This is a genomic window from Salinicola avicenniae, from assembly GCF_023736115.1.
Classification (GTDB): Bacteria; Pseudomonadota; Gammaproteobacteria; order Pseudomonadales; family Halomonadaceae; genus Salinicola; species Salinicola avicenniae.
Map to the genome: position 1 here is coordinate 458,896 of NZ_JAKQZC010000001.1, position 57,080 is coordinate 515,975.

At 64.7% G+C, this 57,080-nt stretch carries 51 protein-coding genes, 2 tRNA genes and 1 pseudogene (2 of these 54 only partly in view); 42 read left to right on the forward strand and 12 right to left on the reverse strand.

Annotation, left to right across the window (positions count from 1 at the left end; genetic code table 11):
* The 3 genes from carA to greA form a co-directional block, all read left to right on the forward strand.
* Window positions 1–763 carry the 3' portion of a glutamine-hydrolyzing carbamoyl-phosphate synthase small subunit gene (gene carA / locus MC381_RS02070; RefSeq protein ID WP_251976059.1) on the forward strand. Its footprint begins 395 nt before the window's first position, so only the last 763 of its 1,158 coding nucleotides appear in the window; its start codon lies off the left edge, out of view; its stop codon occupies window positions 761–763.
* Between the two features lie 112 nt (window positions 764–875).
* Window positions 876–4,109, forward strand: a complete 3,234-nt coding sequence (carB, locus tag MC381_RS02075) for a carbamoyl-phosphate synthase large subunit (protein WP_251976060.1) — start codon at window positions 876–878, stop codon at window positions 4,107–4,109.
* A complete protein-coding gene (gene greA / locus MC381_RS02080; protein WP_251976061.1) occupies window positions 4,102–4,578 on the forward strand; it encodes a transcription elongation factor GreA in 477 nt (158 codons plus the stop codon). Before carB ends, greA begins: the two co-directional genes overlap by 8 nt.
* 205 nt (window positions 4,579–4,783) lie before the next feature.
* On the opposite strand, the gene MC381_RS02085 is transcribed toward greA, so the two are convergent.
* Window positions 4,784–5,110, reverse strand: coding sequence for a YhbY family RNA-binding protein (locus tag MC381_RS02085; protein ID WP_251976062.1), 327 nt, complete (start codon window positions 5,108–5,110; stop codon window positions 4,784–4,786).
* Between the two features lie 252 nt (window positions 5,111–5,362).
* Between MC381_RS02085 and rlmE the strand changes: the two genes are divergently transcribed.
* The 18 genes from rlmE (at window position 5,363) to MC381_RS02175 (ending at window position 23,139) form a co-directional block, all read left to right on the forward strand.
* Window positions 5,363–6,022, forward strand: coding sequence for a 23S rRNA (uridine(2552)-2'-O)-methyltransferase RlmE (gene rlmE, locus MC381_RS02090; protein WP_251976063.1), 660 nt, complete (start codon window positions 5,363–5,365; stop codon window positions 6,020–6,022).
* 90 nt (window positions 6,023–6,112) lie between these two features.
* Window positions 6,113–8,083 (forward strand): ATP-dependent zinc metalloprotease FtsH, encoded by a 1,971-nt coding sequence (gene ftsH, locus MC381_RS02095; RefSeq protein ID WP_251976064.1) that lies wholly within the window; start codon window positions 6,113–6,115, stop codon window positions 8,081–8,083.
* A 204-nt stretch (window positions 8,084–8,287) separates the two neighbouring features.
* Window positions 8,288–9,163: a dihydropteroate synthase gene (gene folP / locus MC381_RS02100; protein WP_251976065.1), complete on the forward strand. Its 876-nt coding sequence runs from the start codon at window positions 8,288–8,290 to the stop codon at window positions 9,161–9,163.
* Entirely contained in the window at window positions 9,156–10,541 is a 1,386-nt protein-coding gene (glmM, locus tag MC381_RS02105) for a phosphoglucosamine mutase (protein ID WP_251976066.1), read from the forward strand. The genes folP and glmM overlap by 8 nt, the downstream gene beginning before the upstream one ends.
* A gap of 103 nt (window positions 10,542–10,644) precedes the next feature.
* Window positions 10,645–11,394, forward strand: coding sequence for a triose-phosphate isomerase (gene tpiA / locus MC381_RS02110; protein WP_251976067.1), 750 nt, complete (start codon window positions 10,645–10,647; stop codon window positions 11,392–11,394).
* 4 nt (window positions 11,395–11,398) lie between these two features.
* Entirely contained in the window at window positions 11,399–11,779 is a 381-nt protein-coding gene (secG, locus tag MC381_RS02115) for a preprotein translocase subunit SecG (protein ID WP_251976068.1), read from the forward strand.
* Window positions 11,780–11,863: 84 nt separating this feature from the next.
* Window positions 11,864–11,950: transfer RNA gene (locus tag MC381_RS02120), tRNA-Leu, on the forward strand.
* A gap of 124 nt (window positions 11,951–12,074) precedes the next feature.
* A tRNA-Met gene (locus MC381_RS02125) sits at window positions 12,075–12,151 on the forward strand.
* A 144-nt stretch (window positions 12,152–12,295) separates the two neighbouring features.
* Complete coding sequence (gene rimP / locus MC381_RS02130) at window positions 12,296–12,757, forward strand: ribosome maturation factor RimP (RefSeq protein ID WP_251976069.1); 462 nt, start codon at window positions 12,296–12,298, stop codon at window positions 12,755–12,757.
* A 56-nt stretch (window positions 12,758–12,813) separates the two neighbouring features.
* The gene (gene nusA / locus MC381_RS02135) at window positions 12,814–14,307 is read left to right on the forward strand and encodes a transcription termination factor NusA (protein ID WP_251976070.1); all 1,494 of its coding nucleotides are present in this window, start codon (window positions 12,814–12,816) and stop codon (window positions 14,305–14,307) included.
* A gap of 27 nt (window positions 14,308–14,334) precedes the next feature.
* Window positions 14,335–16,848, forward strand: a complete 2,514-nt coding sequence (infB, locus tag MC381_RS02140) for a translation initiation factor IF-2 (protein WP_251976071.1) — start codon at window positions 14,335–14,337, stop codon at window positions 16,846–16,848.
* A gap of 167 nt (window positions 16,849–17,015) precedes the next feature.
* Window positions 17,016–17,444 carry a 30S ribosome-binding factor RbfA gene (gene rbfA, locus MC381_RS02145; RefSeq protein WP_251976072.1) on the forward strand — a complete coding sequence of 143 codons (429 nt, stop codon included), beginning with the start codon at window positions 17,016–17,018 and terminating at the stop codon, window positions 17,442–17,444.
* Complete coding sequence (gene truB, locus MC381_RS02150) at window positions 17,444–18,376, forward strand: tRNA pseudouridine(55) synthase TruB (protein WP_251976073.1); 933 nt, start codon at window positions 17,444–17,446, stop codon at window positions 18,374–18,376. The genes rbfA and truB overlap by 1 nt, the downstream gene beginning before the upstream one ends.
* 122 nt (window positions 18,377–18,498) lie before the next feature.
* Window positions 18,499–18,768, forward strand: a complete 270-nt coding sequence (gene rpsO, locus MC381_RS02155; protein WP_251976074.1) for a 30S ribosomal protein S15 — start codon at window positions 18,499–18,501, stop codon at window positions 18,766–18,768.
* A gap of 472 nt (window positions 18,769–19,240) precedes the next feature.
* On the forward strand, window positions 19,241–20,257 hold the full coding sequence (locus MC381_RS02160; RefSeq protein WP_251976075.1) for a LacI family DNA-binding transcriptional regulator: 1,017 nt from the start codon (window positions 19,241–19,243) through the stop codon (window positions 20,255–20,257).
* Between the two features lie 169 nt (window positions 20,258–20,426).
* On the forward strand, window positions 20,427–21,359 hold the full coding sequence (locus MC381_RS02165) for a substrate-binding domain-containing protein (protein WP_251976076.1): 933 nt from the start codon (window positions 20,427–20,429) through the stop codon (window positions 21,357–21,359).
* Window positions 21,356–22,138, forward strand: a complete 783-nt coding sequence (locus MC381_RS02170; protein ID WP_251976077.1) for an ATP-binding cassette domain-containing protein — start codon at window positions 21,356–21,358, stop codon at window positions 22,136–22,138. Before MC381_RS02165 ends, MC381_RS02170 begins: the two co-directional genes overlap by 4 nt.
* Complete coding sequence (locus MC381_RS02175) at window positions 22,135–23,139, forward strand: ABC transporter permease (RefSeq protein WP_251976078.1); 1,005 nt, start codon at window positions 22,135–22,137, stop codon at window positions 23,137–23,139. Before MC381_RS02170 ends, MC381_RS02175 begins: the two co-directional genes overlap by 4 nt.
* Before the next feature lie 72 nt (window positions 23,140–23,211).
* Here MC381_RS02175 and MC381_RS02180 read toward each other — a convergent pair whose 3' ends face one another.
* Complete coding sequence (locus tag MC381_RS02180) at window positions 23,212–24,093, reverse strand: ribokinase (RefSeq protein ID WP_251976079.1); 882 nt, start codon at window positions 24,091–24,093, stop codon at window positions 23,212–23,214.
* 32 nt (window positions 24,094–24,125) lie between these two features.
* Here MC381_RS02180 and MC381_RS02185 point away from each other — a divergent pair, with 32 nt between their 5' ends.
* The 10 genes from MC381_RS02185 to hemG all read left to right on the forward strand — a co-directional run bounded on the left by MC381_RS02185 (window position 24,126) and on the right by hemG (window position 36,726).
* Entirely contained in the window at window positions 24,126–24,968 is an 843-nt protein-coding gene (locus tag MC381_RS02185; RefSeq protein WP_251976080.1) for a BtpA/SgcQ family protein, read from the forward strand.
* Complete coding sequence (locus tag MC381_RS02190) at window positions 24,961–25,629, forward strand: TenA family protein (protein ID WP_251976081.1); 669 nt, start codon at window positions 24,961–24,963, stop codon at window positions 25,627–25,629. Before MC381_RS02185 ends, MC381_RS02190 begins: the two co-directional genes overlap by 8 nt.
* A gap of 279 nt (window positions 25,630–25,908) precedes the next feature.
* Entirely contained in the window at window positions 25,909–27,099 is a 1,191-nt protein-coding gene (locus MC381_RS02195) for an MFS transporter (RefSeq protein WP_251976082.1), read from the forward strand.
* Window positions 27,100–27,227: 128 nt separating this feature from the next.
* Entirely contained in the window at window positions 27,228–28,628 is a 1,401-nt protein-coding gene (locus tag MC381_RS02200) for an ethanolamine ammonia-lyase subunit EutB (protein WP_251976083.1), read from the forward strand.
* Window positions 28,625–29,437, forward strand: coding sequence for an ethanolamine ammonia-lyase subunit EutC (gene eutC, locus MC381_RS02205; RefSeq protein WP_251976084.1), 813 nt, complete (start codon window positions 28,625–28,627; stop codon window positions 29,435–29,437). Before MC381_RS02200 ends, eutC begins: the two co-directional genes overlap by 4 nt.
* 103 nt (window positions 29,438–29,540) lie before the next feature.
* Window positions 29,541–31,067, forward strand: a complete 1,527-nt coding sequence (gene betC, locus MC381_RS02210) for a choline-sulfatase (protein ID WP_251976085.1) — start codon at window positions 29,541–29,543, stop codon at window positions 31,065–31,067.
* A 206-nt stretch (window positions 31,068–31,273) separates the two neighbouring features.
* The gene (locus tag MC381_RS02215) at window positions 31,274–32,863 is read left to right on the forward strand and encodes an ABC-F family ATPase (protein WP_251976086.1); all 1,590 of its coding nucleotides are present in this window, start codon (window positions 31,274–31,276) and stop codon (window positions 32,861–32,863) included.
* 122 nt (window positions 32,864–32,985) lie between these two features.
* On the forward strand, window positions 32,986–33,591 hold the full coding sequence (locus tag MC381_RS02220) for a cysteine hydrolase family protein (protein WP_251976087.1): 606 nt from the start codon (window positions 32,986–32,988) through the stop codon (window positions 33,589–33,591).
* A 186-nt stretch (window positions 33,592–33,777) separates the two neighbouring features.
* Window positions 33,778–35,127, forward strand: coding sequence for an aryl-sulfate sulfotransferase (locus MC381_RS02225; protein WP_251976088.1), 1,350 nt, complete (start codon window positions 33,778–33,780; stop codon window positions 35,125–35,127).
* Between the two features lie 126 nt (window positions 35,128–35,253).
* Window positions 35,254–36,726, forward strand: a complete 1,473-nt coding sequence (gene hemG / locus MC381_RS02230) for a protoporphyrinogen oxidase (protein ID WP_251976089.1) — start codon at window positions 35,254–35,256, stop codon at window positions 36,724–36,726.
* 5 nt (window positions 36,727–36,731) lie between these two features.
* On the opposite strand, the gene MC381_RS02235 is transcribed toward hemG, so the two are convergent.
* Window positions 36,732–37,529 (reverse strand): HAD-IIA family hydrolase, encoded by a 798-nt coding sequence (locus tag MC381_RS02235; RefSeq protein ID WP_251976090.1) that lies wholly within the window; start codon window positions 37,527–37,529, stop codon window positions 36,732–36,734.
* Window positions 37,530–37,656: 127 nt separating this feature from the next.
* Window positions 37,657–38,589 (reverse strand): 2-hydroxyacid dehydrogenase, encoded by a 933-nt coding sequence (locus tag MC381_RS02240; RefSeq protein WP_251976091.1) that lies wholly within the window; start codon window positions 38,587–38,589, stop codon window positions 37,657–37,659.
* Between the two features lie 42 nt (window positions 38,590–38,631).
* On the opposite strand from MC381_RS02240, the gene MC381_RS02245 reads away from it, so the two are divergent.
* Window positions 38,632–39,588 carry a LysR family transcriptional regulator gene (locus MC381_RS02245; protein WP_251976092.1) on the forward strand — a complete coding sequence of 319 codons (957 nt, stop codon included), beginning with the start codon at window positions 38,632–38,634 and terminating at the stop codon, window positions 39,586–39,588.
* Here MC381_RS02245 and MC381_RS02250 read toward each other — a convergent pair.
* From MC381_RS02250 to MC381_RS02280, 7 genes are all read right to left on the reverse strand, one after another.
* On the reverse strand, window positions 39,553–41,190 hold the full coding sequence (locus tag MC381_RS02250) for a gamma-glutamyltransferase (protein ID WP_251976093.1): 1,638 nt from the start codon (window positions 41,188–41,190) through the stop codon (window positions 39,553–39,555). The two genes, MC381_RS02245 and MC381_RS02250, sit on opposite strands and share 36 nt — an antisense overlap.
* A gap of 7 nt (window positions 41,191–41,197) precedes the next feature.
* The gene (locus MC381_RS02255) at window positions 41,198–41,875 is read right to left on the reverse strand and encodes an RraA family protein (RefSeq protein ID WP_251976094.1); all 678 of its coding nucleotides are present in this window, start codon (window positions 41,873–41,875) and stop codon (window positions 41,198–41,200) included.
* 96 nt (window positions 41,876–41,971) lie between these two features.
* Window positions 41,972–43,258, reverse strand: a complete 1,287-nt coding sequence (locus MC381_RS02260) for a TRAP transporter large permease (protein WP_251976095.1) — start codon at window positions 43,256–43,258, stop codon at window positions 41,972–41,974.
* A complete protein-coding gene (locus MC381_RS02265) occupies window positions 43,255–43,812 on the reverse strand; it encodes a TRAP transporter small permease (RefSeq protein WP_251976096.1) in 558 nt (185 codons plus the stop codon). The genes MC381_RS02260 and MC381_RS02265 overlap by 4 nt, the downstream gene beginning before the upstream one ends.
* 8 nt (window positions 43,813–43,820) lie before the next feature.
* A complete protein-coding gene (locus MC381_RS02270; protein ID WP_251976097.1) occupies window positions 43,821–44,822 on the reverse strand; it encodes a TRAP transporter substrate-binding protein in 1,002 nt (333 codons plus the stop codon).
* 209 nt (window positions 44,823–45,031) lie between these two features.
* A complete protein-coding gene (locus MC381_RS02275; RefSeq protein ID WP_251976098.1) occupies window positions 45,032–46,090 on the reverse strand; it encodes a serine hydrolase domain-containing protein in 1,059 nt (352 codons plus the stop codon).
* Window positions 46,091–46,143: 53 nt separating this feature from the next.
* On the reverse strand, window positions 46,144–47,121 hold the full coding sequence (locus MC381_RS02280; RefSeq protein WP_251976099.1) for a TDT family transporter: 978 nt from the start codon (window positions 47,119–47,121) through the stop codon (window positions 46,144–46,146).
* A 136-nt stretch (window positions 47,122–47,257) separates the two neighbouring features.
* On the opposite strand from MC381_RS02280, the gene MC381_RS02285 reads away from it, so the two are divergent.
* A complete protein-coding gene (locus MC381_RS02285) occupies window positions 47,258–48,160 on the forward strand; it encodes a LysR family transcriptional regulator (RefSeq protein ID WP_251976100.1) in 903 nt (300 codons plus the stop codon).
* Between the two features lies 1 nt (window position 48,161).
* Here the strand turns inward: MC381_RS02285 and MC381_RS02290 are convergent, their stop codons facing one another.
* Window positions 48,162–48,638 (reverse strand): DUF2501 domain-containing protein, encoded by a 477-nt coding sequence (locus tag MC381_RS02290; RefSeq protein ID WP_251976101.1) that lies wholly within the window; start codon window positions 48,636–48,638, stop codon window positions 48,162–48,164.
* 272 nt (window positions 48,639–48,910) lie between these two features.
* On the opposite strand from MC381_RS02290, the gene MC381_RS02295 reads away from it, so the two are divergent.
* The 9 genes and pseudogenes from MC381_RS02295 to MC381_RS02335 all read left to right on the forward strand — a co-directional run.
* The gene (locus MC381_RS02295) at window positions 48,911–49,093 is read left to right on the forward strand and encodes a hypothetical protein (RefSeq protein ID WP_251976102.1); all 183 of its coding nucleotides are present in this window, start codon (window positions 48,911–48,913) and stop codon (window positions 49,091–49,093) included.
* A gap of 114 nt (window positions 49,094–49,207) precedes the next feature.
* Window positions 49,208–50,440, forward strand: coding sequence for a 5-demethoxyubiquinol-8 5-hydroxylase UbiM (gene ubiM, locus MC381_RS02300; RefSeq protein WP_251976103.1), 1,233 nt, complete (start codon window positions 49,208–49,210; stop codon window positions 50,438–50,440).
* A 130-nt stretch (window positions 50,441–50,570) separates the two neighbouring features.
* Window positions 50,571–51,476, forward strand: a complete 906-nt coding sequence (gnd, locus tag MC381_RS02305) for a phosphogluconate dehydrogenase (NAD(+)-dependent, decarboxylating) (RefSeq protein ID WP_251976104.1) — start codon at window positions 50,571–50,573, stop codon at window positions 51,474–51,476.
* 350 nt (window positions 51,477–51,826) lie between these two features.
* A complete protein-coding gene (nrdH, locus tag MC381_RS02310) occupies window positions 51,827–52,051 on the forward strand; it encodes a glutaredoxin-like protein NrdH (protein ID WP_189443231.1) in 225 nt (74 codons plus the stop codon).
* 111 nt (window positions 52,052–52,162) lie between these two features.
* A complete protein-coding gene (nrdI, locus tag MC381_RS02315; protein WP_251976105.1) occupies window positions 52,163–52,567 on the forward strand; it encodes a class Ib ribonucleoside-diphosphate reductase assembly flavoprotein NrdI in 405 nt (134 codons plus the stop codon).
* Entirely contained in the window at window positions 52,549–54,720 is a 2,172-nt protein-coding gene (nrdE, locus tag MC381_RS02320; RefSeq protein ID WP_251976106.1) for a class 1b ribonucleoside-diphosphate reductase subunit alpha, read from the forward strand. Before nrdI ends, nrdE begins: the two co-directional genes overlap by 19 nt.
* A 72-nt stretch (window positions 54,721–54,792) precedes the next feature.
* Window positions 54,793–55,785 (forward strand): annotated as a pseudogene (nrdF, locus tag MC381_RS02325) (class 1b ribonucleoside-diphosphate reductase subunit beta); the annotation flags it as partial.
* Window positions 55,786–55,968: 183 nt separating this feature from the next.
* Entirely contained in the window at window positions 55,969–56,718 is a 750-nt protein-coding gene (locus tag MC381_RS02330) for a hypothetical protein (protein ID WP_251976107.1), read from the forward strand.
* Window positions 56,719–56,854: 136 nt separating this feature from the next.
* Window positions 56,855–57,080: the beginning of an NUDIX hydrolase gene (locus MC381_RS02335; RefSeq protein ID WP_251976108.1), read on the forward strand. It continues 395 nt past the right edge of the window; only the first 226 of its 621 coding nucleotides appear in the window; it begins with the start codon at window positions 56,855–56,857; its stop codon lies beyond the right edge, outside the window.

A 57,080-nucleotide genomic window follows, 5' to 3' on the forward strand; every position in this document is an offset into this window, starting at 1 on the left:
GCTGGCCGGCGAGGCGGCGCGCGGTGACGACGCTATCGAGCGTGCGCTGGCGGCGGCGCGCGAGTTCCCCGGGCTTAAGGGCATGGATCTGGCCAAGGTCGTCTCGTGCCAGTCCACCTACGAGTGGGCCGAGGGTGAATGGGCGCTGGGTAGCGGCTATGCCGATGCGGCGCTGGGCGAACGACCCTATCACGTCGTTGCCTACGACTATGGCGTCAAGCACAACATCCTGCGCATGCTGGCGTCGCGCGGCTGTCGCCTCACCGTGGTCCCGGCCGAGACGCCGGCCAGCGAGGTGCTGGCGCTGAACCCGGACGGCGTCTTCCTGGCCAACGGCCCGGGCGATCCGGAGCCTTGCGACTACGCGATCAGCGCGATCGGCGAAATTCTCGAGACCGGCATTCCCGTCTTCGGGATCTGTCTGGGGCATCAGCTGCTGGCGCTGGCCGCCGGCGCGAAGACGATGAAGATGAATCACGGTCACCACGGTGCCAACCACCCGGTGCAGGACCTCGACAGCGGTCACGTGATGATCACCAGCCAGAACCACGGCTTCGCGGTCGACGAGACCAGCCTGCCGGGCAACGTGCGTGCGATCCATCGCTCGCTGTTCGACGGCACGCTGCAGGGCATCGAATTGACCGACCGCCCCGCTTTCAGTTTCCAGGGGCACCCGGAAGCGAGCCCGGGGCCGCAGGACGTGTCGCCGCTGTTCGATCGTTTCGTGTCGATGATGCAGGCTCGCAAGCCGGCGGCGGCCTGAGCCGCCACCCGACGGTCGCGGCCTTGAGGGCTGGCGCCTGTCGCCATGAAGAACCGAACCTTATTCAGGGTGGCGCCCGTCGCCATCCTCACTTCTCGACGAGTGTTAGCGCATGCCAAAACGTACGGATCTCGACAGCATTCTGATCATCGGCGCCGGCCCCATCGTCATCGGGCAGGCGTGCGAATTCGACTACTCCGGGGCCCAGGCCTGCAAGGCACTGCGTGAAGAGGGCTTCCGCGTCATCCTGGTCAACTCCAACCCGGCCACCATCATGACCGATCCGGTCATGGCCGATGCCACCTACATCGAGCCGATTACCTGGCAGGCGGTGGAGAAGATCATCGAGAAGGAGCGCCCCTCGGCAATCCTGCCGACCATGGGCGGTCAGACCGCGCTCAACTGCGCGCTCGACCTCGATAAGCACGGCGTGCTCGAGCAGTACGGCGTGGAGATGATCGGTGCCAACGCCGACGCCATCAACAAGGCCGAAGACCGCGACCTGTTCGACAAGGCGATGAAGAACATCGGCCAGGAGTGCCCCAAGGCGAAGGTCGCCCACACCATGGGCGAGGCCTGGGAGATCCAGGCGTCGCTCGGTTTTCCGGTCATCATTCGCCCCTCCTACACCATGGGTGGCTCCGGCGGTGGCGTGGCCTACAACAAGGAGGAGTTCGAAGAGATCTGCGGTCGCGGCTTCGAGCTCTCCAACAATCACGAACTCCTGATCGACGAGTCGCTGCTCGGCTGGAAGGAGTACGAGATGGAGGTCGTTCGCGACAAGAACGACAACTGCATCATCGTTTGCGCGATCGAGAACTTCGATCCGATGGGCGTTCACACCGGCGACTCGATTACCGTCGCGCCGGCGCAGACGCTGACGGACAAGGAGTACCAGATCATGCGCAACGCCTCGCTGGCGGTGCTGCGCGAGATCGGCGTCGAGACCGGCGGCTCCAACGTCCAGTTCGGCGTCGATCCGGATACCGGGCGCATGGTCGTGATCGAGATGAATCCACGCGTGTCGCGCTCGTCGGCACTCGCCTCCAAGGCGACCGGTTTCCCGATTGCCAAGATCGCCGCCAAGCTGGCCGTCGGCTACACCCTGGACGAGCTGCAGAATGACATCACCGGCGGTGCCACGCCGGCCTCCTTCGAGCCGTCGATCGACTATGTCGTCACCAAGATTCCGCGTTTCACCTTCGAGAAGTTCCCGCAGGCCAACGATCGTCTGACAACGCAGATGAAGTCGGTCGGTGAGGTCATGGCGATCGGCCGCACCTTCCAGGAGTCGATGCAGAAGGCGCTGCGCGGTCTCGAGATCGGCGTCGACGGGCTCGATCCGAAAGTGACCGAGTTCTCCGCCGAGAACATGGCGCTGATCCAGGGCGAGCTGCAGGCTGCCGGGGCGGATCGCATCTTCTACGTGGCGGACGCCATGCGCAGCGGCATGAGCGTCGACGAGGTCTTCGCACTCACCAATATCGACCGCTGGTTCCTGGTGCAGCTCGAGGAGCTGGTGCGCCTCGAGGGTGAGGTTGCCCGTCGTTCGCTCGGTGACTTCAGCGCCGACGAACTCTACCGTCTCAAGCGCAAAGGCTTCTCCGACGCCCGCCTGGCTCGCCTGCTCGGTGTCTCCGAAGGCGAATTTCGCAATCGTCGTCGTGAGTTCGACATCCGTCCGGTCTACAAGCGGGTCGATACCTGCGCCGCCGAGTTCGCCTCCGATACCGCCTACATGTACTCCACCTACGAGGAGGAGTGCGAGGCTGAGGTCAGCGACCGCCAGAAAATCATGGTGCTGGGTGGCGGGCCCAACCGGATCGGTCAGGGCATCGAGTTCGACTACTGCTGTGTCCATGCCGCGCTCGCCATGCGCGAGGACGGCTACGAGACCATCATGGTCAACTGCAACCCGGAAACCGTCTCCACGGATTACGATACCTCGGACCGTCTCTATTTCGAGCCGGTGACGCTCGAGGACGTGCTCGAGATCGCCGACAAGGAGAAGCCGGCCGGCGTTATCGTGCAGTTCGGTGGCCAGACGCCGCTCAAGCTGGCGCGCGCGCTGGAGGCTGCCGGCGTGCCGATCATCGGCACCACGCCGGATGCGATCGACCGTGCCGAGGATCGCGAGCGCTTCCAGAAGATGATCGAGAAGCTCGGTCTCAAGCAGCCGCCCAATGCGACGGCGCGCAGCTTCGAGGAGGCCTTCGCCAAGGCTGAGAAGATCGGCTATCCGCTGGTGGTGCGCCCGAGCTACGTGCTTGGTGGTCGCGCCATGGAGATCGTCTACGACGCCTCCGAGCTCGAGAACTACATGACCCATGCGGTCAAGGTCTCCAACGACTCCCCGGTGCTGCTCGATCACTTCCTCAGCGCGGCTGTCGAGGTCGACATCGATGCCGTCTCCGACGGTCAGCAGGTGGTCATCGGCGGTATCATGCAGCATATCGAGCAGGCCGGCGTGCACTCGGGAGACTCTGCCTGCTCGCTGCCGCCCTACTCGCTGCCGAAGGACGTGCAGGACGAGATGCGTGACCAGGTCAAGCGCATGGCGGTCGAGCTCAACGTGGTCGGGCTGATGAACGTCCAGCTGGCCTGGCAGGATGGCGAAATCTACGTCATCGAAGTCAACCCGCGCGCCTCGCGTACGGTGCCGTTTGTCTCCAAGTGCATCGGCCGCTCGCTGGCTCAGGTGGCGGCACGCTGCATGGCCGGCAAGACGCTCGCCGAGCAGGACTTCACGCGCGAGCTGATTCCGGGCTACTTCAGCGTCAAGGAAGCGGTCTTCCCGTTCAACAAATTCCCGGGGGTCGATCCGATTCTGTCGCCGGAGATGAAGTCCACGGGCGAGGTGATGGGGTCCGGCGAGACCTTCGCCGAGGCGTTCTACAAGGCGCAGCTGGGTGCCGGCGAGGCGATTCCGCGACTCACCGGCGAGCGCAAGGCGTTCCTCTCCGTGCGTGAACCGGACAAGCAGGGTCTTATCGAGGTAGCCCAATCTCTGCTAGCCTTGGGGTTCAGTCTCGTGGCAACTCGCGGCACGGCCAGGTCTCTGGAAGAGGCGGGTCTGTCCGTTGCCGTCGTCAACAAGGTTTACGAAGGCCGTCCGCATATCGTCGATCTGCTCAAGAACGACGAGATCGCCTATATCGTCAATACCACGGAAGGCCGCCAGGCGATCAACGATTCCTCGGTCATTCGGCGTACCGCGCTGGCGCGCAAGGTGCCCTATGCCACGACGCTGGCGGGGGCGCGTGCCGTCTGCATGGCGCTGGAATACGGTAATGAGATCACGGTGCGGCGGCTGCAGGAACAGCACGCAGGAGCAGTTCATGAATAAGGTCCCGATGACCGTCCACGGCGAGCAGGCCTTGCGCGAGGAGCTCAATCATCTCAAGGGCGAGGAGCGTCCGCGGGTGATTGCCGCGATCGCCGAGGCGCGGGAACACGGCGATCTCAAGGAGAACGCCGAATATCACGCCGCGCGCGAACAGCAAGGCTTCATCGAAGGCCGTATCCAGGAGATCGAGGGCAAGCTCTCCAACGCCCAGGTCATCGACGTGACCAAGATGCCGAAGAACGGCAAGGTGATCTTCGGCGTTACCGTCGAGCTGCTCAATCTCGAGACCGATGATGAAGTGCGTTATCGCATCGTTGGCGAGGACGAGGCCGATATCAAGGCAGGCAAGATTTCGGTGACCTCCCCGATTGCCCGCGCGCTGATCGGCAAGAGCGAGGGTGACGTGGTTAATGTGCGCACGCCGGGCGGGGATGTGGAGTACGAAATCTCCGGCGTCGAGCACCTCTGATCAGGCGCGCTTGAAACCGGCCTTGGCGGGCGCTCGACGCCCTTCGGGCTTCACGGCCGAGGCCGGTTTTGTCTGGTTTTCCCCTGACGCGCCAGCGCGTTCGACAAGGCAGTTCGTGATCCAACGACAGACGCCAGTGACAATGTCACTGGCGTCTGTCGTTTCCCGCGTTCGCTTTCTGCGTTACAGGCTGGCTCTCGGCCGCTCAGTGACGGCCGTGGTGGTGCTCGGCGCGGGCGATGTTGGAGAGCTTGGGGTTGGCTTTGGGGTTATGGCGATAGAGCAGTGCCACCTTGCCCAGTGATTGCACCAGCTCGGCGCCGGACAGAGCGACCAGCTCCTCGATCATCGCCTGGCGGTCATCGCGCTCGGGGATGGCGAGCTTGACCTTGATCAGCTCGTGATCGTCCAGCGCGCGTTCGAGTTCCTGCCGGGCGCCGTCGCTCAGGCCGTTCTCGCTGACCGTGACGACGGGCTGCAGGTGGTGGCCGATGCTGCGATAGGCTTTCTTTTGTGCCGCTGAGAGGCTCATGGTAATCTGACCGTTGGACTTCGCGAATAGGGAAGGCGGTGCCGCTACAGGTCTCACCACCGCAATGTCGAAACGCGTTATGGTACGGCTTTCGGCGTTGGCGGGGAAGACGGCATCGCGTGATCTCCCGGACATCGGCCCCTGGATCGGCTCGTGCCGTTCCGCCAAGCTTCTCCCGCATGACCCCCGGCGGCCGATCGCGACCGCATCCACATCGTCCCTTGCCCCGTATCCGACTTCAGGTGATCTTTAGTGGCTCGCCCCAACCGTTCCGACAAGCCCGGCGCCGCGGCGCGACAGAGCAAGAGTAGTGCCGGATGGCTGAAAGAGCATTTCGATGACCGCTACGTGCAGCAGTCGTGGAAAGACGGCTATCGTTCTCGCGCCAGCTACAAGCTGATCGAGCTCGACGCCCGCGACCGGCTGTTTCACCCTGGCATGGCCGTGATCGACCTCGGCGCGGCGCCGGGCGGCTGGAGCCAGATTGCCGCCGACAAGGTCGGTGGCGAGGGCAGGGTCGTGGCCTCCGACCTGCTGGAGATGGATGCGCTGGCCGGGGTGAGCTTCATCCAGGGGGACTTTACCGAGGAGAGCGTGCTCGAGGCGATTCTCGCCGAGCTCGACGGTCGCCCGGTCGACCTGGTGATGTCGGACATGGCGCCGAACATGAGCGGTATGGCCGCGATCGATCAGCCCCAGGCGATGTATCTGGTCGAGCTGGCGCTCGATCTTGCGCGCCAGACCCTGTCGCCGGGTGGTAACTTTCTGGCCAAGGTGTTCCAGGGTGAGGGCTTCGACGACTATCTGCGTGACCTGCGAACCAGCTTTCGCAAGGTCGTCACGCGCAAGCCGGAGGCGTCCCGCGCGCGGTCGCGGGAAGTCTATCTGCTGGCGCAGGGATTTCAGGGCTAGGCTTGCAAGCATGGTCGCTCGCCCCCATCTGATGTAGGGTCGAACCATGGCAAGCACGGGCAGCAGGATTCGTACTATGAGGGTGGTGTCTTGAACGACATGGCGAAGAATCTAATTCTCTGGTTGGTCATCGCGGCAGTCCTGCTGACGGTGTTCAACAATTTCAGTGTGGATAGCTCGCCGCAGACGATGAGCTATTCGCAGTTCGTCGAGCAGGTGCAGAACGATCAGGTGCGCAGCGTCACCATCGACGGCTACACCATCAATGGCGAACGCAGCGACGGCACGCAGTTCCAGACCATTCGCCCGGCCGCTCAGGATCCGAAGCTGATGGATGACCTGCTGTCGCACGAGGTGACCGTGGTCGGCCAGAAGCCCGAGGAGCAGAGCCTCTGGACTCGGCTGCTGATCGCGAGCTTCCCGATTCTGCTGATTCTGGCGATCTTCGTCTTTTTCATGCGCCAGATGCAGGGCGGTGGCGGTGGCAAGGGCGGGCCGATGAGTTTCGGCAAGTCCAAGGCCAAGTTGCTGAGCCAAGACCAGATCAAGTCTACCTTTGCCGACGTGGCCGGTTGCGATGAGGCCAAGGAGGAGGTCGTCGAGCTCGTCGACTTCCTCAAGGACCCGTCCAAGTTCCAGCGCCTCGGCGGGCAGATTCCGCGCGGTGTGCTGATGGTGGGGCCGCCGGGTACCGGTAAGACCCTGCTCGCCAAGGCGATTGCCGGCGAGGCCAAGGTGCCGTTCTTCTCGATCTCCGGTTCCGATTTCGTCGAGATGTTCGTCGGTGTCGGCGCCTCTCGCGTTCGCGACATGTTCGAGCAGGCGAAAAAACAGGCGCCCTGCATCATCTTCATCGACGAGATCGACGCCGTCGGTCGCCATCGTGGCTCCGGCATGGGGGGTGGTCACGACGAGCGCGAGCAGACGCTCAACCAGCTGCTGGTCGAGATGGACGGCTTCGAGGCCAACGACGGCATCATTGTCATCGCCGCGACCAACCGTCCCGACGTGCTCGACCCGGCGCTGCTGCGCCCGGGCCGCTTCGATCGTCAGGTCACCGTGCCGCTGCCGGATATTCGCGGTCGCGAACATATCCTCAACGTGCACCTGCGGAAGGTGCCGATGGGTGACGGCGTCAAGGCCAGCGTGATCGCGCGTGGTACGCCCGGCTTCTCCGGTGCCGACCTGGCCAATCTGGTCAACGAGGCCGCCCTGTTCGCGGCCCGCCGCAACCGGCGCACCGTGGGCATGGAAGAGCTGGAACTGGCCAAGGACAAGATCATGATGGGGGCCGAGCGCCGCTCGATGGTCATGTCCGAGAAGGAGAAGCTCAATACCGCCTATCACGAGTCCGGTCACGCGATCATCGGTCTGCTGATGCCGGAGCATGACCCGGTCTACAAGGTCACCATCATTCCGCGCGGCCGTGCGCTCGGCGTGACGATGTTCCTGCCGCTCGAGGATCGCTACAGCTATTCGCGTCAGCAGATCATCAGCCAGATCTGCTCGCTGTTCGGCGGGCGTATCGCCGAGGAGATGACGCTGGGGCCGAATGGCGTGACCACGGGAGCCTCCAACGACATCAAGCGGGCTACCGAGCTGGCACACAGCATGGTCGCTAAATGGGGCCTCTCCGAGGAGATGGGTCCGCTGATGTACGACGAGGACGAATCGCACCAGTTCCTCGGCGGCCCGGGCCAGGGCGGTGGCAAGCTGACCTCCGGCGAGACCTCGACGCGTCTCGATAAGGAAGTTCGCCGGATCATCGACGAGTGCTACGATACCGCGCGTCGCATTCTCGACGAGAATCGCGACAAGCTCGATCTGATGGCCGAAGCGCTGATGCAGTACGAGACGATCGACGCCGATCAGCTCAAGGACATCATGGAAGGGCGCAAGCCGCGGCCGCCGAAGGACTGGGACGACAACGGCCCGACGCCGGGCAGCGGACAGACGATCGACGGTACTGCCGAGCCCAAGCCGGAAGGCGAGGGTGACGCAGGCGATGAGGCCGGCGGCAGGCGGCCCTCCGATCCGCTGGGCGGCCCGGCCGGTTCCTGACAGTGCCAGTGGTAATCCCTGCGACAGGGCGTCAGAAATGGCGCCCTGTCGCGTTTCCGGCGTCGGTGAGTGTGTGTATCGTCCCGAGATCGCCGACGGCGACGTGGGGCTGCATGCCAGCAGCCGGCGACGCCTCGCCTAACCGGCTAGCGGCGGGCTGTCCCCGTCCGCCGAGCCACGATTCACGGAGCAATGACTGACGCCATGACCGATTCGCCCGCCGTGCTGCGCTGCGGCAAGCACCTGCTGGATCTCTCGCGCCCGCGGGTGATGGGGATTCTTAACGTGACGCCGGATTCTTTCTCCGACGGCGGTCGCCACAACCAGCTCGACGATGCGCGACGCCACGCGGAGCGACTGCTCAAGGAAGGCGCCGCGATCATCGATGTGGGCGGCGAATCGACACGCCCCGGTGCGGAAGCGGTTCCGCTGGACCAGGAGCGCGAGCGTGTGCTGCCGGTGGTGGAGATGCTGGTGCAGGAGTTCGATGCGCTGGTGTCGGTCGATACCAGCACGCCCGAGCTGATCACCGAGGTCGCGGCGGCAGGGGGTGGGCTGATCAACGATGTGCGCTCGCTCGTCCGGCCCGGTGCCATGCAAGCGGCCGCAATGACCGGCCTGCCGGTGTGTCTGATGCATATGCTCGGCGAGCCACAGACGATGCAGGCAGCGCCGCACTACGACCGTTCGGTCGAGATCGAAGTCGCGGATTTTCTGTCCGCGCGCGTGGCCGAGTGCGAGGCCGCTGGCATCCCGCGCTCGCGCCTGCTGCTCGATCCCGGTTTCGGTTTCGCCAAGACGCTCGAGCACAATCTCGAACTGCTCAATCGCATGGCAATGCTGAACACGCTGGGGCTGCCGTTATTGGTCGGTATGTCGCGCAAGAGCATGATCGGCAAGACCTTGGGGCGTGCCGTCGACGAGCGGCTGCCCGGCGGGCTGGCGTTGTCGGTGATGGCGGTGGAGCGAGGCGCTAGAATTGTCAGGGTGCACGATGTGGCTCCCACGGTCGACGCGGTCGATATGGCCTGGGCTGTGCTTCAGGAACGTGCGGTTTCAGAACGAGGCGAACATGAGTAGACGTTATTTCGGTACCGACGGCATTCGCGGGACGGTCGGGCAGTACCCCATTACCGCCGACTTCATGCTCAAGCTCGGCTGGGCGGTCGGGCGTGTGCTCTCGGGCAAGCTGGCGGGGCAAGAGGGGCGTCTCAAGTCGCGTCAGTCGCCGCGCCCCAAGGTGATCATCGGCAAGGACACGCGAATCTCGGGTTACATGTTCGAATCTGCGCTGGAGGCGGGGCTTTCCGCGGCCGGTGCCGACGTGTCGCTGCTCGGGCCAATGCCGACGCCGGGGATTGCCTACCTGACGCGCACCTTTCGCGCCGACGCGGGTATCGTGATTTCAGCGTCGCACAATCCGTACCAGGATAACGGCATCAAGTTTTTCTCGGCGGAAGGTCTGAAACTGGCCGATGCGACCGAGCTCGAAATCGAGGCCGAGCTCGATCGCGAGCTCGAAACCATGCCCCCGGACCAACTCGGTCGTGCCGTGCGCATCAACGACGCTGCGGGTCGCTACATCGAGTTCTGCAAGTCCACGGTGCACAACCGGCTCGAGCTGCATGGACTCAAGCTCGTGCTCGACTGCGCCCACGGGGCGACCTATCACATCGCGCCCAACGTATTCCGCGAGTTGGGGGCGGATGTCAGCGTCATCGGGGCCGAACCGGATGGGCTCAACATCAATCACGAAGTGGGTTCGACGCATACCGAACGCCTGCGCGATGCGGTGCTGGCGAGACAGGCCGATCTGGGGATCGCCTTCGATGGCGATGGCGACCGGGTGCTGATGGTCGACGCCCAGGGCAGTCTGGTGGATGGCGACGAGATCCTTTACGTCATTGCCAGCGACCTGCAGGCGCGCGGCAAGCTCAATGGCGGCGTCGTCGGTACGTTAATGAGTAATTTCGGACTGGCAGCGGCATTCGAAAAGGCCGATATTCCGTTCGAGCGCGCCAAGGTCGGCGATCGCTATGTGACCGAAAAACTGGTGGCCAACGATTGGCTGCTGGGCGGTGAAGCCTCCGGGCACATCGTCTGTCGTCATGTGCAGACCACCGGTGACGGCATCGTTGCCGCGCTGCAGGTGCTGGCCGTGATGGTGCGCGAAGAGGCGTCGCTGGCGCAGCTGCTCGACGGCTTTGAGAAGGCGCCGCAGTCGCTGATCAATGTGCGCTTGCCGACAGGAACCGACGCCGGCACGCTGTTGAAGAGCGATGCCTTGCATCACACCGTAGAGGCGGTCGAGCGAGAACTGGGCGACAGTGGCCGGGTTCTGCTGCGACCGTCCGGCACCGAACCCCTGATCCGGGTAATGGTGGAGGGGCGGCCGCGCTTTGACGTGCAGGCGCTGGCGCAGCGCATCGCCGACAGTGTCGAGACGCTGATCGCCTGAAATACCGGTGTTGCCGGTGTGTCTGCAGTAACGTGGCAGTAATTCCCTTGTTGTCTTGCTGTCAAGGCTTTTATACCATGTCGCACCACCGACGGGAGGTAGCATGCGCAAGCCGCTGATCGCGGGTAACTGGAAGATGAATGGCTCGGCGGAGTTGGTCGAGGCATTCGGTCGGGCATTTGCCGAGGCGTCTTTGCCCGCACCGGTCGAAGTCGTCATCCTGCCTCCCTTTCCCTATCTCGATGCCGCGCGTCAGGCTTTTGCCGACACGCCGGTCACGCTGGGGGCGCAGACGTTGAACCCGTTGCATTCGGGGGCGCGCACCGGCGAGGTCAGCGGTCAGATGCTGCGCGAGTTCGGTGTCGACTACGTGCTCGCCGGCCACTCCGAACGTCGCCAGCTCTATCGGGAGAGCGACGAAGAGGTCTACGACCGGGTCATCGCCGCCTTCAGTGTCGGTATTCGGCCGATACTCTGCGTGGGGGAAACCCTGGAAGAGCGTGATGCCGGGCATACGGAGGATGTGGTGCTGCGTCAGGTGGGTTATGTCATGGCGCGCCTCGATCCAGAGCAGCGGCGTCGCATGACGATCGCCTACGAGCCGGTCTGGGCGATCGGTACTGGGCGTACCGCCACGCCTCAGCAGGCACAGCAGGTGATGGCGGCAATTCGGCGCTATCAGGCCGGGTTCGACCGTGAGCTTGCCGGTGAGCTGCGCCTGCTCTATGGCGGCAGCATGAACGCGAGCAATGCCAAGGAGTTGCTCGCGCAGGAAGATATCGACGGCGGCCTGATCGGCGGTGCCTCGCTCAAGGTCGACGATTTCATAGCGATTTGTCAGTCAGCAGGTTGATTTCATGCAGATAGCAGTCTTGATGGTTCATGTTCTTATCGCCATCGCCGTGGTGGTGCTCGTCCTGCTGCAGCAGGGCAAGGGCGCCGAGGCCGGAGCGGCGTTCGGTGGCGGTTCCTCGCAGACGGTGTTCGGCTCACGCGGCAGCGGCGGTTTCCTCGCCAAGCTGACCGGGGGCCTGGCGGCACTGTTCTTCGTCACGTCGCTGGCCCTGGCTTACTTTGCTGCCAACGCCGGCAGTGCGCCGCAGACCGGGATTCCGGATGCGCAGGTGATCGAACAGCAAAGGAATAGTGCGCCGACGCTTGACGACGGCGAGCAAAGCGGGAATAATGCTGCGCCAGCACTCGAGGAAGGCGGTAGCCAGAATTCGTCAAATCCTTGAGTGGCAAGGAAAACTCGTTGTCGCTCAGCTTGGCTGTTTAGTAGCGAGTTTCGTGTGACGCCCAGGCGTGACACACCCCCGGATGCCGAAGTGGTGGAATTGGTAGACACGCTATCTTGAGGGGGTAGTGACCTTACGGTCGTGCGGGTTCAAGTCCCGCCTTCGGCACCATCGTCAAGCCAAGCGGCCAGCCGCTGACGCGAGACGAAAAGGGTTTCTCGCAGAGAGAACCCGGCGATATGAAGGAGCTCCTTGACCCATCCAGAGGTCGTTCCTATAATCGCCAACCTGATGTTGCGGGGTGGAGCAGTCTGGTAGCTCGTCGGGCTCATAACCCGAAGGTCGTCGGTTCAAATCCGGCCCCCGCTACCAAGTTTCTTGAAAGGCCCCTTCCTGTGAAGGGGCTTTTTGTTAGCAGCCCCGTCTGCTGACGCCAACGTCAGTCAGCCACCTAGCACCTTGCATTTCTCTCAACTCCCGGTCAGGTGCCTGATGCAACTGCTGTAGGAGTCGTCTGTGGTCACCAAAGACGCAGCACTGTATGCGATCATCGAGCCCGTGGTCAGCGCCATGGGCTTCGAGCTGTGGGGCCTCGATTATCTGGCTCAGGGCAAGCACTCCAAGCTGACGGTCTATATCGACAGCGACAACGGCATCTCCGTGGACGATTGCGCCGAAGTCAGCCGCCAGATCAGCGGCGTGATGGATGTCGAGGACCCGATCTCGGGCAACTACCATCTGGAGGTGTCGTCTCCGGGTATGGACCGCCCGCTCTACACGCTCGATCACTTTTCCCGTTATCGCGGACATGTGGTGCAGCTGCGTCTGCGTACCGCCTTTGACGGCCGTCGCAAGTTTCAGGGGCAGTTGGCCGGCGTCGATGGCGACGAAGTGCTGCTGCGCATCGACTCGGAAGAGTACTGCTTTCCCATTGAGAGTATCGACCAGGCTCGCGTCGTTCCGCAGTTCGACGACTGATTTCGATCACCTGCTAATTCGATGATAAAGAACCGGTTTTTCGGCGAGGCATAGGCATGAGCAAAGAAATCCTGCTGGTCGTTGACGCCATCTCCAACGAGAAGAGCGTGCCCCGAGACGTCATTTTCGAAGCGGTCGAGGCGGCGTTGGCCAGTGCATCGCGCAAGCGTTTTGAAGGCGAGGACGTCAGCGTTCGCGTCGAGATCGACCGTCGCACCGGCGAGTACGATACCTTCCGCCGCTGGGTGGTGGTCGAGGACGAGGAGTATCTCAGCGAAGAGCGCGAGATCCCGCTTTCCGAGGCAGAACAGCGCGATCCGCCGCTCGGGCTCGGCGATGTGGTCGAGGAGCAGATCGAGTCGGTGGCGTTCGGTCGTATTGCCGCGCAGACTGCCAAGCAGGTGATCGTGCAGAAAGTGCGCGAAGCCGAGCGCGCGCAGATCGTGCAGCAGTACACCGAGCGCGAGGGTGAGCTGGTCGCCGGTATCGTCAAGAAAACGACACGTGACGGCCTGATCATTGATCTGGGCGAGAACGCCGAAGGCTTCCTGCCGCGTGGCGAGATGATTCCCGGCGAGCGATATCGCATGAACGAGCGCGTCCGTGCGCTGCTGTGGAAGGTCGACGCGGAAGCGCGCGGTTCCCAGCTGATTCTCTCGCGGACCAAGCCCGGCATGCTGGTCGAGCTGTTCAAGATCGAGGTGCCGGAAATCGCCGAGCAGCTGATCGAGATCAAAGGCGCGGCCCGCGATCCTGGCGCCCGCGCCAAGATCGCCGTCAAGACCAACGACAAGCGCATCGACCCGGTCGGTGCCTGTGTGGGCATGCGCGGTTCGCGTGTGCAAGCGGTGTCCAACGAGCTGCGCAATGAGCGCGTGGACATCATTCTATGGGACGACAACCCCGCGCAGCTGGTGATCAACGCCATGGCGCCGGCGGAAGTCGCCTCGATTCTCGTCGATGAAGACGCCCATTCGATGGACGTCGCGGTCGGCGAGGACAATCTTGCCCAGGCCATCGGTCGTAGTGGTCAGAACGTCAGGCTCGCCAGCGAGCTGACGGGTTGGACGCTCAACGTCATGACCGAAGATGAGGCCGAGGGCAAACGCGAGCAGGAAGTCGACAGCCTGGTCGAATATTTCGTCAACCATCTCGAGATCGACGACGAAGTCGCTCGCATCCTCGTGGAGGAAGGCTTCACGACGATCGAGGAGCTGGCCTACGTGCCGCTCGAGGAGATGCTGGAGATTGAAGACTTCGACGAAGAGCTGGTCGAGGAACTGCGAGCACGCGCCAAGGATGAGTTGCTCAACCTGGCGATCGCCTCGGAAGAGGAATTGGACGGCGCTCAGCCCGCCGAAGACCTTCTCACGATGGACGGCATGGACCGCCACCTGGCCTTTGTACTTGCCAGTCGTGGCATCGTCACCATGGAGGACCTCGCAGAACAGTCCATCGAGGATCTGAAGGATATCGACGACGTGGACGAGGAGCGCGCAGCGGCACTGATCATGACTGCCCGTGCGCCTTGGTTTCAGAGCGAAGAGTAACGTGGTCACGGGTTCAGGAGGGTCGTAATGTCAGACATGACCGTAAAAGAGTTTGCAGGGAAGGTGGGGCGCGATGTGTCCCGCCTGCTCGAACAGATGAAGGATGCGGGTCTGCCGCATCAACAAGAGAACGACGCGGTGTCCGAAGAGGACAAGCAGCGTTTGCTGGATCACCTGACCAAGAGTCACGGTGGCGGCCGCGGGCCGCGTAATCGCGTCACGCTGACGCGCAACACGCGCAGCAAGATTCGGTCCGGCGATCGTGGCAAGACGATCGAGGTGCAGGTTCGCAAGAAGCGCACCTACGTCAAGCGCGAGGCGGAGCCGGCCGAGGAGACTCAGGCTGAAGAGACCGGCCCGCGTCAGCTGGTCGGCGACATGGCTGACCAGGCGGCGGAGCAGCAGGCCAGTGCGGAGGCGGCAGCCGAGCAGCAGGCGCAGAGCGCAGGCCAGGCCGTTTCCGACAAGGCAGCAGCGCCGGCGCCCGAGCCGGAAGCCCCCGGTGCCGACATTCCGCAGGAGCCGCAGGTCGAAGACGACGCGCCGACATCCAACAGTCAGCCGTTCGTCGAGCCGCCGCCCAAGGAACCGCGCACTGACAATCGTCGCGCCCATCCGAAGAAGGACAAGGAGCGCGATCAGGGGCGCCGCGGCCGGCGTGACGACAACGACGATCGTTCCGAACGTCGTCGCGGCGGCGGTGCCAAGAAGGCCAAGCGCGCCGAGCGTCGTGGTACTCGCCGCGGTCGCGACAACGAGCATGGCTTCCAGAAGCCGACGCAGCCGATCGTGCGTGAAGTCGCGCTGCCGGAATCGATCAGCGTGGCCGAGCTGGCCGACAAGATGTCGATCAAGGCCAACGCCGTGATCAAGGCCATGTTCAGCATGGGCGCGGCGGTGACCATCAACCAGACCATCGATCAGGATACTGCCGCGATCGTCGTCGAGGAGATGGGCCACAAGCCGAAGCTGGTCAAGGAAGATGCGCTCGAGACCGAAGTGCTCGAAGGCATCTCCTACGAGGGTGACGAAATTGTTCGCTCGCCGGTTGTCACCGTGATGGGTCACGTTGACCACGGCAAGACCTCGCTGCTCGACTTTATCCGTCGCACCAAGGTCGCGACCGGTGAAGCCGGCGGGATCACCCAGCATATCGGTGCCTATCACGTTGAAGGCGAACACGGCGGCGTGACCTTCCTCGATACGCCGGGACACGCGGCCTTTACCGCCATGCGTGCTCGCGGTGCCCAGGCGACCGACGTGGTTATCCTCGTCGTCGCGGCGGATGACGGCGTCATGCCGCAGACGATCGAGGCGGTCGAGCACGCCAAGGCGGCGGAAGTGCCGCTGGTGGTCGCGGTCAACAAGATCGACAAGGAAGGCGCCGATCTCGACCGGATCCGCAACGAGCTGTCTCAGCACGGTGTGATCTCGGAAGAGTGGGGCGGCGATACGCAGTTCGTGCCGGTCTCCGCCAAGACGGGCGAAGGGATCGATCAGCTGCTGGAATCCGTGCTGCTGGTGTCCGAAGTGCTCGAGCTCAAGGCCGTGCCGGAAGCGCCTGCCAAGGGCGTGGTGGTCGAGTCGCGTCTCGACAAGGGTCGTGGCCCGGTGGCAACCGTGCTGGTCCAGAATGGGACGCTGAACCGCGGCGATATCGTGCTGGCAGGTCTGCACTACGGTCGTGTCCGTGCGCTGACCAACGAGCTCGGCAAGCAGGTCGAGTCGGTCGGTCCGTCGATGCCGGTCGAGATCCAGGGTCTCGACGGCACGCCGGAAGCCGGTGAAGACTTCATGGTGCTGGCCGACGAGAAGAAGGCGCGCGAGATCGCCAACTTCCGCCAGGGCAAGTACCGCGAAGTGCGCCTGGCGCGTCAGCAGAAGGCCAAGCTGGAGAACATGTTCAGCCAGATGGGCCAGGACGAGGTGGCCAAGGTCAATATCGTTCTCAAGGCCGACGTGCAGGGCTCGCTGGAAGCGATCCGTGGTGCGCTGGAAGAGCTCTCCACCGACGAAGTCCAGGTGGCCGTGGTCTCCTCGGGTGTCGGCGGTATCACCGGCACCGATGCCAACCTGGCGCTGGCTTCCGAGGCGATTCTGGTCGGCTTCAACGTGCGTGCCGACGCCTCCGCTCGCGAGATCGTCGAGCGTGAAGGGCTGGATCTGCGCTACTACAGCGTCATCTACCAGCTCATCGACGAAGTCAAGCAGGCCATGAGCGGCATGCTGGCACCGGAGTGGAAAGAAGAGATCGTCGGTATCGCCGAAGTGCGCGACGTCTTCAAGGCGCCGAAGATCGGTGCCGTCGCGGGCTGCATGGTCGTCGAGGGCGCCGTGCACCGCAACAAGAAGATCCGTGTGCTGCGCGAGAACGTGGTCATCTACGAAGGCGAGCTCGAGTCGCTGCGTCGCTACAAGGACGATGTCAACGAAGTGCGTAATGGCATGGAGTGCGGCATCGGCGTCAAGAACTACAATGACGTTCAGGTCGGCGACAAGATCGAGGTCTTCGACCAGGTCAAGGTCGAGCGCACCCTGTAAGTCGCAGCACCGCGAACGCGACGTTCGCGGTGCCGTGACGGCAGCCCGGCATCGCCGGGTCATGAATCGCGGCGTCCGACATCCACCCTCGGGTAATGTCGGGCCGCAGCACAGACGGCGGCCCTCGCGTGTTTTCACGCGGGGGCCGGTCCGCAAGGTAGAGAGTCATGCGCGAATTCAAACGCACCGACCGGGTCGCCGATCAGCTGCAGCAGGAGCTGGCGGTGCTGATCCAGCGCGAGATCAAGGATCCACGCCTGGGCATGGTGACGGTCAGCTCGGCGAAGGTCAGTCGCGACCTCGGCTATGCCGACATCTATGTCACCCTGCTGGGCGAGAACGACCCGACACGTATCAAGGAAAACCTGGCGGTGCTCAAGCGCGCGTCGGGTTTTCTCCGGACGCAGGTGGCACGCCGCATCAAGCTGCGCCACGTGCCGGAACTGCGTTTCCACTATGACGAGAGTGTCGTTCGCGGGCATCAGCTGTCGGCCCTGATCGACGAGGCCGTGGCCAGCGACCGTCACGATGCCGACGGCAACCCCGCCGAAGGGCATGAGGGCACCGCCTCCGGGGGAGACGAGGAGTCCCGCTGATGGCGCGGCGTCGCAAGGGCTTGCCCATCGACGGTGTGCTGCTGCTGGACAAGGCAAGCGGCATGTCCAGCAACCATGCCCTGCAGCGGGCACGTCGCCTGTTCCAGGCGCGCAAGGCTGGCCACACCGGCACGCTGGATCCGATGGCGACCGGGCTTTTGCCGGTCTGCTTCGGCGAGGCCACCAAGTTCTCCGCGCATCTGCTCGAGGCCGACAAGGTCTATCGCACCCGGGTCAAGCTGGGGGAAACCACCGATACCGGCGATGCCGAGGGCGAGATCGTCTCGCGCCGAGCGTTACCGGACGGTCTGGACCAAGCGATGGTCGAGGCGGTGCTTGCGCGCTTTCGTGGAGAGATCGAGCAGGTGCCGCCGATGTATTCGGCGCTCAAGCATCAGGGCCGCAAGCTCTACGAGCTGGCCCGCGAGGGCAAGACGATCGAGCGTGCGCCGCGCCGCGTGACAGTGTATGATGTGCGGCCGTTCGACTGGGCCGAGGATGGCTTCTGGCTTGAGGTGCGCTGCAGCAAGGGCACCTATATCCGGACGCTGGCCGAGGATATCGGTGAAGCGCTCGGTGTCGGGGCGCATATCACCGCGCTGGAACGACTAGAGACCGGCCCTTTCGATAGCGAGCAGCGCCTGTCGCTCGAGACGCTCGAAGCGATGAGCGACGCGCAACGGCTTGCGATGCTGCTGCCGGTCGACGTGATGCTCCAGCATCTGCCAACGCTGCAGGTAGCGTCCGATGTGGCAGATCGCCTGCTGCATGGACAGCCTGCCACCGGTCTCGATATCGAGCTGGCACCGGGTGACACGGCAAGACTGTATTGCGGCCGGGCCTTTCTGGGGCTGGTCGAGTCGACTGCGCCGGGGACACTGATCCCCAAGCGTCTGGTCGACACCGCGGCAATGACGGCTGCACCGGCGTAACGGCGTCGGGCAACGTGATCGCTGCGGCGACGTCGGCAATGGCCGGCGTTATCCGGAGAGACTGCAAATATGCGTGGTCTCCGACATTCATGACTCAAGCATATTCCGATTGGAGAGTTTGCATGGCACTGACTGCTGAAAAGAAAGCCGAGATCGTCAAGGAATTCGGCCAGGGCGAGAACGACACCGGTTCCCCGGAAGTTCAGGTTGCGCTGCTGAGCGCCAACATCGATGGCCTGCAGGGCCATTTCAAGGGCCACAAGCAGGATCACCACTCCCGTCGTGGTCTGATCCGCATGGTCAACCAGCGCCGCAAGCTGCTTGACTACCTCAAAGGCAAGGACTTCGATCGCTACCAGGCGCTGATCAAGAAGCTCGGCCTGCGTCGCTAAGACGTGTCGTCAGGCATCGCCTGACGTCCGACACCGGGGCCTCTGCCGCCGGTCTCGCAAAAAGCCCCACTTCGGTGGGGCTTTTTGCGTTGGGTGTCTGGAATGTCTGTTTGGAATGTCTGTCTGTATTGCCAGCTTGCGCTCCCTTGTCTGGCGGAGACGATGTTGCGATGAAGGCCAGGCAGGCGGGGGGGCGCCTCCCAACGGCCGGGCGCCGATGCGCTGTTCTGTTCTTCATGCCCTCCTTCCCTCCTTTCATTTCTCCTCGCCTTGCCGGCGGATCTGCTGGCGTGACAGCCTCCGACGCCAGCCCTCCGACGCCAGCCTACCGAGGCCATTGCTTGGCCGATAGCGGCTGACGCCCGGTAATGGTTTTTTCTTGTCGGGTCTTTACATCGCCTTGCAAGGCTGGATATCGTGGCGAGTAAACGCGTTTACTAAACCGGTTTACGTGCTTGTTTTGGAGTACAGCATGGCCAACCTGCAGGACGTGGCGAAAGCGGCGGGGGTGTCCAAGACCACCGTGTCGCGCTACCTGAACGGTTCCCTGGAGCTGCCGGCCAAGACCGCGGAGGCCATCGATGCCGCCATTCGGCGTCTGGAATACGTGCCCAACCCGCACGCGCGTCGCCTCAGTCTCGGCCGCTCCGACACCATTGCACTGGTCGTGCCCGATATCGCCTCGCCGTTCTTCGCTACCTTCGTGGCGGCCGTGGAGGCGGAAGCCGACAAGCAGGGGCTTTCGCTGGCACTGCACGCGACCCTCAATCGACCCGATCGCGAGATCACCTATCTGGATCGTATTCGGCAGGGGCACGTGGATGGATTGATCTTCGTCACCAACCATGCCGGCAATGCTGCCCTGGCTGCCAAGCTCAACAGCGCCGGTCCCTGCGTGGTGGTCGACGAGGACGTGGCCGAGGCGCGGGTGCCCAAGCTGTTCTGCGACAACGAACAGGGCGGCTATCTGGCGGGGCGTTACCTCGCCGAGGCGGGCCACCGTCATGTGCTGTTCATCGGTGGTATCGACCAGATGATCAGCGGTGCTCGCCGTTTCCGTGGCTTCGAACGTGGCCTGCGCGAGGTCGCCGGCGAAACCGCGAAGATCGAGCGCTCGTGCGGCACCTACACCTTCGAGGCCGGTCGCGAGGCGGGACGTCGCTTCGCGGCCCGAACGCAGGCGCGCCCCACCGCGATCTTCGCCACCTCGGACGAACTGGTGATCGGGCTCTACGAGGCGCTGGGTGAGGCCGGTCTCGTGGTGCCACGGGATGTTTCCGTGATGGGGTTCGACGATGTCGGCCCGTTGCACCTGTTCGCGCCCGCCGTGACCGCGATCCGCCAGCCGGTACGCGAGCTGGGCAAACGGGCACTCGAACTGCTGCTCGATGCGCGCCCGGTCGACCCCGCCAAGCCACCGGCCGAAGCGTTGCTACCGGTCACCCTGGTCGAGCGCCACTCGGTCGGCCCGCCGCCTGTGGTGCCCTGATGCGCGGGCAGACCTACAGCCAGGCCGCGCGTCGCTCGCTGCAGTCTTGTGCCGACGGCTCACTGACAGCGCGCCGCCGCCACGACATAACAATGTTTTGACACAGAAATGTTCTGACACAACTAACGCATTACCCAAACCGCAACAAATCCAATAACGAGGAAACCTCATGTCTTCAACGATCGATCGTCGCAAGCTCGGCGCCCTCCTGATTTCCAGCGCCGTCGGCCTTGCCGCGCTGCCCAGTGTCGCCCAGGCCAAGACCTTCGCGCTGGTGCAGATCAATCAGCAGGCACTGTTCTTCAACGAGATGAACCGGGGTGCCGAGGAGGCCGCCAAGGCCATGGGCGCCGACCTGCAGGTCTTCAACGCCAACAATGTCTCGTCGGATCAGAACAGCGCCATCGAGACCTATATCCAGGAGGGCGTCGACGGCATCGCCGTCGTGGCGATCGACGTCAACGGCATCATGCCGGCGATCGAGCAGGCCGATGCGGCCGGCATTCCGGTGGTCGGCATCGATGCGGTGCTGCCGGAAGGACCGCAGAAAGCGCAGGTCGGTGTCGACAACGCCGAGGCCGGCGCGCAGCTCGCGGCCTACTACAACGACACCGTCGAGGGCGAGACGAAGTTGGGGGTCGTCGCGGCGCTCAACTCGCTGACCCAGAACATGCGTCGCGATGGCTTCGTCGGCGCGCTCGACACGGATCGTGTCGAGGTCATCAACACCGTCGACGGGCAGAACGTGCAGGACCTGGCCCTGAGCGCGGCCGAAAACCTGATGATCGCCAACCCGGATCTGGACGCCATCTACGCGACCGGCGAGCCGGCGCTGATGGGCACCATTGCCGCCGTGGCCAGCCAGGGTAAGCAGGGCGATCTGTCGCTCTACGGCTGGGACCTGACCCAGCAGGCGATCGATGCCATCGATCAGGGCTACGTCAAAGGCATCGTCCAGCAGGATCCATCGGCCATGGGCGCGGCGGCGATCGAAGCGCTCAATACCCTGTCCGACGGGGGCGAGGTCGAAGCGAATATCTCGGTGCCGGTCACCATCGTCACGCAGGAGAACGTCGATGCATTCCGGGGGCTGTTCCAATGAGTGCGGCAGCGGCCTCCTTCTCGGCGGAAAGCGATGTCGGTGCACCGGCGCCGATTCTCAGCCTGCGTGATATCCACAAGACGTTCGGGTCGCACCAGGCCCTGCGCGGTGTCAATCTGGACATCCGGCCGGGCGAGTGTCTCGGCCTGATCGGCGACAACGCGGCCGGCAAGTCGACCCTCTCCAAGGTGATCGCCGGTACCTACGTGCCCGATGACGGCGTGATCGAGATGGAGGGCCGGCGCGCTCACTACGCGAGTCCGCTGGAGGCGCGCGACCTGCACATCGAGATGGTCTATCAGGATCTCGCGCTGTGTAACCACGTCGACGTGGTCGGCAACCTGTTTCTGGGGCGCGAGCTGAAGCGCGGTCCCTTTCTGGACCAGAAGCGGATGCTTGCCGAGGCCGAAAAGATGCTGGCGGCGCTGGAAATTCGTATCCCCCGGCTGACCGCCAAGGTGGCGAACCTCTCCGGTGGCCAGCGGCAGGCCATCGCCATCGCGCGGGCCGCCAGCTTCCAGCCCAAGGTGTTGATCATGGATGAGCCGACCTCGGCGCTGGCGGTGGCCGAGGTAGAAGCGGTGCTCGAACTGATCAACCGGGTCAAAGCCCGGGGTGTTGCCGTGGTACTGATCACCCATCGCATGCAGGACCTGTTTCGGGTCTGCGACCGTATTGCCGTGATGTACGAGGGTACCAAGGTTGCCGAACGTCTGATCGGCGATACCAACCTGCAGGAACTCGTCGACCTGGTCGTCGGCAAGGGAGGCGAGGCATGACTACCTATACCGAACGGCAGCGTGGTTCGCAGCTGGCGGATTTCGTCGCGGAACACGCGCAGGTGCTGTCCATCGCCACCTTCTTCGTGCTCTGTCTGGCGTTCTTCGGATTGATGAACGACAACTTCCTGACCCTCAGCAACCTGCTCAACGTGGTGCGCCAGGCGGCGCCGATCCTGATCGTGGCCGTCGCGATGACGCTGGTCATCGCCACCGCCGGGATCGACCTCTCGGTCGGCTCGATGGTGGCGCTGATCAACGCGACCGCCGCGATCGTGATCGCCGCCGGGGTGAGCTGGCCGCTGGCGATCGTGCTGATGCTGCTGATGGGGGCCTTGATCGGCGGTGTGCAGGGTTGGTTCATCTCCTATCAGGGGATCCCCGCGTTCATCGTCACGCTGGCGGGTCTGTCGATCCTGCGTGGGGCGGCGCTGTTCCTCACCGAGGGGTACTCGATCCCGATCCGCGATGCCGGTGGCTTCTTCTGGCTCGGCCGGGGCGAGGTGCTGGGGCTGCCGGTGCCGGCACTGCTGGCGGTGCTGGTCGCGGTACTGGGCTTCGTAGTGATGCGCAAGACCGCCTACGGACGCCAGGTGATCTCGGTCGGCTCGAACATGGAAGCGGCACGTCGTGTCGGCATGCCCGCCAAGCGGGTGCTGGCCTCGGTCTACGTCGTCGCCGGCGTGGCTTGTGCGGTCGCCGCCATCCTGCTTGCGGCCCGCTTGGGGTCCGGCTCCTCCAATGCGGCCCAGGGCTTCGAACTGCAGGTGATCGCGGCGGTGGTGCTGGGCGGTACGGCGCTGCAGGGCGGCAAGGCGTCGATGCTCGGCACGGTGCTCGGCACCATGACCATCGCGGTCATCGGCAATGGGCTGATCCTGATGCACATCTCGCCGTTCTTCACCCAGATCGTCACCGGCACGATCATCCTGATCGCGATCTGGATGAACACGCGGCTGTTCGATCGTCGCTGGCGCTGGGGCAAGAAGAAGGCGGCGTAGGTGCTGTCAGGTGCTGTTGGCTGGCGCGCGCCGATGGTCATCGAGACGTTCGGCGCGCGATAGGGTGCTGGCTCAGCCGGCGAGGATCGCCTCCATCTCGGTCGGGGAGGGGAAGGCGGTCACGGTGCCGGGGCGGGCCACGGTATGCGAAGCCGCTCTGGCAGCATGAACCAGAGCGCGCTCATCCAGCGCGCCACCGCGGCGAATCGCCGAGGCCAGCACCACGGCCATGAAGCAGTCGCCGGCACCGGTGGTATCGACGATAGCGCAGGGTTCTGCGGGCACGTCGAGTCGCTGGTGCTGGCGGATCAGCGCCGCTCCCTCGCCGCCGAGCGTCAGCACGATATCGCTGACGCCCCGGGCGAGCAGGTGCTCGACGCCACCCAGCGCGGCGGCCTCGCCCTCGTTGACGAAGGCGACGTCGATCAGCGGCCAGAGCGGATCGAAGTAGTCCTGCAGCGGGGATGGATTGAAGGCGGTGCGCATGCCGAGTTCCCGGGCCCGCTCGAGTGCGGCGACGGTGGTCTCGGCACCGAGGTTGCCCTGCATGACCAGCCAGTCGCCGGCGACGGCGTCGGCCAGTGCGGTGCGGGCCATCTCGGGCGTCACTGCCGAGGCGGCCTCGCGGGTGGTGATGATGGCATTCTCACCCTGTTCGCTCATCAGCACCGTCGAGAAATCGGTCGCGGTGTCGTCAAGCTCCAGCAGGTGTGCCTGGACGGGCTCAGGCGCCAGTCGTTCGGCAATTTCACGCCCCCGGGCATCGCGACCGACGCCGGCGACCAGAATGCAAGGCACCCCCGATCTCGCCAGAACCGTGGCCTGATTGGTGCCTTTTCCACCCAGATCGCGAGATAGAGACTGGCCGAAAATGGACGCGCCGGGCTGTGGGAAATCGGGAATGGATAGCGTCTCGTCGAGCGCGACATTGCCGATAACGAAAGTCTTGATCACTGATTGTTTTTCCTATTCCAAGAGATAACGACATGCAAATTATTTCCGATCGCTCGGAGAATGCAATAAGCGAAATTTTCGGTCGCGATAAAGCGCTGATCGGCATGATTCATTGTCCAGCATTTCCCGGTTCTCCGCGCTACCGTGGGGAATCCATGGCGACGATCTACGACGCTTGTCTGCGTGATGCCGAGCGCCTGATCAAAGGGGGGCTTCACGGGCTTGTGGTCGAAAATCACGGCGACGTGCCTTTCTCCAAACCCGAGGATATCGGTCCGGAAACCTCGGCATTTCTGTCAGTTGTTACCGACAGAATCAAGCAGGAATTCGACGTGACAATGGGTATCAACGTGCTCGCGAATGCGCCGTTGCCGGCACTGGCGACTGCTGTGGCGGGTGGGGCGGATTTCATCCGCGTGAACCAGTGGGCCAATGCCTATGTGGCCAACGAAGGCTTCATGGAGGGGCGGGCAGCGGAAGCGATGCGCTACCGTTCGCTGCTGCGCGCGGAGCACGTGAAGATTTTCACTGACTCTCACGTCAAGCACGGCAGCCATGCCATCGTCGCCGATCGTTCGATTCCCGAGATGACCCGGGATCTGGCGTTCTTCGACAGCGATTGCATCATCGCCACCGGCCAGCGCACCGGCAACAGCGCCACGCTGGAGGAGATCGAGGAGATCGGCGGTGCCACGCACCTGCCGCTGCTGGTCGGTTCCGGGGTGACCGAAGAGAACATCGCGCAGATTCTCGATCTGACCAACGGCGTGATCGTGGCGTCGTCGCTCAAGGAGGGCGGCGTATGGTGGAATCCGGTCGACGAGACACGCGTCGCGCGCTTCGTGGCCGCCGCCCGGGAGCAGCACGATGTCTGAGCTGCTGACCGATCGCATCCTGGCCGAAAACGCCGCCGTCTTTGAGGCCATGGTCTCCCACCGCTTCGTTCACGACATCGAGGCGGATCGCCTGCCGGTCGAGGTCTTCGATCGCTATCTGCTGATCGAAGGCGCATTTGTCGAAACGGCCATTGCCATCTTCGGCTACGCGGTGGTCAAGGCGACTGACCTCGACGATCGGCGCAAGCTGATCGCCTCGCTCGACGCGCTGGCCAACGAACAGATGCCCTACTTCGAGGCGGCATTTGTCCAGCGCGGTATCGCACCCGATCCCACATTGCAGGCAGAGCCTCGGGTGGCGGCGTTCCGCGACGGGATGCTGGCGATTGCCCGTGACGGCGACTTCAGCGCCATCATCACCGCCATGTTCGCGGCCGAGTGGATGTACTGGACCTGGTGCGATGCCATCCGCCAGGCGCCCATGAGCGACCCGATGGTGCGTGACTGGATCGAGATGCACGCTGCGCCCGGTTTTGCGGCGCAGGCGCGCTGGTTGCGGGATCGACTGGATGCGTTGGGCGCGCAGATGACGCCGGCCCAGCGCGACGAGGCGGTCCGCGTGTTCGGTGAAGTGCAACGGCTCGAGATCGATTTTCATGCCGCGGCCTACGTCGAGAGCGAGCTCTCCCCGGTGGCCTAGGTGTCATTTTGACCGCTGTTGCCTGTCCGTCGAGGCGCGTTGACGCGCCAGTGACAGCGTTTGCCACTCATGGTCCTGATCGGCGACCTCGACGCTGGTCGGGCCAATTGCAAAGCGCGGCGAGGTTGCCTAGTCTCCTCGCCCGATCTTTTTCGGGAACCCCGTTTTGTCGGCGTGTCCCGCGTCCCGTTATCTCCGCCCGGTTTCTGCCTGCCCGTCGTTTGCCGGCTGTCGTCAACGGCTGTTTTCAATGGCTTTGGGCCCTCCAAGGATATTTCCATGACCCGATCGCACGCTGTCGCCGGCATCTCGCCTACGCGGCATCTGATCGTCCTCACTGTGTCGCTGTTTCTCTCCTACTTGTGCGTGGCGCTGTCGCTGCCGGTGGTCTCCGTCTACGTCAACCAGCATCTGGGGCTTGGCGATACGCTTGGCGGTCTGGCCGTCGGGATCACCTTCCTGGCGACCATTCTCACGCGCAATCTGGCCGGTCGTCTCTCCGACCGTTACGGCGGCCGACATGCGATGTTTCGTGGGCTGGCGCTCTACGCGCTGGCGAGTCTCGTCTGTCTGGCGTCGTCCCTGGTTAGTGCAACGCCGTTGTTGGCTTATGCTGGGCTGCTCGTCGGCCGGCTGTTGCTGGGGCTGGGCGAAAGCCTCACGATCATCGGCATGGTCAGCTGGGGGATGGGGCTGGGCGGCCCGGCGCGCTCTGGACGCGTGCTCTCGCTGATGGGCATGGGCATGTACGGCGCCTTCGTGGTCGGTGGTCCGCTGGGGCTGGCGCTCTATCATCAGTTCTCCTTCGCGGGTTTGATGGGGCTGGCGGGTCTGCTGCCACTGCTGGGCGCGCTGCTGGTCCGCTCCGTGCCGGCCGATACGCCGGTGGCGGGCGAGAGGCAGTCGTTCTGGCGCTTGATCGGGCGAATCTGGAAGCCCGGCGCGGCCGTCGGGTTGCAGGGGGTCGGCTTCGCCGCGCTAGGCGCCTTCATCTCGCTCTACTTTCTTGACGAGGGTTGGCCCTGGGCGGGTTGGGGGTTGAGTGGCTTCGGTCTCGGTTACGTGCTCGTGCGTCTGCTGTGCGGGCACCTGCCGGATCGGCTCGGCGGAACCCGGGTGGCGATGGTGTCGCTGGCCGTCGAGGCCTGCGGTCAGGCGCTACTATGGCAGGCAACCGGGCCCGGGATGGCGCTCGTCGGCGCCTTCCTGACCGGTCTCGGCTGCTCGATGGTGTTCCCGGCGATGGGGCTGGAGGCGGTGCGCCGCGTGCCGGCATCGCAGCGCGGCACGGCGATGGGGGGATTCGCCGCTTTCCAGGATGTCGCCTACGGCGCCACGGGGCCGGTCGCCGGCCTGTTCGCCGGCGCTTTCGGCTACGCCAATATCTTCCTGCTCGGCCTGCTGGCGGCGTTGCTGGGGCTTTGGGTGGCCTGGCTGGCCCACCGGGATACGCCCGGCGAAGGAGGCTGATATCGGCGCGTTGAAAGGTGAGCCCGCTGCGGCAGCGCGCATCGCGGCGAAGATGGCATAAACTGCAGGTATCTCGACGATAGACACGATGACAACCACAAGCACGGCGAATCGCACCGAGACCCCTTATGGCCGAACACTTCATCGATATTGGCGGACGACGTTACCGCTTTGAATCGCTCGGCGCGCTGATGGCGGCGGCGTCACCTCGGCGTTCCGGCGACGAGCTGGCCGGCATCGCCGCGGAGAGTGCCGAGCAGCGCGCCGCGGCGCAGATGGCGCTGGCCGAGCTGCCGCTGACGACCTTTCTCGACGAGCCGTTGATCCCCTATGAAACCGACGAGATCACACGGCTGATTCTCGACCGCCACGACCGCACGGCGTTCGCCCCTGTGGCGAGCTTGAGCGTCGGTGAGTTCCGCAACTGGCTGCTCTCCGAGCGCGCCGATGGCGGCACGCTCAAGGCGCTCGCGCCGGGGTTGACCCCGGAGATGGTCGCCGCGGTCTCCAAACTGATGCGGGTGCAGGATCTGGTACTGGTCGGGCGCAAGTGCGAGGTCGTCACGCGCTTTCGCAATACCCTCGGCCTGCCCGGGCGTCTGGCGACGCGGCTGCAGCCCAACCACCCCACCGATGATGCCGCCGGCATTGCCGCGAGCATCCTCGATGGCCTGCTCTACGCCAGCGGTGACGCGGTGATCGGCATCAACCCGGCGACCGACAATACCGGCACCGTGGTGACGCTGTTGACGATGCTCGACGAGATCATCTCGCGTTACGAGATACCGACCCAGAGCTGTGTGCTGACGCACGTGACGACCGCGATCGAGGCGATCGAGCGTGGTGCACCGACTGATCTGGTGTTCCAGTCGATTGCCGGCACCGAGGCGGCCAATCGCGGCTTTGGCATCGACCTCTCGCTGCTGCGCGAAGGCCAGGACGCGGCGCGCTCGCTGGGTCGCGGCACGCTCGGCGACAATGTCATGTACTTCGAGACCGGCCAGGGCAGCGCGCTGTCGGCGGATGCCCATCATGGGCTCGATCAGCAGACGCTGGAGGCGCGCGCCTATGGTGTCGCGCGTGAGTTCTCGCCGCTGCTGGTCAACACCGTGGTCGGCTTCATCGGCCCGGAGTATCTGTTCGATGGCAAGCAGATCATCCGCGCCGGGCTCGAGGATCACTTCTGCGGCAAGCTGCTCGGCGTGCCGATGGGCTGCGACATCTGCTATACCAACCACGCCGAGGCGGATCAGGACGATATGGATATGCTGCTGACCCTGCTCGGCGCGGCCGGCTGCAACTACATCATGGGCATTCCGGGCTCGGACGACATCATGCTCAACTACCAGACCACGTCGTTTCACGATGCGCTCTACCTGCGCGAAGTGCTGGGCCGTCGGCCGGCGCCGGAGTTCGAGACATGGCTGGAATCGAGCGGCATCTATCGGCACGGCAAGGGGATCGCCTTCGCCAACGCGTTGCCGGCGCGCTTTCAGCATGTGCTCGCCGATGCCGGAGCGCCGACATGACGCAACGCGACAGCCGTTCCGTGACCGTGGTCAACCCCTGGCGGCGCCTGCGCGACCTGACCGACGCCCGCATTGGCCTGGGGCGCGCCGGTAGCAGTCTGCCGACCGATGCCCAGCTGGCCTTCCAGATGGACCACGCTCGCGCTCGCGATGCGGTTCACATGGCGCTGGATACCGAGTTGCTGATGCCCGAACTCGACGCGCGCTTTCCACTGGCGCTGCGTCTCCACAGTCAGGCGGCGGATCGCGACGAATACCTGCGCCGCCCGGATCTGGGGCGGCGGCTGGCCCAGGCGTCGGCGGACGAGCTCGCCCGGCTCGAGCTGGCGCCCTCCGATGTCTCGGTCTGCGTGGTCGACGGACTCTCGGCGCGGGCGATTCACGCACAGGTGGTGCCGTTTCTCGATGCCGTGCTGCCGGCCATCGAGCGGCTAGGGCTGTCGCTCGCGCCGGTGGCGCTGGTCGAGCAGGGTCGTGTCGCCATCGGTGACCCGATCGGCGAGGCGCTCGGTGCGCGCATGAGCGTGGTGCTGATCGGCGAGCGGCCCGGGCTCAGCTCGCCGGACAGTCTCGGCGTCTACTTCACATGGGCGCCGCAGAGCGGCCGCCGCGACAGCGAGCGCAACTGCATCTCCAACATCCGCCCGCGCGGACTCTCCTACGCCAATGCCGCCAAGCTGCTCGCCTACCTGATGCGCGAAGCACAGGCCCTCGGTGCCTCTGGTGTCGCGCTCAAGGATGACAGCGAGGTCGACTCGCAGCTCGGCGACGGCCGCGAGGGCAACTTTCTGTTGCCGTCGCAAGACTGACCCCCAGCCTCGCTGGGTCTCAGCCCCCGAATCGATCGTTTGCGCCAGATTAAAGTCCGGGCGCAAGCTGGATTCACCATAACCGAGGGTTCCGGGGGGACCGATGACACGACCCAATATTCTGGTGCTGATGGCCGATCAGGTGAACGGCACGCTGTTCGAGGATGGCCCGGCGGACTTTCTGCACATGCCGAACCTGAAGGCGCTGGCCGCGCGCTCGGCGCGTTTTTCCAAGGCCTATACGCCGAGCTATCTCTGCGCGCCGGGGCGTGCCGCGTTCATGTCCGGCCAGTTGCCGTCGCGCTCCGGTGTTTACGACAACGCCGCCGAATTCCCTTCCAGCATTCCGACCTGGGCGCACCATCTGCGTCGTGCCGGCTACGCGACCTGTCTCTCCGGCAAGATGCACTTCGTCGGCCCGGATCAACTCCACGGCTTCGAGTCGCGCCTGACCACCGATGTCTATCCCGCCGATTTCGGCTGGACGCCGGATTACCGCAAGCCCGGCGAGCGCATCGACTGGTGGTATCACAATCTCGGCTCGGTCACCGGCGCGGGCGTCGCCGAGATCTCCAACCAGATGGAGTACGATGACGAGGTCGCCTTCCTGGCCGAGCAGAAACTCTACGACCTGGCCCGCGGTCACGACGCACGACCGTGGGCGATGTGCGTGAGCTTCACGCATCCGCACGACCCCTATGTGGCGCGACGCAAGTACTGGGATCTCTACGCCGATTGCGAGCACTTGGAACCGACATTGGCCGAAGTGCCCTATGCCGAGCAGGACCCGCATTCCCAGCGTCTCTATGTGGCCAATGACTACACGCAGTTCGATATCCAGCCCGAGCACGTGCGGCGGGCGCGCCGCGGCTATTTTGCCAACCTCTCGTATGTCGATGACAAGATCGGTGGCATTCTCGATGTGCTCGAGCGCACACGCATGCTCGACGACACGCTGATTCTGTTCGTCTCCGATCACGGCGACATGCTCGGCGAGCGCGGATTGTGGTTCAAGATGAGCCCGTTCGAGGGCTCCTCCCGGGTGCCGCTGATGATCGGTGGTCCGGGTATCACCCCGGGGCGTATCGACGATCCGGTCTCGACGCTCGACGTCAACGCCACGCTGGCCGATCTGGTCGGGCTCGATCTGTCGGCGATCGAACCCTGGACCGACGGCGAATCGCTGGTGCCGCTGATGCCGGGGGCCGCCCCAGGGAGGCGGCGCGAAACGCCCGTCTATCTGGAGTACGCCGCCGAAGGCACCGACGCGCCGCTGGTGACGATTCGCCAGGGCCGCTACAAGTTCAATCACTGCGAACTCGACCCGCCGCAACTCTTCGATCTCGAGACGGACCCGATGGAGCAGCGCAATCTGGCCGAAGATGCTGACCATGCCGAGCTGCTGGCGGACTTTCAGCGCCAGTGTCGCGAGCGCTGGGACATGGCCCGGTTCGACGCCGAGGTGCGCGAGAGCCAGGCACGGCGGCTGATCGTCTATGAAGCACTGCGCAACGGTGCCTACTATCCCTGGGATCATCAGCCGCTACAGGTCGCCTCCGAGCGCTATATGCGCAATCACATGGATCTCAACGTCCTGGAAGACTCCCAGCGCTATCCCCGCGGGGAGTGACGGTTCGCCTCGTTCCTTCAAGCCAGCCCCTTAAAGCCGGTCCCTTCAAGGCGTGCACGCAGCGACGCGGATGTTGATCGCGGCCGACCGGGCGGTGACCCGGTCGGCAACGGCGCGTACAATGCGCCTTCGACATAGGTCGATATCCCTGCTGATCGACGACCGATGCCGATTCATTCACGCCGTTTCCCCGCGAGATCCCCGCTGTGCTCTCTACTGCCAACATCACCATGCAGTTCGGCCCCAAGCCGCTGTTCGAAAACGTCTCCGTCAAGTTCGGCGAGGGCAATCGCTACGGCCTGATTGGCGCCAACGGCTGCGGCAAGTCCACGCTGATGAAAATTCTCGGCGGTGATCTGGAGCCGACCAGCGGCCAGGTCATGAAGGATGCCACCACGCGCCTCGGCAAGCTGCGCCAGGATCAGTTCGCCTACGAAAACGAGCGCGTGATCGACACCGTGATCATGGGTAACGAGGAGCTGTGGCAGGTCGCCGCCGAACGCGAGCGTATCTACTCGCAGGCGGAGATGTCGGAAGAAGACGGCATGAAGGTCGCCGATCTCGAAGTGCGCTTCGCCGAACTCGACGGCTATACCGCCGAGGCCCGCGCCGGCGAACTGCTGCTGGGGCTCGGTATTCCGCTCGAGCAGCACTTCGAGCCGATGAGCGTGGTCGCGCCGGGCTGGAAGCTTCGCGTGCTGCTGGCGCAGGCGCTGTTCTCCGATCCCGACGTGCTGCTGCTCGACGAGCCGACCAACCACCTGGATATCAACACTATCCGCTGGCTGGAGGACGTGCTGCGCGCGCGCAGCTCGACGATGATCATCATCTCCCACGACCGCCACTTCCTGAACAGTGTCTGCACGCACATGGCGGATCTCGACTACGGCGAGCTGACGTTGTTCCCGGGCAACTATGACGAGTACATGATCGCCGCGACCCAGGCGCGAGAACGCCTGCATGCCGAAAACGCGAAGAAGAAGGCGGAGATCGCCGAGCTGCAGCAGTTCGTCAGCCGCTTCTCCGCCAACGCCTCCAAGGCCAAGCAGGCCACCTCGCGCCAGCGCAAGATCGACAAGATCCAGCTCGACGAGATCAAGCCGTCGTCTCGCGTCAGCCCGTTTATCCGCTTCGAGCCGAGCAAGAAGATCCATCGCCATGCGCTCAACGTGGAGAAGCTCTCCAAGGCGTGGGGCGACAATGTCCTGTTCGAGCGCTTCGGCCTGCAGATCGAAGCTGGCGAGCGAGTGGCGATCATCGGCCCCAACGGGATCGGCAAGACGACGCTGCTCAACTGCCTGACCGGCGCCATGGCGCCCGACGCGGGCGAGGTCAAGTGGACCGATGCCGCCGAGGTCGGCTATTTCGCGCAGGATCACGCGGCCGATTTCGCCGGCGGCGAGACGCTGTTCGAGTGGATGGGGCAGTGGACGACCGAAGGTGAGCAGACCGTGCGCGGGGCGCTCGGCCGCATGCTCTTCTCCAACGACGACATCGGCAAGTCGGTGAAGGTGATCTCCGGCGGCGAGCAGGGACGCATGCTGTTCGGCAAGCTGATCCTGCAGAAGCCCAATGTGCTGGTCATGGACGAGCCCACCAACCACCTCGACATGGAGTCGATCGAAGCGCTCAACCTGGCGCTGGAGAACTATCCCGGCACGTTGATCTTCGTCAGCCACGACCGGGAATTCGTCGGCTCGCTGGCCACCCGCATCCTCGAAATGACGGACGAAGGCATCGTCGACTTCAGCGGCAGCTACGACGACTATCTCCGCAGTCAGGGCGTCTACGGCTAAGCCGATCGGCCAGTGGCCTATGCGCGACGGGCGGCGAGGTGATCGTGCCGGCAGGAATGGACTACGCTGAAACCGGTTCTGTCCATCTCCGGTTCTGTCCTTCTATTGAGGAGCGTACTCCCATGCCCGTCGATCCCTCTCGCACCGCGCTGGTGCTGATCGAATTCCAGAACGACTTCACCACCGAAGGCGGGGTTCTGCACGACGCCGTCGAGACGGTCATGACGAGCAGCGACATGCTCGCCAACACCCGGCGTGTCGTGGCCGAGGCGCGCGAGGCAGGGGTCGCCATCCTGCACGCGCCGATCCACTTCGCGCCGGGCTACGCCGAGATCACCGCTCATCCCTACGGGATTCTGGCCGGCGTGGTCGAGGGCAACGCCTTCGTCAAGGGCGAGTGGGGCGCCGAGATCTGCGAGTCGCTGGCGCCGCAGCCCGGCGATATCGTCGTCGAGGGCAAGCGCGGACTGGACACCTTCGCCTCCACCAATCTCGATTTCATGCTGCGCAGCAAGGGGATCGAGACGATCGCGCTGGCCGGTTTTCTGACCAACTGCTGTGTCGAATCGACCATGCGCACCGGCTACGAGCGCGGCTTCGAGGTGCTGACGCTGACCGATTGCGTCGCCGCGACCAGCCAGGCGGAGCACGATGCCGCGATCGCCTACGACTATCCGATGTTCTCCAAGCCGATTTCGGCCGCGGATTTCCTTGCCCTGCTGCCCTGAGAACGTGACGACAGGGATCGAAACGCGATTTCTGCGGTCTATCGCTCCATCGATGCCGATAACCTGCTCTCATCACAAGGCGCCGCCTGGGTGAGGGTGCGTCATCGGCGCTGACCGACGCCGGCGCAGCGAGGCGCCGGGTCCACCGCAGATCCGCGGGACTCGATGAAGGAGCGACGAGCGATGATGTCACGGATGCGACCCTTGACCCTGGCGGCAACGGCCGTGCTGACGACCCTGTCGGCCACTGCGGTCCAGGCACTCCCCAGCAGTTTTCCCACCGGTACCACGGTCTATGATCCCGAGCGTGCCTACAACGGTTATGTCCTGTTCCCCGGCGGCGATCGCAAGACGCACCTGATCGACATGAACGGCAACGAAGTGCACCGCTGGGATCACGAGAGCTTTCCGCCGGTGCCGCTGGGGACCGCTCGCGATAGCGGCGAACCGGGTCATGTGCTGGTCCAGCTGGCGCGTGCCGAGACGCTGCCCGAGCATGCCAGCCCCGGCAACGGTCTGACCAACGCGTCGGTCGCGGAGCTCGACTGGGCGGGCGACGTACAGTGGCAGTGGGGCAGTCAGGATGCGCCGGTCTACCAGCACCACGACATGCATCGCGCCGAGAACGGCCACACCCTGGTGCTGACGGCCGACCTGCGCGAGATCAACGGCCTCGACTTCGAGATTATCGACAATGCCATCGAAGAGGTGAACGCCGAGGGCGATGTGGTCTGGTCCTGGTCCGTTGGCGACCACCTCGACGCCCTGGGCTTTTCCGATACGCGGCTGCGGGCATTGAAGGACGCCGAGGACCCTGACTTTCTGCACCTCAACACGGCGGTGCCGCTGGGGCCCAATCGCTGGTACGAGGCGGGCGACGAGCGTTTCGCACCGGACAACATTCTGGTCAATTCGCGCAACGCCAACGTCACGTTCATCGTCGATCACGACAGTGATGAGGTCGTCTGGCAGATCGGCCCCGATTTCCCGGCGCTCCAGCTCAACGGCGAACTCGGCCGCGCCGTGGATCAGACGGTCGGTTCGCACGACACTCACCTGATCCCCGAGGGCCTGCCCGGTGCCGGTAACCTGCTGATCTTCGACAATCAGGGTAACGCCGGCTTCCCGCCGTCGAAGCAGGGATTCTTCTCCTCGTCGCGGGTGATCGAGGTGGACCCGAGTACCCACGAGATTGTCTGGCAGTACACCGGCAGTCAGTCCGGCCGCGCGCCCTACAGCTTCTACAGCTCGTTCATCTCCAGCGCGCGGCGCCTGCCCAACGGCAACACGCTGATCGACGAAGGTCAGAACGGTCGCCTGTTCCAGGTCACGCCCGAGGGCGAGATCGTCTGGGAATACGTGAGCCCCTACTTCGGCAAGTCGATGCCGAACGACGATTACGTCACCAATCAGGTCTATCGCGCGCAGCTGGTCGACTATGACTGGGCTCCCGAGGGCACGCCGCGCGAGGAGACGCCGGTCGTTCCCGACTGCGAGCGCTATATCGCCGCGCCGGGCTGCGAGCCGGACGCGTGACGTGCACGCGATGACGGCGTAACGCGCGACCGCCCGGCCTGACGGCAAAGCGCCGCAGTCCGGGCGGATGCAGCCCGCGGTCTGGCTGCGTAAACTGGGTAGCGTCACCTACCCGCGCGAGTATCCATGTCCGCTTCCCTTGATATCCCTGCTAGCCACACCGACGCCGCCCGCCACGACGCGGCGTCCGCGCCGCTCGATGTGCTTGTGGTCGGCGGCGGCGCTACCGGCCTGGCGGCGACCTGGAGCCTGGCCCGACGAGGCCGGCGCGTCGCCCTGCTGGAGCGCGGTGCCGCGTTCGGCGGCAATCTGCAGACCGAGCGCGATGGCGACTGGCAGATCGAGCACGGCCCCAATACGGTAATCATGAAGCCGCCGTTGTACGCGCTGCTCGAGCAGCTCGAGCTGCTCGACGAGGCGCAGGCCGCGAATGCTGTCGCCAACAAGCGCTACGTCGTACTCGATGGGCAACTCGAGGCGCTGCCGATGAAGCCGCTGGCGGCGCTGCGCTCGCCGCTGATCGGCTGGCGTGGCTGGGCACGGCTGGCGCGAGAACCGTTCATCGGTCGTGCCCGGGGCGACGAGGAGAGCCTGGCCGGCTTTGTCGAGCGCCGGCTTGGAGAACGCATTCTGCGGCGGATGATCGACCCCTTCGTATCCGGCGTCTATGCCGGCGATCCGGCCAGGCTGTCGGTACAGGCGGCGATGCCGCGTCTGGCCGCGTTGGAGGCGAACCATGGCTCGCTGATCCGTGGCGGACTCAAGCGGCTCAGGCAGGCCCGTCGCGAGCCGTCTCCGATACCCGCCGCCTGGCGCGGCAAGCTGGTCAGCTTCCCGCGCGGCCTGCAGCAGCTGGCCGAGCGCCTGGCAGAACGCATCGCGGCTCAGCCGCAGGCGGCACTGGTGGCAGACTGCGAGATCGTCGCGCTGCGACGCGACGGGGCAATATGGGTCGCCGAGTCCGCGGCGGGCCGGCAGTGGCGCGCCCGCGACCTGGTCCTGGCGGTGCCGGCGCCGGTTGCGGCGCGGCTGCTGCGACCGCTGGATGAAGCGTTGGCGGCGCCCCTGACCGAGATTGCCTATCCGCCGGTCAACGCCGTGGCGCTCGGTTTCCGCGAAGCGGATATCGGGCATCCGCTGGATGGCTTCGGCGTGCTGATTCCCCGCGCGGAGGGGCGTCGTACGCTGGGCGCACTCTTCTCCTCGACGCTCTTTCCCGGGCGCGCGCCGGCCGGTCACAAGCTGCTCAACGTGTTTATCGGCGGGCGCCAGGACCCGGAGGCGGCCACAGGCGACGATGCCGAACAGGTCGCTCGGGTGATCGCCGAGCTGCGCGACCTGCTCGGGATTCGTGGCGAGCCGGTGTGGCAACGCGTCACGCGTTGGCCGCAGGCAATTCCACAGTACGAGCTCGGCCATCTGGCGCGCCTCGAGGCGCTGGATGCCGCGCTCGCCGCGCAGGACGGCCTGCACCTGGCCGGCAACTGGCGCGGCGGTATCGCGGTCGGCGACTGTCTCGAAAACGGGCGCCTGCTGGGCGAGGCGCTGGCCGACGCCGCCGTGGAGGCGCCGGACCCGCGAGGTGGCGGCGGGGCGTAAGGAGCTTACTTGTCGACCAGCTCCGCCACCGACGACAGCGTCTCCTTGGGCCGGAACGGGTAACGCTCGATCTCGGCCTTGTCTGAGATTCCGGTCATCACCAGCACCGTGTGCATGCCGGCTTCGATACCGGCGACGATATCGGTATCCATGCGATCGCCGATCATGCCGGTATCGTCGGAGTGGACACCGAGCTTGTTCAGCGCCGAGCGGAACATCATCGGATTGGGCTTGCCGACGATATATGGCTTGCGTCCGGTCGCTTCGGTGATGAGTGCCGCCACCGCACCGGTCGCCGGCAGCACGCCCTCGGCGCTCGGCCCGGTGGCGTCGGGGTTGGTGCAGATGAAGCGAGCGCCGTCCCGGATCAGCCGGATCGCCTTGGTGATCGCCTCGAACGAGTAGGAGCGCGTCTCACCCAGCACCACATAGTCCGGTGCGGTATCGGTCATGATGAAGCCGGCCTCGTGGATGGCCGTGGTCAATCCCGCTTCGCCGACGACATGGGCCGTGCTGCCCGGCGCCTGGTCGCGAAGGAAGGCGGCAGTGGCCAGCGCCGAGGTCCAGATCCTGTCCTCCGGTACCTCGATACCGCTGTGCTTCAGCCGGGCGCTCAGGTCGCGCGGGGTGAAGATCGAGTTGTTGGTCAGTACCAGAAACGGAATCTCCCGCTCCCGCCACTGGTTGATCAGATCCGCAGCGCCGGGGATGGCCTTGTTCTCGTGAACGAGAACGCCGTCCATATCGGTCAACCAGGATTTGATGTTGCGGCGACTCGCGGTGTTGTCTTTCTTGCTGGCCATAAAATCCCTTAGCGTGCGGAGAAACAAAGTCGCGCCGGGTGTCGACGCGACAAGGCCAGTTTAGCAACTTGTCGGCGCGCGTGCGGCCGTCGCCGTCAGCGCCTGTTTGTCGGGCTGGTCGCCGCTTTCAGTAGCCGCGCGCCGCATCGGCGAGATCCTCGACGTGACCGGTCTCCTCGAAGCGGGCGATATTCGCGGCCACGATGCGCGAGCCGGTCGGCGCGTCGATCAGCGAGGCGATATGCGGCGTGACCGTCACGTTCGGGTGCGTCCAGAACGGGTGCGCCTCGGGCAGCGGCTCGACGTTGAAGACATCCAGCGTGGCGTGATTCAGCCGGCCGCTGGCCAGGGCCGCGAGCAGGTCCTGCTCGACCAGATGCGGGCCGCGTCCGGCGTTGATGAGACTGGCGCCCTCGGGCAGCTTGGCGAACAGCTCGGCGTTCAGAAGGCCGGTCGTCGCCTCGGTCAGCGGCAGCAGGCAGACGAGGATCTCGCAGCGGCCGAGGAAGTCGTCGAATCCGGCCTGGCCGGCGTAAGTGGTCACGCCGGCGAGCTCGCGCGGAGTGCGCGACCAGCCGAGCGTCTCGAAGCCGAGCGCGGCCAGTGTCGTCGCGGCCGCACCGCCCAGATTGCCGAGCCCCATGATGCCGACGGTACGCCGTGTCGCGGGCGGCACGATCAGCTGCTGCCAGCGTTTCTCGCGCTGGTGGGCGCTGATCGCCGGCATCTCGCGGTGATGGCGCAGTACGTGGAGCGCCACGTACTCACGCATGCGCTGGGTCAGATCGGTCCCCACGGTGCGAATGATCGGCACTTGGCGCGGCAGCTGGGTATCGGCCAGCACGTGGTCGATACCGGCGCCGAGCGAGACGATGGCCTTGAGGTTGGGAAAGGGCAGGAAGGTGCCCGTGGCCGGCTTCCACACCACGGCGTAGGTGACGTCTTCCGGCGCACCGGGATCATGGATCGAGCGCAGGGTCCAGCCCGGCAGCAGCGGCGTGAGCTGTTCTATCCACCAGTCGATCTTTGCGTGCGAGGGGTGGGCAACGATAATGGTCATGATTCATCTACCTGACGATAACAATGAACGGATTGTCCGCGAATGAATTTCAAGCAGCTGGAAGCCTTTTACTGGCTGGCCCAACTGGGTAATTACCAGCGCGTCGCCGAGCGTCTGAGTCTGACCCAGCCGGCCGTCTCGGCACGCATCAGCGGGCTGGAAGAGATGCTCGAGACGCGTCTGGTCGAGCGTCGCGGCGCCGACTTCGCGTTGACCGAGGCGGGCCATTCGGTGGCCGGCTACGCCGAACAGTTCCTCAACCTGCGCGAGGCCATGAGCGGGCGGCTGAACCAACGCCAGCGTCAGCGCCTCTCGATTGCCATGACCGGGCCGGCGGCGTTGACCTGGGGCGCCGGGCTACGTGCCGATATCGTCCGTCATTCGACGGATCTCATGGTCGATCTGCACGCCTCCGCCAACTACCAGCTGCGCCCGATGATCGCCTCCGGCGCGATCGATATCGCCTTCCTCTCCAACGATGCCGGGCTCTCGTCGGTGGCCGACAGCTTTGGCGTCGAGTATCGCGTCGGCTGGGTCGCACGGCACGATGTCGTGGCCGATCTCGACACGCCGAGAACACCGGACCAGCTGCGCCAGATGCCGTTGATCCTCTATCCGCGTACCTCGCCGCTGTTCTCGCCCATCGCCGACTACGTGCACGAGGAGCAGCATGGCCAGGGGCCGCGCCACTACGCCAACTCGCTGCCGATGATCGTCGAGATGCTGCGCCAGGGATTCGGCCCCTCGGCGATCCCGCTGGCGGTCGTGGAGGAAGAGCTCGCCAGCGGTCGCCTGGTCGAGCTCCCGACCACGACGGCGCTGGCGCCGCTGGAGATCCGCTGCGTTCATCTCAACGAGGCGCGGCGGCCCTTCATCGAAGAGATTCTGACGCTGGCGCGTGCCGCCGCCGAAACCTGGTGTCGCCAACACGCCAACTACGCGCGCTTCCTGCCGGCCGTCGGTTCAGGGCCGCACCACCGGGCCGTCGTCGCCGAGTGACGCCAGGTCGAACGGCGCCGGCACCGCGCCGCCACCGATCGGCTGCGTCGGATCGTTGAGCCCCACGCACTCGCCCGTGGCCGGGTCGCGCGAGACCGCTGAAATACAGGCGTAGAGCTTCGGGAAGACGGTCTGCTGGCTGATCTCGAGCGCGAAACGCTCGCCCAGGCGCTTGCGCGTTGCGGAATCGAAGCGTGGGTCGATGCGGATTGATCCTCGAAAGCTGGCGTCGAGCCGTGGGTGGTGTACGGCCTCTTCCACGCTCATGTCGAAATCGGTCATCAGGGCCGCGACCTGCGTCACCGCCGGCATGATCAGATTGCCGCCGGAAGCGCCCACCGAGAAACGCGCTTCGCCGTCCTTGACCGCGACGGTCGGGCACATGTTCGACGAGTTGATGCGCTTGCCGCCGACCATGGTCGTCGGATAGCCGGGGCGCGGATCGAAATAGCTGACGCTGTCGTTCATCAGGATGCCTGTCGAGGGCAGCGTGACGCCGGAGCCGAAGCGATTGAGCAGGGTATAGGTCAGCGCCACCATGTTGCCCTCGGCGTCCACCGACGACATCGAAGAGGTACAGGCGCCGTTCTCGCCATCGGTATGCCCTGCGCTCGGTGGCAGCACGCCGTTGCGGATCTTGTGCTGTTTCCAGCACGCTTCCAGCGCCTCGGCATAGGCCAGCCAGGTCTCTGGCGTGGGCGAGGCGGGGGGCGTCGGCATCGATTCTCGCGTGTGGGCCAGCATTTCGCGCTGGCGCAGGCCGCCGGAGACGCTGCCCGGCGTATAGAGCGTGTAGCCGCGATGCTCGGCGGTCATCGGTTCGTATTCGAAGACCTCGTAGGCGGCGAGGTCTTCTCGAGAAATCCGCGAGCCGCCGGCCTGGAGATCGACAGCGAGTCGTTCCGCCAGTGCGCCCCGGTAGAAGGTCTCCGCGCCCCCTTCGGCAATCTCGGCAAGCGTTTCGGCCAGATGGGGAATTTTCAGCCGACTTTCAGGCATCGCCGGGTGCCCGCCGGGCAGATAGATCGACGCTGACATCGGATCGCGTGCCAGCGTGCGTGCGCAGACGCCGATCTGCAGGCTGGTGAACCAGTCGACGAACAGGCCGCGTTCGGCCAGCTGGATCGCCGGGGTCATGACCTGCCGACGCGTGCGGGCGCCAAAGCGCGAGAGCGCGTGATCGAGACCGGCCACGGCACCGGGCACCGTGATCGAGCGATAGCCTTCGATATTGGCGTTGTCGACGACGCCGGGGAATCCCATCGGCGTCGGCGGCAGGTTCGGGTCGAGCGGATAGTCCTCGAGCCGAATGGCGCCTGGCAGCGTGCCCTGGAAGTCGAGTGCCACCGCGCGCTGCTCCTTGGCCAGCCAGATGACCATGAAGCCGGCGCCGCCGAGCCCGCACATCCAGGGCTCGACCGCATTGAGCGCGTAGGCGGTCGCGACGATGGCATCGATCGCGTTGCCGCCGGCATCGAGCTGGGCGGCGCCGGCCTGCGCCGCCAGTCGGTGCTGCGACGCGACCGCGCCGCGCGTCGAGCGTGCCGCGGGTGTGGTCAGCGTCCAGTTATCGATATCCGCATGCAGCGTGTTCGTGGCCATGGCTACCTCAGTTCGCCAGCGTGTCTTCGATCATGCGCGTGGCACCGGTCAGATCGCCCAGGCGCTCGCCGGCGCTGACGCGCGCCTCGTTCTGGAGCCCCTTGGCCGTCTTGGCCTCGCCCGCCTCAAGGACGGCATCGAGATCCTCCGGCGCGATGAACAGGACACCGCACTCGTCCGCCAGCACGGCATAGCCTGGCAGCACGGCGGCGCCGCCGATCGAGACCGGAATGTTGAATCCGCCCCCCGTATTGTAGAGCCGAGTGGTGACCGGCGAGGCGCCGCGCGACCACATCGGGAAATCCTGCTCTCGGATCTCGGCGGTATCGGTGTGCGGGCCGTCGACGCAGCCGCCGGCGATCTGCATCGACGCCGCCATGCGCGTGACGCCGCCGCCCCAGCAGGCATACTTGCGATCGCCCAGACGGTCGACGGCGAGAAAGTAGCCCGGCCCCATCTGCGCCAGACAGTGGTGCAGCAGCGTGCTGTCGAGGCCGGGAATCGCCAGCGTGCAGACGGTGCCGACGACGGTCTTGCCCGGCAGCACCGGCGAGATTTCCGGCGTGGCGAAGCCGAAGTGATAGAAGTGACCGAGGGTCGCGGTCTCGAGCTTGGCCAGGCGCTCGAGCTTGTCGGCGGCGATCGGCTCGGGCATCGGATTGATCTTGTAGCGCAGTTGGCTCATGTCGTTGCTCTTGTCCTTGTGAGTGAGGTTACCGATAGGTCGACGGATTGCCGCGGGTGTCGATTTGTCGTCATCCGCGCCGCGGACCGCCGCCGGTCACGACGACGGTCCCAGTATCAGGTCGGGGAGAAAGGTCACGAGATTGGGCACGAAGGTCACCAGAAGCAGGACCAGAAAGAGCGGTATCAGCATCGGCAGCACGGCCCGCGTGACATCCTCGAAGCGCACCCGGCCGACGTTGGAGACGATGTAGAGGCCGATGCCCATGGGTGGCGTGGCGATACCGAGCAGCAGGCCGAGCTGAATGATGATGCCGAAGTGCACGCGATCGATGCCGTAGGCGTCGATCACCGGCAACAGCGTCGGCACCAGGATCAGTTTGGCGGGCACGCCCTCGACCACGCAGCCGACGATGACGATGAACACCAGCAGCAACAGCAGGAAGACGTTGTGGTTCTCGGTCAGGGCGAACATCTGATCGGCGATCTGCTGTGGCGCCTGTTCGATCGCCAGCACCCAGCCCATGGCGATGGAGAAGGCGATGATGATCATGATCACCGCGGTCATCGAGGTAGTATCGGTGAGCGCTTCGCGGAACTTCTTCCAGGTCAGCTCGCGATACCAGAGTCCGAGGCCAATGCAGTAGAGACAGGCCAGCACACCGGCCTCGGTGGCGGTGACGAAACCGGTCATGATCGAGCCGAGGATGATCGCCGGTGCGAGCAGGGCGAGGAAGCCGTGCTTGCCGGCGGCGGCGACGTCTCGCGATGAGGCGCGAGGCTGCATGGGGAAACGCTCGCGGGTGGCGCGCAGGCGCAGGTAGAGCATCAGCGATAGCCCCACCAGCAGTCCCGGCACCAGACCGGCGAGGAACATGCGTTCGATCGATACCTGCGCCAGGAAGGCATAGATCACCAGCCCGATCGAGGGCGGGATCAGCGGCCCGATCACCGACGAGGCGACGGTGATCGCGGCCGAGAAGTCCCCGCGATAGCCGCGCTCGCGCATGGCCTTGATCTCGATTGCGCCGAGGCCGGCGCAGTCGGCCACCGCAGCGCCGGAGATGCCGGCGAAGATCATCGAGGAGAGCACGTTGACCTGCGCCAGTCCGGCACGAAAGTGCCCCACCAGCGCGTTGGCGAAAGCGAAGATGCGGTCGGTGACACCGGTCGCGTTCATCAGGTTGCCGGCCATGATGAAGAAGGGGACCGCCGTCAGCGATGCCTTGTTGACCCCTTCCAGCATCTGCTGCGGGATGATCTGCAGCGCCGTCGAGAAATCCGAGGTCAGGAAGGCGAGCGTCACCGCGCCGCCGATGGCGATCGAGATCGGTACGCGCAGCAGGATCAGGACGAGAAAGGCACCGAACAGCGCATAGATCATGGCGCGACCTCCGGGTGAATGGGGGCGTGATTCTCGGGCAGGCCGACGCAGAGCTTGGCGATGTCGACCAGCGCCGTCAGCGCTACCAGCACGCAGGAGATGAACAGCGGCACGAACAGCGCCTGACGCGGCAGTTCCTCGCCGCCGGGTAGCAGGGCGCCTTCGACATAGCCTGCGGCGGCACCGAGAACCGTGGCCCACTGCTGCACGATGAGCAGGCAGACGCCGAGTGCCACGGCGTCGGCGAGCAGCCGGCTGATGGCGTCAGCCGCCCGTCCGAGCCGCTTGACCAGGAAGTCGATGCGCACGTCCTTGAGACGCACGTGGATGGCAAAGAAGCCGAGGAAGCTGAGCCAGATGAACAGCACCATCGTCCACGGCCAGAACCACCACACCGAGATATCGAAGGGGCGGAGCAGGAAGGTGGCCGCGGTCAGCGTCAGCATCCCCAGCAGACAGCCGTTGCAGAGCCAGAGCCAGAGTCCGCCGAGCGACCACAGACCACGATCGAGCCATGCCACGAGGCGCTGCAGCGGCGTCAGGGCATCACGCATGGTGTCGCTCACTCCGTGACGTCGCGGGTATCCTGCACGCTCTGCAGGAAGCCTGCCGGCAGGTCGCCCTCGGCGTCCAGGCGCTCGTAAAGCTCGCGCGTCCGCTCGATGAAGGGTTGCGTGTCCAGCTCGGTGTAGCTGACGCCATCCTGCTGCATGCGTTCGAGGCTGGCATCTGCGACCTCGGCCATGGCTGTCTGGCTCTCCTCACCGGTCTCCCGGTAAGCGCGCATCAGGCCCTCGCGCGTGTCGTCGTCCAGCGCCTCGAGGGCGGCCTGGTTGGTCATGAAACCGATCGACTGATAGTACTCGTTGGTGCGGGCGATATGGGGGGCGACCTCGTTGAAGCGCATCGCTTCCACCATCGAGATCGGGCTGGTGACGGCCTGCACGATATCCTTGGAGATCGACTGATAGACCTCGGTCCAGGGCAGCGTCATGACCTGGGCGCCGAGGTTGTCCCACGCCTTCATCAGCAGCTGGTTCGGCGGCAGACGCATCTTCAGGCCCGCCACGTCGTCGATCGAGTCGACCGGCGTGTTGGAGACCAGGACGCGGTAAGGGCCGCGAACGATCGCGGAGGGGTCGCCCAGCGGCACGATGCCGGACTGCTCGGCGGCATTGGCAAACCAGCCGTCGACCAGATCGGAGTTCATGAAGCGCGACCAGTGTGCCTGGTCGTCGAAGGCAAAGGGCGCGACGACCCAGGCCAACTGTGGCTCCCAGCGTTTCATGAAGGCGAAGCTCTCGGCGTAGATGTTGACGACGCCGGACTGCATCTGCTCGAGCACGGCGTCTTCCTTGCCGAGCTGCTCGTTGGGAAAGATCTGGATGGTGAGGTCGCCGTCGGTGTAGTCGTCGACACGCTCGGCGAAGTGCTGGAACAGCTGACCTTCGGGGCTGTCCACCGGCATCTTGGTCGCCATGCGCCAGGTCTCGGCGTAAGCCGGTGTCGTCAGCGAGGCGGCGGTGACCGCGGCAAGGGCGGCAGCCAGGATCGTTCGTTGCATGAGGCGCTCTCTGTTGTACTTGGAGTCGTTGCCCGACAGGGCGAAAAGACCTTGCCTGCCGGACGTCATAAGTGAGTCGCGTTGATGAGAGGAAATCGATTCTCGAACGGAGCGTCCAATCGATTTTTCTTTGGGTGGGGATAAGCGTTTTTTGCGCCGCAGGTCGGCGAGGCGGGAATCGCGGGCCTGGGCGTCGGCACGATGGGGCCTTACGCGTCGTCGGTCGCCTCGATCAGCTCGGCGACCAGGGCTTCGACGCGTTCGTTATAGGCACTACCGCTGGCGGGCGGCGTGGGGTCGGAGGTCATGACCACGGTCAGCGCGCGGCCGGGCACGATGTAGAGCAGCTGGCCGCCGTAGCCCCAGCCGTAATAGACCGCTTCGCCGGCGATCTCGCCGAGAAACCAGCCATAGCCATAGTCATCGCCGTTGTAGAAGGAACGGGTGCGCGGCTGCCATGACCGCGCGATCCAGTCGCGGGATAGGACCCGCCGACCGTCGTATTCGCCCTGCCGGCGGATCATCTCGCCGAATCGCAGGATCGCTCGCGGTGTCAGGCCCATCTCGTTGCCGCCGAAGTAGATGCCCTGCGGGTCGCGGGTCCAGGGCGGCACGGCAAACCCGAGTGGTGTGCCTAGCCAGTCACGGGCAAGGGCCAGGGTGCTACGGCCGCTGGCCTCGGTGAGCGCCGCCGAGAGCAGGTGGGTGTTGCCGGTGGAGTAGAGCATGCGCCCGTCGATGTCGCCGACGAAGGGGCGCGTCAGGGCATCGCGGACCCAGTTCGAACTGGTGACCCAGCCACCGTAGTTGCCGCCGGAGGTCCGTTCGAGGCCCGCCTGCATCGACAGCAGGTTGCCGACGGTGATGTCGTTCACGCGTGGGTCGATGTCGGCCGGGACCCGCTCCCCCAGCAGCTCGACGATCGGTTGATCGGCGCTCTCGAACACGCCGCGATCAATCGCGATGCCTATGAGGGTGGCGATCACTGTCTTGGAGAGCGACTTGATATTGGCCGTGGCGGCCGTCGAATGACCGCGGAAGCCTTCGTCGATCACGGTCTCGCCGTCGATCGCGACCATGAGCGTGTGGCTGCGCGGCAGCTCGCTGGCGCGTTCGACGATACTGGCCCGCTGGTCGGGGGGCAGTGACGCGACGGCTGAATGAAGTGTCAGCAGCGGCAGTAGTGCCAGCAGGGCGAGAAAGCCGAGCCGCCAACGGAGAGTGCGGGCGGCCGGCGTCGAGTGAGGGCGTGGCTTGGGATTGGGCATGACATCGAGTGTGGCGCATGCCGCCGCGATCTTCCATGGGGAGATGTCGCCCTTCATGCCGTGCGAATTGAGGCGCCCGCGCGCCCGATCTGTAGGTAGAACGCCAGGTAACGAAGGGTGACGTAGCCGACGATAATGGTCGCGACGCCCAACTCCAGCGTCGCCAGACCGTGCACGATGGCAATGTCGTGACCACTGAAGCCTTGCCCTTGCATCCAGACGGCGGTCTTCGCCAACGCCGTGGCGCCAATCACCATGGGGAAGGTGAAGGCGGCGTAGCCGGCGCTGTAGGGCAGGCGCAGCAGCGTGAAGAAGGCCAGATAGATGACCAGCGTCATCAGCACCGCGATGCCGCCCAGCAGTGCCACCAGCAGCGCGGAGGGTTCGGCGACGACGGTCAGATAACCGGCCAGGGACAGGCTCGCCGGCGCCGCCATGATGGCGATAGTCGGCTTGGCCGGGTCGGGGATCTCGTCGGCGAAGATCAGGCGGTAGACCATGATCGGCAGCAGCAGCGCATAAAGCCCCATGCCAAAGTAGAGCAGCGCCGTGGCCAGCGGGTGCAGCGCGTCGACGCCGGGAAAGGCGACGTCGGCGACGATGATGCCTACCGGCGGGACGAACCACGCCGGGACCATTTGATGAAGCGCAAACCGGCGGGCGCGATGAACGACGAACGCGACGAGGAAGGCGAGATGCAGTGCAACGGCCACCAGCCAGAGCGCGACGCCGACATCGTGCGATAGCCACTGCGTGACGGACTTCGACACCACCATGGTAGCCATGGCGAAGGTGGGCACGACGCTGCCGATCACCGGATGCGCCAGGTCGGACCGCAGCAGGTGCGGATGGCACACGAACTTGGCGCTCAACAGCAGCAGTAGCAAGCCCCCGACGGCCGCGCCGGCGGCTTGCGCCAGGCCATCCAGCGGGGCAAAACTCTCCCAGGCCCAGCCGAGGCTCGAGAGGCCCAGCGCCAGTCCGGCCATGGGCGTCGGGGCATTGCTGAGTCTAAGGCGCCGGTGAGGCATGGCTCTCTCCGCGTGTCGGATAGCGTGGCAAGGGAGAGACACCTTATGGCAAATCGCGCTATCGTTATATTTTAACTTTTTTCACTATCTGTTCTGTAAAATCTAACGATTTTGTCGAGAGCGGCGAGGATGCGCGATGGCCATGACGTTCCGTCAGCTGCAGGTGTTCGTGGCCGTGGCCAGGGAGCGCACGCTGACGCAGGCGGCAGCGCGTCTTTTCCTGAGCAAGCCGGCGGTCAGCAGTGCGCTCGCCGAGCTGGAAAAGCAGTGTGGCCGCGCGCTGTTCGACCGCCACCGTAACCGGCTGCATCTCAATGACCAGGGGCGGCGTCTGCTGCCACTGGCCGATGAGCTACTGGCGCGGAGCGAGGCGATCGATCATCTGTTCGGCAACGAGGCGCTGGGCGGACAGCTGCATATCGGCGCGAGCTATACCATCGGCCACCAGCTGCTGCCGAGCCTGCTACGGGACTTTCGGGCGGCGACGGGGCATCGCGAGCAGCAGGTGACGATCGCCAACAGCGCCGCGATCTGCGCGTCGCTGGAAGCGTTCGAGCACGATATCGGGATGATCGAGGGACGCTTGGCCGACGAGCGGTTCGTGGTGTTGCCGTGGCGGCAGGATCGCATGTGCGTGGTGGCGGCGCCGGAGCATCCGCTGGCCGGCCGCGGCGCCGTCGAGGTCGCCTCGCTGGCCGCGCACGACTGGCTGCTGCGCGAGCCCGGTTCGGGTACCCGCGAGCAGTTCATGCGCTTTATCGCCCCTCAGTTGCCGAATTGGCGTATCGCGCTCGAGATCAACTCCGCCGAAGCGATCATCAACGCCGCCGCGGTCGGACTCGGCTTGACCTGCGTATCGACGCTGGAGGCCCGTCACGCGCTGCGCGACGGGCGACTGGTCGAGATCGATGTGGGGCTGGCCATGACGCGGGAGTTCAGCCTGGTCGTGCACCGCGACAAGTATCGCAGCCCCCTGATCGAGCGGTTTCTCGCCTTCTGCCAGACGTGGCAGGAGGGGGCCGCGCTACCGTCGCCCTGACTCAGCCGCCGAGAAACGACGACATCGCCTGGTCGGCGATCATGCCGCAGGCGCGCTCGCCGAGCTGGTCCTTGAGGCCGGTCAGGCTAAAGGACTGGCCATTACCGCCCTGAAGCAGTCCGCTCAGCCCTTCGCGATAGGACGTCGACTGCTCGGCCTGGGCCTGGCCGCCGAACTGTTCCATCAGGCGATTCTTGACGCGCTCGCTGGTGCTCTCCATGTATCCCTGCTCCTGACAGTAGCCGAGTACGCCGGCTGCGTTCTGTACGCTGCCGAGATTCAGCGAGCCGCTGCCGAGCGCATTCAACAGCGACGCGCCGCTACTGGCGCTGGCGCCGGAACTGGACTGACCGGACAGCAGATTGCCGGCGCTTTGCGTGGCGCTGTCGAGACTGAAGGCATTGGCCAGCGGCGCCGCGCTCAGGGTGGCCGTCAGCAGGATGGTGGAGAGCGTGGTGACAACGAGATGACGTGGCATGCAGGTAACTCCCGGCTTGCTATCGATGAGACACACGGGCGTGTGTCGATGAGGCGCCGTATAACCCGGTAGCGACTAATAGCGACGTCTCGATCAACCCGGAAACGTCGGATGACGATGTGCCGTCCTGGCGCGCTCACGCTAGAGCAGTGGTCGGCACTTGTCCATGCTGGCGCCTGGCCGGTCCTTGGCTCGATGCCGGCGGAATGGTCTAGGCTGACAGGCGGGTCGCGAAGGAGAGCGGCCCGCCAGCGACCAACCAAGGAGGCGTCATGATCATTACCGTGGGCGAATTCAAGCAGCTGCTTGAGACGTACGATGATCAGCTGGAGTTGAGCTTCAGCGGTCTGGAGTATCATCGGCTGAGACAGAAGGGCGACAAGCATCTGGAAGTCGAGTTCGAGGAGAAGGTCTTCAAGGACAAGCTGGGGCACACCCGCGTCTACGACGAGTAGGGCCGATGCGAGCGGCATGGCCGGCGCGAAAGCGCGCCGGCGTGCCGCTTTGTCGCTTCGCCACGCGACGCTTTTCCGTTACGGTACGTTCTCGGTTCAGCAGGGACGGCACAGATGGATGAGGCAACCCCCAACACACGGGTCGACGTGGCCATCGTCGGCGCGGGCCCGATCGGACTCTGCTTCGCCAGAGCGCTGTCGCGCCGCGGGATTCGCGCGGCGCTGATCGACCGGCAGTCGCGCGAAGCGCTGGCGAATCCGCCCGGCGATGGCCGCGAGATCGCGCTGACGCAGGCGTCGCAGGAGATCCTCGAGGCGCTATCGGTCGGCTCGCACATCCCCGCCGAGGCCCGCGCACCCCTACGCGCGGCCAAGGTATTCGACGGCCAGTCGCTGTTCTCCATGCAGATCGCGCCCTCGTCGCGACACGATGAGCCACTTGGCTGCCTGGTGCCCAACCAGACGATTCGTCGGGCCGCCTATGCTGCGCTGACGACAGAGACTGCCGCGGGCGACACGGCGACTCCCGCCGGCGAGATTCTCTGGCGCGACGCGCGCGAGATCGCGCGGTTCGAGGCCGACGATACGCATGTGACGATTCGCCTCGACGACGGCGAGTGCCTCGAGGCGTCGCTACTGGTCGCGGCCGATGGCCGTTTCTCGATGACGCGCCGGCGCATGGGCATTCCCGCGCACACCTACCAGCACGGCCAGCACATGCTGGTGTGCCGCATGCACCACGAGCGCGCGCACGACCACACCGCCTGGGAGTGGTTCGGCCACGGTCAGACGCTGGCGCTGCTGCCGGTCGATGCACACTGCTCCTCGGTCGTGCTGACGTTGCCGCCGGCGGCCATGGAAGCACTGCTGGCGCTACCGCAAGCGGCCTTCGAAGCCGACATCACCGCGCGATTCGAGCATCGTCTTGGCACGATGACGCGCGCGGCGGAGCCGCACAGCTACCCGTTGGCGAGCGTCTATGCCGAGCGCTTCGTGGCACCGCGGCAGGCGCTGATCGGTGATGCGGCCGTCGGCATGCATCCGGTCACCGCACACGGTTTCAACCTGGGGCTGCAGGGGCTCTGGCGCCTGGCCAATCGGCTTGGCGACGCCTATCAAGCCGGCGAGGATCTGGGGGCGTTGGCCTTGCTCAAGCGCTACCAGCACGAACAGCGGCTGGCGACAGCGCCGTTGTTCGCGGCCACCCTGGCGGTGGTCGGACTCTATACCGATGATCGCGCCCCGGCGCGACTGCTGCGTAAGGCGGTGCTGCGTGTCGGCGAGGCGGCCTGGCCGGTGCGCCGGCTCATCGCCGGGCATCTCATGCGCTCGGCGGATAAATCCTGACAGCGTCTGGCGCCCACGTTTTGCCCCCAGGTTTTCCGCTATTCTGGTAACGCTATCGTCAGGTTTCGTCGTGCCGGCGCCGTGATCGACTCGCCGACCCTGGCGTCATTTCCCTGTCACAGGAGCTTACATGGATCTGGCAATGGTGGGGTTGGGGCGCATGGGCGCCAACATGGCCGAAAGGCTGGTGCGTGGCGGTCATCGGGTGGTTGGGCATGATCCTGGCGAGGAGGCTCTGACACGCGCGGCCGGGAAGGGTATCGAGCCTGCGGCCTCGCTGGCCGCGGCGGTCGAGGCGTTGCCGACGCCGCGCATCGTCTGGCTGATGATTCCGGCGGGCGCGCTCGTCGATACGCTGCTCGACGAACTGCAGCCGCTGCTCTCGGCTGACGATATCGTCATCGACGGTGGCAACTCGCTCTACAAGGACACGGTGGCGCGGGCCGAGCGCTTGCGCGAGCACGACCTTCACTATGTCGATGTCGGCACCAGTGGTGGTGTATGGGGGCTCGCCGAAGGCTACAGCATGATGGTCGGCGGCGAGACGGCCGTGGTCGACTCGCTCGCGCCGCTGTTCGAGACGTTGGCGCCGGCTGCCGGCAAGGGCTGGGGCCACGTCGGCCCGAGTGGCGCCGGGCACTTCTCCAAGATGATCCACAATGGCATCGAGTACGGCATGATGCAGTCCTATGCGGAGGGCTTCGCGATCCTGCAGAAGAAGACCGAGTTCGATCTCGATCTGCATCAGGTCGCCGAGATCTGGCGTCATGGCAGCGTGGTGCGTTCCTGGCTGCTCGATCTCACCGCCAATGCGTTGGACAAGAACCCCGCTCTGGCGGGTATCGCGCCCTATGTCTCGGATTCCGGCGAGGGGCGTTGGACCGTGGCCGAGGCGGTCGAGCTTGACGTCAGCGCGCCGGTCATTACCCTGTCGCTGCTCGAGCGTCTGCGTTCCCGCGAGTCGGATGCCTTTGGCGACAAGCTGCTCGCCGCGATGCGTAACGAGTTCGGCGGCCACGCGATCAAGTCGGACTGACCCCGCTGCCTGTCCGCTGAATCGTGGTCATGAATCGGCTACCAGATGTAGTACCGAAATGCGCCTTTCGACACTAGTCGGTTGGCGCATTTTCGTTGAGAGAGAGAAATTTCGAGACGCTTGACAGGCCATGAGGCGCGCTATGACGCGGGCTCTGGAGAGGCGAAAAATTGTCCACAGGAATCTCACAAAAAAAGACCACATCTATGCTTGGAAAAGCGATGGCCTACCATATATAGTGTTTCTCAGAGGCGGCGGAGACGGGGCGATAGCGTCATTTCCGCGCCAACAGGTCCGCGCCATCGCACATCGATGGGCGTCTCATCACGTCACGGATGGTAATGATTATCATGAGCATCACGATCTATAGCAAACCTGCCTGCGTCCAGTGCAACGCCACTTACCGCGCCCTGGACAAACAAGGGATCGACTATACCGTGGTCGACCTGACGCAGGACGCCGATGCGATGCAGCGCGTACAGGATCTGGGCTATCGCCAAGTCCCGGTCGTCGTGGCCGGTGAAGACCACTGGGCCGGTTTCCGCCCGGACAAGATCAGCACGCTGGTCGCCTGATCCCTCTCTAGTTTGGCGTCCGAGGTCCCTCGGGCGCAGCAGTCTCGTTTTCTCTTGTCGGGTGGCGCACTCTCACGCTGTCCGATATGGCGCAGAGCGCGGGAGATCGTCATGGCTGAGCTGGTCTATTTTTCGACCAAGTCAGGCAACACGCGACGCTTCGTGGAAAAGCTGGGCATACCGGCAAGCCGCATTCCGCTGAATCGTGACGACCCGCCCCTGCGTGCCGACGAGCCTTATATTCTCATCGTGCCGACCTATGGCGATGGCGATCCGAAAACCTCGGTGCCGCCGCAGGTCATCCGGTTTCTCAACGATGAGCACAACCGATCCCTGATCCGGGGCGTGATTGCCGGAGGCAACTCCAATTTTGGAGCGGCCTTTGGCCTGGCCGGTCGGGTGATCGCGCAGAAATGCCAGATACCGTATCTCTACCGTTTCGAGCTGATGGGCACCCAAGAAGATGTCCGTCGCGTTATTGCAGGGGTGAATGAATTTTGGAAACGCTCAGCCTAGACAAAGCGGCGGCAACGCGACCCGCGGCCGACCACAACGCCAAGACGCTGGACTACCACGCGCTCAACGCCATGTTGAACCTGTACGACGCCGAAGGCCGTCTGCAGCTCGACAAGGACCGCGAGGCCGCGCGTCAGTATTTCCTGCAGCACGTGAACCAGAACACCGTGTTCTTCCACTCGCTGAAGGAAAAGCTCGACTACCTGGTGGAAGAGGGGTACTACGAGTCGGCCGTGCTCGATCAGTACGACTTCGACTTCGTCAGCGCGCTGTTCGATCAGGCCTATGCGGTCAAGTTCCGCTTCCAGAGCTTCCTGGGCGCTTTCAAGTACTACACCAGCTATACGCTCAAGACCTTCGACGGCAAGCGCTACCTCGAGCGCTTCGAAGATCGCGTTTGCATGGTCGCGCTGTCGCTCGCGCGCGGTGACGAGACGCTCGCGCGGCACCTGGTCGACGAGATCCTTCACGGCCGCTTCCAGCCGGCGACGCCGACCTTCCTCAACTGCGGCAAGCAGCAGCGTGGCGAGCTGGTCTCCTGCTTCCTGCTGCGCATCGAGGACAACATGGAGTCCATCGGGCGCTCCATCAACTCGGCGCTGCAGCTCTCCAAGCGCGGCGGCGGCGTGGCGTTCTCGCTCTCCAACGTGCGCGAGTCAGGGGCGCCGATCAAGCGTATCGAGAACCAGTCCTCCGGCATCATCCCGATCATGAAGATGCTCGAGGACGCGTTCTCCTACGCCAACCAGCTTGGCGCGCGCCAGGGTGCGGGTGCGGTCTATCTCAACGCGCACCATCCGGATATCCTGCGTTTTCTCGACACCAAGCGCGAGAACGCCGACGAGAAGATCCGCATCAAGACGCTGTCGCTCGGCATCGTCATGCCGGACATCACCTTCGAGCTGGCCAAGCGCAACGAGGAGATGTATCTCTTCTCGCCCTACGACGTCGAGCGCATCTACGGCGTGCCATTCGGTGACATCAGCATCACCGAGAAGTACGAGGAGATGGTCGACGACGGGCGTATTCGCAAGAAGAAGATCAACGCGCGCGAGCTGTTCCAGACCATCGCCGAGCTGCAGTTCGAGTCCGGCTATCCGTACCTGATGTTCGAGGACACGGTAAACCGTGCCAACCCGATCCACGGCCGGATCAACATGTCGAACCTCTGCTCGGAGATCCTGCAGGTCAACACGCCGACCGAGTACGACGACGATCTCGGCTATCGCAAGATCGGCGAGGATATCTCCTGCAACCTGGGCTCGCTCAACATCGCCAAGGCGATGGATTCACCGGATTTCGGCGCGACCGTCGAAACCGCGATCCGCGGCCTGACCGCCGTTTCCGAGATGAGCGATATCACCTCGGTGCCGTCGATCGCCGAAGGCAATGCCAAGTCCCACGCTATCGGCCTGGGGCAGATGAACCTGCACGGCTATCTGGCGCGTGAGCACATCTTCTACGGCAGTGAAGAGGGGCTGGACTTCACCAACCTCTACTTCTACACCGTGGCATTCCACGCCATCCGGGCTTCCAATCTCATCGCCATCGAGCGCAACCAGCGCTTCGCCGGCTTCGAGCAGTCGACCTATGCCAGCGGTGAGTACTTCGACAAGTACACCGAGCAGGCGTGGTTGCCGAAGACCGAGAAGGTGCGCGCACTGTTCGAGAACAGCGGCATCCAAATTCCGACCCAGGACGACTGGCGCGAGCTGAAGGCCTCGGTCATGGCGCATGGCCTGTTCAACCGTAACCTGCAGGCGATCCCGCCGACCGGCTCGATCTCGTACATCAACAACTCGACCTCGAGCATCCACCCGGTGACGGCCAAGGTCGAGATTCGCAAGGAAGGCAAGCTGGGCCGCGTCTACTATCCGGCGCCGTACCTGACCGACGAGAACCAGCAGTACTATCAGGATGCCTACGAGCTCGGCCCCGAGAAGATCATCGACACCTACGCCGAGGCGACACAGCACGTCGACCAGGGTTTGTCGCTGACGCTGTTCTTCCGCGACACGGCGACGACCCGCGACGTCAACAAGGCGCAGATCTACGCCTGGCGCAAGGGCATCAAGACGATCTACTACATCCGTCTGCGTCAGGCGGCGCTGGAGGGGACCGAAGTCGAGGGTTGCGTCTCCTGCACGCTGTAAGCCTGAATCGCTGAATGTGTTTGAACGCGCCGGGCGTGATGTCCCCTCCGCACCGGCGCCAACCGAACGAGAACGCCCATGGATATGCCCGCTACTTCCGCCGCCCGTCGCCTGAGCCGGGTCGATGCGATCAACTGGAACCGTCTGCAGGACGAGAAGGACCTGGAGGTCTGGAACCGCCTGACCGGCAACTTCTGGCTGCCGGAAAAGATTCCGCTCTCCAACGACATTCCCTCCTGGAATACGCTGACCGAGCATGAGCAGCAGCTCACCATTCGCGTGTTCACCGGTCTGACCCTGCTCGACACCATCCAGGGTACGGTGGGCGCGCCGAGCCTGATCGACGATGCGGTGACCCCGCACGAAGAGGCGGTGATCACCAACATCAGCTTCATGGAGTCGGTCCATGCGCGCTCCTACAGCTCGATCTTCTCGACGCTCTGCGCCACGCGCGACGTCGACGATGCCTATCGCTGGAGCGAGGAGAACCCGTTCCTGCAGAAGAAAGCCGATCTGATTCTCGAGCGTTATCGTGCCGACGATCCGCTGATGCGCAAGGTCGCCAGCACCTTCCTCGAGTCGTTCCTGTTCTACTCCGGTTTCTACCTGCCGATGTACTGGTCCAGCCGCGCCAAGCTGACCAACACCGCCGACCTGATTCGCCTGATCATTCGCGATGAGGCCATTCACGGCTACTACATCGGCTACAAGTTCCAGCAGCAGCTGGCCAAGCTGCCGACGGAGCGTCAGGAAGAGATCAAGATCTACGCCTACGAACTGCTCCACGAGCTCTACGATAACGAGGTCAAGTACACCGAAGCGCTCTATGACGACGTCGGCCTGACCGAAGACGTCAAGAAGTTCCTCCACTACAACGCCAACAAGGCGTTGATGAACCTGGGCTTCGAAGCGCTGTTCCCGGCGAGCGTCACCGATGTCAGCCCGGCGATTCTGGCTGCGCTCTCGCCCGGTTCCGACGAGAACCACGACTTCTTCTCCGGTTCCGGCTCCTCCTACGTGATCGGCAAGACGGTCAGTACCGAGGACGACGACTGGGCATTCTGAGTACACCAGGATGTGTCGGAGATGCGCCGGAAACCGCCCCTCATGGGGCGGTTTCGCGTTGTCGGCGAGGCGAATCGACAGGCGCCGTGCGCCGAGCTTCCATGCTCGCTGCACACTGGCTGCACGAAGCGTCGCGATAGTGGGGCGGCACCCTGTCTCGGTGCGCAACCTGGAGTGTCCCCCATGAAACGTCCGATATCCTCTTTGCTGGCGCTCGCCGTGGCGGCCGCCTCTCTGTCTCCGCTGGCCCAGGCCGGATCGAACGATTCCACTCATACCCCGGTGGTGCATGGCGAGCCGCGCGTCCAGGCCAACCCGCTCAAGGACGCCGTGGTCGCGAGCTGGTCGCTGGATAACGATCAGCTTGCCGCGCTGGCCCGCTCCGACAGTGAATTTCGTGCCGGCCTGAGGCAGTTGCATGATTCGCGCGACGACGCTTCGCGCGAGTCGCGTCGCGCCGCCGTCGAATCGCTGCTCGAGCAGCAGCGTGACCAGCTTTTGGGGACGCTCAGCGATGCACAGCTGCACGCCTACCAGATGCTCGAGCGTCCGCGCCCAGCGATGCGGCGCCCTCATGACGGCCCTGACGTCGCCGACCAGCCGAGCCGGGAAGCATGGGCGTCGCACTGGCAGCAGCGCTTCGAACCGCTTTTCGCCAGCTGGCATCTGAGCGAGCAGCAGAGTGCCGAGGTCAGGAACGCGGAGCGTACTTTCTTCGATGGCCTGCACGCGTTGAAGCGGCCCGATCGCAGGGCGCCTGATGCCGAGCACGACGCCCGCAGCGCGACCGTCCGGCAGCTCATCGAGCAGCGGCAGGCGGCGCTCTCCGAGGTGCTGAGCGATGACCAGTTGACCGCCTACGAGGCGCTGACGCGCCCGCCACATCATGCTCGAGGCCCCCATCCTAGGGGGGATTCACCCGCCGCTGGCTGAGGCGCACGTCTCTCGCCGCTTGTCCCGCCATGCCTCGGCGTTGCCCGGCTGCGTCGCCGAGGCCTGACGTAGCCCCATCGCGCTTGCTAGTCTTGGAGGCCTCTCTTTTCTACCTGTCGTGACCGGGAAACCTCTCATGGAAGATCAATGGCTCGCCTGGGCCAAGCGCCTGTCGGCCCTCGCGGATACCGGACTGCATTACACCCGGGACAAGTTCGATCGTGAACGCTACGAAGAGATCGCCGAGCTCTCTCGTACGATGATGGCGACGCTGGGCGAGATACCGCTCGAACGCGTTTCGCTGACCTTGGGCCCCGCGGAGGGGCATGTGACTCCCAAGATCGACGTGCGCGGGGCGATCA

Excerpts from the sequence above, each read along its gene's own strand:
- carB (WP_251976060.1), top strand. The coding sequence starts at position 876 with ATGCCAAAACGTACGGATCTCGACAGCATTCTGATCATCGGCGCCGGC.
- greA (WP_251976061.1), top strand. The coding sequence starts at position 4,102 with ATGAATAAGGTCCCGATGACCGTCCACGGCGAGCAGGCCTTGCGCGAG.
- MC381_RS02085 (WP_251976062.1), bottom strand. The coding sequence starts at position 5,110 with ATGAGCCTCTCAGCGGCACAAAAGAAAGCCTATCGCAGCATCGGCCAC.
- folP (WP_251976065.1), top strand. The coding sequence starts at position 8,288 with ATGACCGATTCGCCCGCCGTGCTGCGCTGCGGCAAGCACCTGCTGGAT.
- glmM (WP_251976066.1), top strand. The coding sequence starts at position 9,156 with ATGAGTAGACGTTATTTCGGTACCGACGGCATTCGCGGGACGGTCGGG.
- tpiA (WP_251976067.1), top strand. The coding sequence starts at position 10,645 with ATGCGCAAGCCGCTGATCGCGGGTAACTGGAAGATGAATGGCTCGGCG.
- secG (WP_251976068.1), top strand. The coding sequence starts at position 11,399 with ATGCAGATAGCAGTCTTGATGGTTCATGTTCTTATCGCCATCGCCGTG.
- nusA (WP_251976070.1), top strand. The coding sequence starts at position 12,814 with ATGAGCAAAGAAATCCTGCTGGTCGTTGACGCCATCTCCAACGAGAAG.
- infB (WP_251976071.1), top strand. The coding sequence starts at position 14,335 with ATGTCAGACATGACCGTAAAAGAGTTTGCAGGGAAGGTGGGGCGCGAT.
- rbfA (WP_251976072.1), top strand. The coding sequence starts at position 17,016 with ATGCGCGAATTCAAACGCACCGACCGGGTCGCCGATCAGCTGCAGCAG.
- truB (WP_251976073.1), top strand. The coding sequence starts at position 17,444 with ATGGCGCGGCGTCGCAAGGGCTTGCCCATCGACGGTGTGCTGCTGCTG.
- rpsO (WP_251976074.1), top strand. The coding sequence starts at position 18,499 with ATGGCACTGACTGCTGAAAAGAAAGCCGAGATCGTCAAGGAATTCGGC.
- MC381_RS02160 (WP_251976075.1), top strand. The coding sequence starts at position 19,241 with ATGGCCAACCTGCAGGACGTGGCGAAAGCGGCGGGGGTGTCCAAGACC.
- MC381_RS02165 (WP_251976076.1), top strand. The coding sequence starts at position 20,427 with ATGTCTTCAACGATCGATCGTCGCAAGCTCGGCGCCCTCCTGATTTCC.
- MC381_RS02170 (WP_251976077.1), top strand. The coding sequence starts at position 21,356 with ATGAGTGCGGCAGCGGCCTCCTTCTCGGCGGAAAGCGATGTCGGTGCA.
- MC381_RS02175 (WP_251976078.1), top strand. The coding sequence starts at position 22,135 with ATGACTACCTATACCGAACGGCAGCGTGGTTCGCAGCTGGCGGATTTC.
- MC381_RS02185 (WP_251976080.1), top strand. The coding sequence starts at position 24,126 with ATGCAAATTATTTCCGATCGCTCGGAGAATGCAATAAGCGAAATTTTC.
- MC381_RS02190 (WP_251976081.1), top strand. The coding sequence starts at position 24,961 with ATGTCTGAGCTGCTGACCGATCGCATCCTGGCCGAAAACGCCGCCGTC.
- MC381_RS02195 (WP_251976082.1), top strand. The coding sequence starts at position 25,909 with ATGACCCGATCGCACGCTGTCGCCGGCATCTCGCCTACGCGGCATCTG.
- MC381_RS02200 (WP_251976083.1), top strand. The coding sequence starts at position 27,228 with ATGGCCGAACACTTCATCGATATTGGCGGACGACGTTACCGCTTTGAA.
- eutC (WP_251976084.1), top strand. The coding sequence starts at position 28,625 with ATGACGCAACGCGACAGCCGTTCCGTGACCGTGGTCAACCCCTGGCGG.
- betC (WP_251976085.1), top strand. The coding sequence starts at position 29,541 with ATGACACGACCCAATATTCTGGTGCTGATGGCCGATCAGGTGAACGGC.
- MC381_RS02220 (WP_251976087.1), top strand. The coding sequence starts at position 32,986 with ATGCCCGTCGATCCCTCTCGCACCGCGCTGGTGCTGATCGAATTCCAG.
- MC381_RS02225 (WP_251976088.1), top strand. The coding sequence starts at position 33,778 with ATGTCACGGATGCGACCCTTGACCCTGGCGGCAACGGCCGTGCTGACG.
- hemG (WP_251976089.1), top strand. The coding sequence starts at position 35,254 with ATGTCCGCTTCCCTTGATATCCCTGCTAGCCACACCGACGCCGCCCGC.
- MC381_RS02235 (WP_251976090.1), bottom strand. The coding sequence starts at position 37,529 with ATGGCCAGCAAGAAAGACAACACCGCGAGTCGCCGCAACATCAAATCC.
- MC381_RS02240 (WP_251976091.1), bottom strand. The coding sequence starts at position 38,589 with ATGACCATTATCGTTGCCCACCCCTCGCACGCAAAGATCGACTGGTGG.
- MC381_RS02245 (WP_251976092.1), top strand. The coding sequence starts at position 38,632 with ATGAATTTCAAGCAGCTGGAAGCCTTTTACTGGCTGGCCCAACTGGGT.
- MC381_RS02250 (WP_251976093.1), bottom strand. The coding sequence starts at position 41,190 with ATGGCCACGAACACGCTGCATGCGGATATCGATAACTGGACGCTGACC.
- MC381_RS02255 (WP_251976094.1), bottom strand. The coding sequence starts at position 41,875 with ATGAGCCAACTGCGCTACAAGATCAATCCGATGCCCGAGCCGATCGCC.
- MC381_RS02260 (WP_251976095.1), bottom strand. The coding sequence starts at position 43,258 with ATGATCTATGCGCTGTTCGGTGCCTTTCTCGTCCTGATCCTGCTGCGC.
- MC381_RS02265 (WP_251976096.1), bottom strand. The coding sequence starts at position 43,812 with ATGCGTGATGCCCTGACGCCGCTGCAGCGCCTCGTGGCATGGCTCGAT.
- MC381_RS02270 (WP_251976097.1), bottom strand. The coding sequence starts at position 44,822 with ATGCAACGAACGATCCTGGCTGCCGCCCTTGCCGCGGTCACCGCCGCC.
- MC381_RS02275 (WP_251976098.1), bottom strand. The coding sequence starts at position 46,090 with ATGCCCAATCCCAAGCCACGCCCTCACTCGACGCCGGCCGCCCGCACT.
- MC381_RS02280 (WP_251976099.1), bottom strand. The coding sequence starts at position 47,121 with ATGCCTCACCGGCGCCTTAGACTCAGCAATGCCCCGACGCCCATGGCC.
- MC381_RS02285 (WP_251976100.1), top strand. The coding sequence starts at position 47,258 with ATGGCCATGACGTTCCGTCAGCTGCAGGTGTTCGTGGCCGTGGCCAGG.
- MC381_RS02290 (WP_251976101.1), bottom strand. The coding sequence starts at position 48,638 with ATGCCACGTCATCTCGTTGTCACCACGCTCTCCACCATCCTGCTGACG.
- MC381_RS02295 (WP_251976102.1), top strand. The coding sequence starts at position 48,911 with ATGATCATTACCGTGGGCGAATTCAAGCAGCTGCTTGAGACGTACGAT.
- ubiM (WP_251976103.1), top strand. The coding sequence starts at position 49,208 with ATGGATGAGGCAACCCCCAACACACGGGTCGACGTGGCCATCGTCGGC.
- gnd (WP_251976104.1), top strand. The coding sequence starts at position 50,571 with ATGGATCTGGCAATGGTGGGGTTGGGGCGCATGGGCGCCAACATGGCC.
- nrdH (WP_189443231.1), top strand. The coding sequence starts at position 51,827 with ATGAGCATCACGATCTATAGCAAACCTGCCTGCGTCCAGTGCAACGCC.
- nrdI (WP_251976105.1), top strand. The coding sequence starts at position 52,163 with ATGGCTGAGCTGGTCTATTTTTCGACCAAGTCAGGCAACACGCGACGC.
- MC381_RS02330 (WP_251976107.1), top strand. The coding sequence starts at position 55,969 with ATGAAACGTCCGATATCCTCTTTGCTGGCGCTCGCCGTGGCGGCCGCC.